Annotated in this window: 50 protein-coding genes and 2 pseudogenes (2 of these 52 cut by a window edge); 23 read left to right on the plus strand and 29 right to left on the minus strand. The window is 67.3% G+C overall.

Going from position 1 to position 56,393, the window contains the following annotated elements; all coding sequences use genetic code 11:
* Window positions 1-214, plus strand: partial view of a VOC family protein gene (locus Q3A80_RS15115; RefSeq protein ID WP_446329771.1) — the end only. The gene continues 320 nt to the left of window position 1, outside the view; only the last 214 of its 534 coding nucleotides appear in the window; its start codon lies beyond the left edge, outside the window; its stop codon occupies window positions 212-214.
* A 44-nt stretch (window positions 215-258) separates the two neighbouring features.
* Complete coding sequence (locus Q3A80_RS15120) at window positions 259-1,014, plus strand: glucose 1-dehydrogenase (RefSeq protein WP_446329772.1); 756 nt, start codon at window positions 259-261, stop codon at window positions 1,012-1,014.
* A gap of 178 nt (window positions 1,015-1,192) precedes the next feature.
* Here the strand turns inward: Q3A80_RS15120 and Q3A80_RS15125 are convergent, their stop codons facing one another.
* From Q3A80_RS15125 to Q3A80_RS15140, 4 genes are all read right to left on the minus strand, one after another.
* On the minus strand, window positions 1,193-2,710 hold the full coding sequence (locus Q3A80_RS15125) for a purine-cytosine permease family protein (RefSeq protein ID WP_446329773.1): 1,518 nt from the start codon (window positions 2,708-2,710) through the stop codon (window positions 1,193-1,195).
* Window positions 2,711-2,947: 237 nt separating this feature from the next.
* A complete protein-coding gene (locus Q3A80_RS15130) occupies window positions 2,948-4,429 on the minus strand; it encodes an efflux transporter outer membrane subunit (RefSeq protein WP_446329774.1) in 1,482 nt (493 codons plus the stop codon).
* Complete coding sequence (locus Q3A80_RS15135) at window positions 4,426-7,599, minus strand: efflux RND transporter permease subunit (protein WP_446329775.1); 3,174 nt, start codon at window positions 7,597-7,599, stop codon at window positions 4,426-4,428. The genes Q3A80_RS15130 and Q3A80_RS15135 overlap by 4 nt, the downstream gene beginning before the upstream one ends.
* Before the next feature lie 13 nt (window positions 7,600-7,612).
* On the minus strand, window positions 7,613-8,845 hold the full coding sequence (locus tag Q3A80_RS15140; protein ID WP_446329776.1) for an efflux RND transporter periplasmic adaptor subunit: 1,233 nt from the start codon (window positions 8,843-8,845) through the stop codon (window positions 7,613-7,615).
* Window positions 8,846-8,924: 79 nt separating this feature from the next.
* Here Q3A80_RS15140 and soxR point away from each other — a divergent pair, with 79 nt between their 5' ends.
* Window positions 8,925-9,401 carry a redox-sensitive transcriptional activator SoxR gene (soxR, locus tag Q3A80_RS15145; RefSeq protein ID WP_446329777.1) on the plus strand — a complete coding sequence of 159 codons (477 nt, stop codon included), beginning with the start codon at window positions 8,925-8,927 and terminating at the stop codon, window positions 9,399-9,401.
* Window positions 9,402-9,432: 31 nt separating this feature from the next.
* Here the strand turns inward: soxR and Q3A80_RS15150 are convergent, their stop codons facing one another.
* The gene (locus Q3A80_RS15150) at window positions 9,433-10,194 is read right to left on the minus strand and encodes an SDR family NAD(P)-dependent oxidoreductase (RefSeq protein ID WP_446329778.1); all 762 of its coding nucleotides are present in this window, start codon (window positions 10,192-10,194) and stop codon (window positions 9,433-9,435) included.
* A gap of 113 nt (window positions 10,195-10,307) precedes the next feature.
* On the opposite strand from Q3A80_RS15150, the gene Q3A80_RS15155 reads away from it, so the two are divergent.
* On the plus strand, window positions 10,308-11,222 hold the full coding sequence (locus tag Q3A80_RS15155; RefSeq protein ID WP_446329916.1) for a LysR family transcriptional regulator: 915 nt from the start codon (window positions 10,308-10,310) through the stop codon (window positions 11,220-11,222).
* Window positions 11,223-11,241: 19 nt separating this feature from the next.
* Here Q3A80_RS15155 and Q3A80_RS15160 read toward each other — a convergent pair whose 3' ends face one another.
* On the minus strand, window positions 11,242-11,895 hold the full coding sequence (locus Q3A80_RS15160) for a TetR/AcrR family transcriptional regulator (RefSeq protein ID WP_446329779.1): 654 nt from the start codon (window positions 11,893-11,895) through the stop codon (window positions 11,242-11,244).
* Window positions 11,896-12,043: 148 nt separating this feature from the next.
* Between Q3A80_RS15160 and Q3A80_RS15165 the strand changes: the two genes are divergently transcribed.
* Complete coding sequence (locus tag Q3A80_RS15165; protein WP_446329780.1) at window positions 12,044-13,336, plus strand: NAD(P)/FAD-dependent oxidoreductase; 1,293 nt, start codon at window positions 12,044-12,046, stop codon at window positions 13,334-13,336.
* Between the two features lie 44 nt (window positions 13,337-13,380).
* Window positions 13,381-13,770, plus strand: a complete 390-nt coding sequence (locus Q3A80_RS15170) for a DUF3331 domain-containing protein (RefSeq protein WP_446329781.1) — start codon at window positions 13,381-13,383, stop codon at window positions 13,768-13,770.
* Here the strand turns inward: Q3A80_RS15170 and Q3A80_RS15175 are convergent.
* Together Q3A80_RS15175 and ggt are read right to left on the minus strand one after the other, a co-directional pair.
* A complete protein-coding gene (locus tag Q3A80_RS15175; RefSeq protein WP_446329782.1) occupies window positions 13,767-15,095 on the minus strand; it encodes a dicarboxylate/amino acid:cation symporter in 1,329 nt (442 codons plus the stop codon). The two genes, Q3A80_RS15170 and Q3A80_RS15175, sit on opposite strands and share 4 nt — an antisense overlap.
* 219 nt (window positions 15,096-15,314) lie before the next feature.
* A complete protein-coding gene (ggt, locus tag Q3A80_RS15180) occupies window positions 15,315-17,066 on the minus strand; it encodes a gamma-glutamyltransferase (protein ID WP_446329783.1) in 1,752 nt (583 codons plus the stop codon).
* Between the two features lie 364 nt (window positions 17,067-17,430).
* Here ggt and Q3A80_RS15185 point away from each other — a divergent pair, with 364 nt between their 5' ends.
* Window positions 17,431-18,309 carry a MurR/RpiR family transcriptional regulator gene (locus tag Q3A80_RS15185; protein WP_446329784.1) on the plus strand — a complete coding sequence of 293 codons (879 nt, stop codon included), beginning with the start codon at window positions 17,431-17,433 and terminating at the stop codon, window positions 18,307-18,309.
* A 107-nt stretch (window positions 18,310-18,416) separates the two neighbouring features.
* On the opposite strand, the gene Q3A80_RS15190 is transcribed toward Q3A80_RS15185, so the two are convergent.
* The 3 genes and pseudogenes from Q3A80_RS15190 to Q3A80_RS15200 all read right to left on the minus strand — a co-directional run bounded on the left by Q3A80_RS15190 (window position 18,417) and on the right by Q3A80_RS15200 (window position 20,606).
* Entirely contained in the window at window positions 18,417-19,649 is a 1,233-nt protein-coding gene (locus tag Q3A80_RS15190; protein WP_446329917.1) for an IS256 family transposase, read from the minus strand.
* Window positions 19,615-20,255: pseudogene (locus Q3A80_RS15195) on the minus strand (hypothetical protein); the annotation flags it as partial. The gene Q3A80_RS15190 and the pseudogene Q3A80_RS15195, both read right to left, overlap by 35 nt.
* A gap of 99 nt (window positions 20,256-20,354) precedes the next feature.
* A complete protein-coding gene (locus Q3A80_RS15200; RefSeq protein WP_446329785.1) occupies window positions 20,355-20,606 on the minus strand; it encodes a hypothetical protein in 252 nt (83 codons plus the stop codon).
* 174 nt (window positions 20,607-20,780) lie between these two features.
* Between Q3A80_RS15200 and Q3A80_RS15205 the strand changes: the two genes are divergently transcribed.
* Window positions 20,781-21,005 carry a hypothetical protein gene (locus tag Q3A80_RS15205; RefSeq protein WP_446329786.1) on the plus strand — a complete coding sequence of 75 codons (225 nt, stop codon included), beginning with the start codon at window positions 20,781-20,783 and terminating at the stop codon, window positions 21,003-21,005.
* A gap of 105 nt (window positions 21,006-21,110) precedes the next feature.
* Window positions 21,111-21,386, plus strand: a pseudogene (locus Q3A80_RS15210) (hemagglutinin repeat-containing protein); the annotation flags it as partial.
* Between the two features lie 46 nt (window positions 21,387-21,432).
* Here the strand turns inward: Q3A80_RS15210 and Q3A80_RS15215 are convergent.
* The 3 genes from Q3A80_RS15215 to Q3A80_RS15225 all read right to left on the minus strand — a co-directional run bounded on the left by Q3A80_RS15215 (window position 21,433) and on the right by Q3A80_RS15225 (window position 26,259).
* Complete coding sequence (locus Q3A80_RS15215) at window positions 21,433-22,332, minus strand: ShlB/FhaC/HecB family hemolysin secretion/activation protein (RefSeq protein WP_446329787.1); 900 nt, start codon at window positions 22,330-22,332, stop codon at window positions 21,433-21,435.
* An 805-nt stretch (window positions 22,333-23,137) separates the two neighbouring features.
* The gene (locus tag Q3A80_RS15220; RefSeq protein ID WP_446329788.1) at window positions 23,138-24,493 is read right to left on the minus strand and encodes an ABC transporter ATP-binding protein; all 1,356 of its coding nucleotides are present in this window, start codon (window positions 24,491-24,493) and stop codon (window positions 23,138-23,140) included.
* Between the two features lie 11 nt (window positions 24,494-24,504).
* A complete protein-coding gene (locus tag Q3A80_RS15225) occupies window positions 24,505-26,259 on the minus strand; it encodes an ABC transporter permease (protein ID WP_446329789.1) in 1,755 nt (584 codons plus the stop codon).
* A 459-nt stretch (window positions 26,260-26,718) separates the two neighbouring features.
* Between Q3A80_RS15225 and Q3A80_RS15230 the strand changes: the two genes are divergently transcribed.
* The 3 genes from Q3A80_RS15230 to Q3A80_RS15240 all read left to right on the plus strand — a co-directional run bounded on the left by Q3A80_RS15230 (window position 26,719) and on the right by Q3A80_RS15240 (window position 29,277).
* Window positions 26,719-27,663 carry a metallophosphoesterase family protein gene (locus Q3A80_RS15230; protein ID WP_446329790.1) on the plus strand — a complete coding sequence of 315 codons (945 nt, stop codon included), beginning with the start codon at window positions 26,719-26,721 and terminating at the stop codon, window positions 27,661-27,663.
* A gap of 23 nt (window positions 27,664-27,686) precedes the next feature.
* A complete protein-coding gene (locus Q3A80_RS15235; protein ID WP_446329791.1) occupies window positions 27,687-28,028 on the plus strand; it encodes a cupredoxin domain-containing protein in 342 nt (113 codons plus the stop codon).
* Window positions 28,029-28,137: 109 nt separating this feature from the next.
* Window positions 28,138-29,277, plus strand: a complete 1,140-nt coding sequence (locus tag Q3A80_RS15240; protein ID WP_446329792.1) for a patatin-like phospholipase family protein — start codon at window positions 28,138-28,140, stop codon at window positions 29,275-29,277.
* Window positions 29,278-29,332: 55 nt separating this feature from the next.
* Here Q3A80_RS15240 and Q3A80_RS15245 read toward each other — a convergent pair whose 3' ends face one another.
* Window positions 29,333-30,037, minus strand: coding sequence for an SDR family oxidoreductase (locus tag Q3A80_RS15245; RefSeq protein WP_446329793.1), 705 nt, complete (start codon window positions 30,035-30,037; stop codon window positions 29,333-29,335).
* A 121-nt stretch (window positions 30,038-30,158) separates the two neighbouring features.
* Here Q3A80_RS15245 and gcvA point away from each other — a divergent pair, with 121 nt between their 5' ends.
* From gcvA to Q3A80_RS15260, 3 genes are all read left to right on the plus strand, one after another.
* Entirely contained in the window at window positions 30,159-31,058 is a 900-nt protein-coding gene (gene gcvA, locus Q3A80_RS15250; protein WP_446329794.1) for a transcriptional regulator GcvA, read from the plus strand.
* Window positions 31,059-31,250: 192 nt separating this feature from the next.
* The gene (locus tag Q3A80_RS15255; RefSeq protein WP_059449595.1) at window positions 31,251-31,559 is read left to right on the plus strand and encodes an ArsR/SmtB family transcription factor; all 309 of its coding nucleotides are present in this window, start codon (window positions 31,251-31,253) and stop codon (window positions 31,557-31,559) included.
* A gap of 71 nt (window positions 31,560-31,630) precedes the next feature.
* Window positions 31,631-32,692, plus strand: coding sequence for an alkene reductase (locus Q3A80_RS15260; RefSeq protein ID WP_446329795.1), 1,062 nt, complete (start codon window positions 31,631-31,633; stop codon window positions 32,690-32,692).
* Between the two features lie 15 nt (window positions 32,693-32,707).
* Here Q3A80_RS15260 and Q3A80_RS15265 read toward each other — a convergent pair whose 3' ends face one another.
* Window positions 32,708-33,235 carry a GNAT family N-acetyltransferase gene (locus Q3A80_RS15265; protein WP_446329796.1) on the minus strand — a complete coding sequence of 176 codons (528 nt, stop codon included), beginning with the start codon at window positions 33,233-33,235 and terminating at the stop codon, window positions 32,708-32,710.
* An 85-nt stretch (window positions 33,236-33,320) separates the two neighbouring features.
* On the opposite strand from Q3A80_RS15265, the gene Q3A80_RS15270 reads away from it, so the two are divergent.
* Complete coding sequence (locus Q3A80_RS15270) at window positions 33,321-33,932, plus strand: LysE family translocator (protein WP_446329797.1); 612 nt, start codon at window positions 33,321-33,323, stop codon at window positions 33,930-33,932.
* 563 nt (window positions 33,933-34,495) lie between these two features.
* Here the strand turns inward: Q3A80_RS15270 and Q3A80_RS15275 are convergent.
* A complete protein-coding gene (locus Q3A80_RS15275; protein WP_446329798.1) occupies window positions 34,496-35,422 on the minus strand; it encodes a phosphatidylinositol-specific phospholipase C in 927 nt (308 codons plus the stop codon).
* Window positions 35,423-35,428: 6 nt separating this feature from the next.
* Between Q3A80_RS15275 and Q3A80_RS15280 the strand changes: the two genes are divergently transcribed.
* Window positions 35,429-36,451, plus strand: coding sequence for a LacI family DNA-binding transcriptional regulator (locus Q3A80_RS15280; RefSeq protein ID WP_446329799.1), 1,023 nt, complete (start codon window positions 35,429-35,431; stop codon window positions 36,449-36,451).
* 9 nt (window positions 36,452-36,460) lie between these two features.
* Here Q3A80_RS15280 and Q3A80_RS15285 read toward each other — a convergent pair whose 3' ends face one another.
* From Q3A80_RS15285 to ypfJ, 11 genes are all read right to left on the minus strand, one after another.
* On the minus strand, window positions 36,461-37,321 hold the full coding sequence (locus Q3A80_RS15285) for a carbohydrate ABC transporter permease (RefSeq protein WP_446329800.1): 861 nt from the start codon (window positions 37,319-37,321) through the stop codon (window positions 36,461-36,463).
* Window positions 37,318-38,187: a carbohydrate ABC transporter permease gene (locus Q3A80_RS15290; protein ID WP_446329801.1), complete on the minus strand. Its 870-nt coding sequence runs from the start codon at window positions 38,185-38,187 to the stop codon at window positions 37,318-37,320. The genes Q3A80_RS15285 and Q3A80_RS15290 overlap by 4 nt, the downstream gene beginning before the upstream one ends.
* Window positions 38,188-38,221: 34 nt before the next feature.
* Complete coding sequence (locus Q3A80_RS15295; protein ID WP_446329802.1) at window positions 38,222-39,460, minus strand: ABC transporter substrate-binding protein; 1,239 nt, start codon at window positions 39,458-39,460, stop codon at window positions 38,222-38,224.
* 307 nt (window positions 39,461-39,767) lie between these two features.
* Window positions 39,768-40,976 carry a porin gene (locus tag Q3A80_RS15300; protein ID WP_446329803.1) on the minus strand — a complete coding sequence of 403 codons (1,209 nt, stop codon included), beginning with the start codon at window positions 40,974-40,976 and terminating at the stop codon, window positions 39,768-39,770.
* 166 nt (window positions 40,977-41,142) lie between these two features.
* Window positions 41,143-42,081, minus strand: a complete 939-nt coding sequence (locus Q3A80_RS15305) for a helix-turn-helix domain-containing protein (RefSeq protein WP_446329804.1) — start codon at window positions 42,079-42,081, stop codon at window positions 41,143-41,145.
* Between the two features lie 61 nt (window positions 42,082-42,142).
* Window positions 42,143-42,745, minus strand: a complete 603-nt coding sequence (locus Q3A80_RS15310) for a DUF3156 family protein (protein WP_446329805.1) — start codon at window positions 42,743-42,745, stop codon at window positions 42,143-42,145.
* Entirely contained in the window at window positions 42,742-44,244 is a 1,503-nt protein-coding gene (locus Q3A80_RS15315; RefSeq protein ID WP_446329806.1) for an APC family permease, read from the minus strand. The genes Q3A80_RS15310 and Q3A80_RS15315 overlap by 4 nt, the downstream gene beginning before the upstream one ends.
* A gap of 253 nt (window positions 44,245-44,497) precedes the next feature.
* On the minus strand, window positions 44,498-45,838 hold the full coding sequence (locus Q3A80_RS15320; RefSeq protein ID WP_446329807.1) for an aminotransferase class III-fold pyridoxal phosphate-dependent enzyme: 1,341 nt from the start codon (window positions 45,836-45,838) through the stop codon (window positions 44,498-44,500).
* A 72-nt stretch (window positions 45,839-45,910) separates the two neighbouring features.
* A complete protein-coding gene (locus Q3A80_RS15325) occupies window positions 45,911-47,413 on the minus strand; it encodes an aldehyde dehydrogenase family protein (protein ID WP_446329808.1) in 1,503 nt (500 codons plus the stop codon).
* 210 nt (window positions 47,414-47,623) lie between these two features.
* A complete protein-coding gene (locus tag Q3A80_RS15330; RefSeq protein WP_446329809.1) occupies window positions 47,624-48,355 on the minus strand; it encodes a response regulator transcription factor in 732 nt (243 codons plus the stop codon).
* Between the two features lie 205 nt (window positions 48,356-48,560).
* On the minus strand, window positions 48,561-49,439 hold the full coding sequence (ypfJ, locus tag Q3A80_RS15335) for a KPN_02809 family neutral zinc metallopeptidase (RefSeq protein WP_446329810.1): 879 nt from the start codon (window positions 49,437-49,439) through the stop codon (window positions 48,561-48,563).
* Window positions 49,440-49,827: 388 nt separating this feature from the next.
* Here ypfJ and Q3A80_RS15340 point away from each other — a divergent pair, with 388 nt between their 5' ends.
* The 5 genes from Q3A80_RS15340 (at window position 49,828) to Q3A80_RS15360 (ending at window position 54,836) form a co-directional block, all read left to right on the plus strand.
* Window positions 49,828-50,619 carry an SDR family NAD(P)-dependent oxidoreductase gene (locus tag Q3A80_RS15340; RefSeq protein WP_446329811.1) on the plus strand — a complete coding sequence of 264 codons (792 nt, stop codon included), beginning with the start codon at window positions 49,828-49,830 and terminating at the stop codon, window positions 50,617-50,619.
* A gap of 199 nt (window positions 50,620-50,818) precedes the next feature.
* Window positions 50,819-51,865 carry a LysR family transcriptional regulator gene (locus Q3A80_RS15345; protein WP_446329812.1) on the plus strand — a complete coding sequence of 349 codons (1,047 nt, stop codon included), beginning with the start codon at window positions 50,819-50,821 and terminating at the stop codon, window positions 51,863-51,865.
* 99 nt (window positions 51,866-51,964) lie between these two features.
* Window positions 51,965-52,654 carry a hypothetical protein gene (locus Q3A80_RS15350; RefSeq protein ID WP_446329813.1) on the plus strand — a complete coding sequence of 230 codons (690 nt, stop codon included), beginning with the start codon at window positions 51,965-51,967 and terminating at the stop codon, window positions 52,652-52,654.
* 110 nt (window positions 52,655-52,764) lie between these two features.
* Window positions 52,765-54,084, plus strand: coding sequence for an MFS transporter (locus Q3A80_RS15355; protein WP_446329814.1), 1,320 nt, complete (start codon window positions 52,765-52,767; stop codon window positions 54,082-54,084).
* A gap of 50 nt (window positions 54,085-54,134) precedes the next feature.
* Window positions 54,135-54,836, plus strand: coding sequence for a DUF2848 domain-containing protein (locus Q3A80_RS15360; RefSeq protein WP_446329815.1), 702 nt, complete (start codon window positions 54,135-54,137; stop codon window positions 54,834-54,836).
* Window positions 54,837-54,981: 145 nt separating this feature from the next.
* Here the strand turns inward: Q3A80_RS15360 and Q3A80_RS15365 are convergent, their stop codons facing one another.
* A complete protein-coding gene (locus tag Q3A80_RS15365) occupies window positions 54,982-55,962 on the minus strand; it encodes an NAD-dependent epimerase/dehydratase family protein (protein ID WP_446329816.1) in 981 nt (326 codons plus the stop codon).
* A gap of 99 nt (window positions 55,963-56,061) precedes the next feature.
* Between Q3A80_RS15365 and Q3A80_RS15370 the strand changes: the two genes are divergently transcribed.
* Window positions 56,062-56,393 carry the start of a LysR family transcriptional regulator gene (locus Q3A80_RS15370; RefSeq protein WP_446329817.1) on the plus strand. 568 nt of this gene lie beyond the right edge of the window, so only the first 332 of its 900 coding nucleotides appear in the window; it begins with the start codon at window positions 56,062-56,064; its stop codon lies off the right edge, out of view.

Below are 56,393 nucleotides of genomic sequence, written 5' to 3' on the forward strand. Positions count from 1 at the left end.
GCGGCTCACGGCGCGCGGCATGCAGGTCGTGTTCGACGCACACAATCCGGCCACGCGCGTCGCCTATCTCGACGACGCCGACGATCCCGGCGTGCTGGTCGAAGTGATCGAAGGCGCCGGCATGCGCGCGATGATCGCGCACGGCATCGCCGAAGCGCGCACGTGGAACGGCACCGATCCGGTTCGCATCATCGACGCGTCGGCCGCCGCGTGAGCACGCCCGTACGCGTCCCCCTTTCACTCACAGGAGCACACACGATGAAACGACTCGAAGGCAAGGTGGCGCTGATCACGGGCGGCGCCCGCGGCCAGGGCGAGGCAGAGGCGCGCCGGTTCGTCGCCGAAGGCGCGCGCGTGGTGATCGCCGACGTGCTGGACGATGCGGGCCGCCGTGTCGCGGCCGAACTCGGCGATGCCGCGTGCTACCAGCATCTCGACGTGACCAGCGAGGACGACTGGCACACGGCCGTCCAGGCGACGCTCGCGCATTTCGGCCGGCTGGACATCCTCGTGAACAACGCGGCGATCCTGAAGCTCATGCCGATCGAATCGTGCTCGCTCGACGACTATCGCAGCGTGATCGACGTGAACCAGGTCGGCTGCTGGCTCGGCATGAAGTCGACGCTCGCCGCGCTGAAGGATGCAGGCGGCGGGTCGATCGTCAACGTGTCGTCGACGGCCGGGATGGAGGGCGTGGCCGGCGGCAGCGCATATGTGTCGAGCAAATTCGCGGTGCGCGGGATGACGAAAGCCGCCGCGCTCGAGTTCGGCCGCTACGGTATCCGCGTGAACTCGGTCCATCCGGGCGGCATCGATACCGTGATGGCGCGCCCGCCGGAATACGCGGATTTCGATCCGTCGTCGATCTATCGCGGATTGCCGATCGCGCGGATCGGCAAACCCGACGAAGTCGCGAGCCTCGTGCTGTTCCTCGCATCCGACGAATCCGCGTACTGCACCGGTTCGGAATTCATCGTCGACGGCGGGATGCTCGCGGGCAGCACGTTTCACTGATCGGTATCGCGGCGGGCACACGCGCGCTTGCCGCGCCGGCGCATTCAGTTGTTCACCGGGCCGCACCGTGAGATCGCGGCAAGCCGCGCATGCTCGCAAGCCGTCGCACCTCCGGAAACGACGATGCCGCCGGCGGCTTCCGCTCGGCGGCATCATGAATGCCAATGCAATGCGGCGTTCAGTATCCCTTTGGCTGGATCGCCGGCGCGCCGACCGTGCGCGCCGCCTGCTTGCCGCCGCGCACGAGCAAGCGTCCGCGCGGACCGTACACGCCTTCCGCTTCCGGATACGCGGTCAGCAGCACGACATACAGCACGCCGCCGACCACCAGCGACACCGGCACGCTGAGATCGAGCCCGCCGGCGAGATTGCCGAGCGGCCCGACGAACTGCCCGGGCAGGTTCACGAACGAGAGCCCCAGGAATGCCGCCGGCAGCCATGCCCCCATCGCGCGCAGGTTCCAGCCGTGCGTGAACCAGTAGTGGCCGCCGCGCAGCCCGCGGTTGAACACCTGCAGGTCGTCCGCGAGATAGAAGCCGCGGCGCGTCACGTAGCCGATCACCATGATCGCCATCCACGGGCAGCTGAACGTGTCGATCAGCGTCGAGAACGTCGCGACGCTTTCGACGAGGTTGAACCAGAAACGGCCGACGAAGATGAACGCGATCGCGATCGTGCCGATCAGCAGCGTCGCGCGCACGCGGTTCAGGAAGCGCGGGAACATGCTCGACACGTCGAGGCCTGTGCCGTACAGCGCGGTCGTGCCGGTCGACATCCCGCCGATGATCGCGATCAGGCACATCGGCAGCAGGAACCAGCGCGGCGACACCGCCAGCAGCCCGCCGACGTAATCGTTCGATGCAATGAACGCGGGCGCCTTCGACGCGATGATCGTCGCGGTCGCGAGGCCGAAGAAGAACGGCACGAACGTCGCGACCTGCGCGGCGAACACGGCGCCCATCACGCGGCGCTTCGGCATCTGCTGCGGAATGTAGCGGGCCCAGTCGCCGAGCGTCGACGCGAACGACACGGGGTTGCTCAACGCGACCAGCACCGCACCGACGAACGCGGCCCAGAAGCCCGCACTGCCCTGGTTCAGCGTGCCCGCGTAGTTCATGTCGAACATCCCGGCGAACGCGAACAAGCCGGCGACGAACAGCAGACTCGCGGCCCACACGGCAATCTTGTTGACCCACAGCATGAAGCGGAAGCCGTAGATGCAGACGATCAGCACGAGCACCGCGAACACCATGTACGCGGCGCCCAGCGTGAAACCGTTGACCGGCACACCGGCCATGTCGTGCGCGCCGCCGACGAGCGCATCGCCGGAACTCCACACCGCGAGCGAGAAGAACGCGATCGACGTGAGCAGCGCGAGGAACGAGCCGACGATCCGGCCGTGAATGCCGAAGTGCGCGCCGGACGATACGGGATCGCTCGTGCCGTTGCGCGGGCCGAACAGGCTCATCGGCGCGAGAATGCAGGTGCCGGCGAGCACGCCGAGCACGATCGCCGCGACGCCCGCCTTGAACGACAGCCCGACCAGCACGGGAAAGCTGCCGAGCACCGACGTGGAAAACGTATTGCAGCCGCCGAACAGCAGCCGGAACAGATCGATCGGACGCGCATAGCGCGATGCGTCGGGAATGCGCTCGAAACCGAACGATTCGACTTGCGTAATTCTGCCTTCACCCATTTGTCTCCAGCTCCTCTGGTGCGCCGGTACGGCCCGCGACTGCGGCCATACGACACATCGTCATTGATTCGCGGCCACTCTAAACCGGATCGGGCGGCGCAAATATCACGCATTCGAGACGTTTACGACGAAGGAGAACAATGTTTGCGGGCGGGGAATCGGCCGCTTGGCGCGGCGGCCGCACGGCGCGCGGACGGCGGCGGACGCAACACCGCGCCCGCCGTGCGGCCTCGCACGCTACCGCCCCGATTGCGCGACCGGACCGGACGCTTGCCGCGCCGCGCGCGCCGGCCAGCCGCCCGCGAGCGCCTTGTACAGCGTGACCGTCGACGCCGCGCTGCGCGTCCGCCCGTCGGCCGCGGCATCCTGCGCCTGCAGCAGCGTCCGCTGCGCGTCGAGCACTTCGTAGTAGTCGATCGCACCGGCCGAGAAGCGCGTCTGCGCGAGCTGCGCCGCGCGTGCGCTGTCGTCCGCCGCGCGCACCAGATGCGCGGTCTCGTCGCGCGTACGCGCGACGCGCAGCAGCGCGTTCTCGGTCTCCTCCAGCGCGCCGAGCACGGTCTGCCGGTATTGCGCGAGCTGGCCGGCCGCTTCCGCGTCGCTCGCGGCGATCCGCGCCCGCACGCGGCCGACGTCGAGGAACGACCAGTCGATGCCGAGCGCGATCAGGTTCGTGTCGCTGCCCGCGCGGAAGAACCCGTAGCTGTTCGTCGCGCTGCCGAGCAGCCCCGACAGCGTGAAGCGCGGAAACAGGTCGGCCGTCGCAACGCCGACCCGCGCGGTCGCCGCATGCAGCCGCGCTTCGGCCGCCGCGATATCCGGGCGCCGGCGCAGCAGGTCGCCCGGCGTGCCCGGATCGACGTTCGCTGCAAGCGCCGGCAGCGGCACGGGCGCGCCGTTCGGCATGTCGAAGCGACCGATCAGTACGTCCGGCGTCTGCCCCGTCAGCACCGCGAGCCGGTGCTCGTCGACGCCGATCGCCGCTTCGTACACGGCGATCCGCGACGTCGTCGATTCGTACTGCGCACGGGCACGCGCCGCGTCGAGCTCCGAGCCGCGTCCCGCGCCGACGCGCGCATTGATCAGCGCGAGCGTCTGCTGCTGGTTGTCGGCGTTCTCGCGTGCGATTCGCAGCCGCTCCTGCGACCCGCGCAGATCGACGTAGGTACTCGCGACCTCGCCCGCGATCGCGACACGCACGGCGCGCACGTCGGCCGCGCTGGCCGCGGTTTCCGCACGCTGCGACTCGATCGAGCGGCGCACGCGGCCGAACAGGTCCAGTTCCCACGCGGCGTTGATTCCGACGCTCGAAACCAGCGTGTCGCGCTGGCTGCGCGGCGCGCCGAACGCCTGGTCCTTGCTCGCCAGCTGGTGGCCGATCCGGCCGCTCGCGGTGAGCGTCGGGTAGCGGTCGAACGTCGCTTGCGACAGCAGCGCGTTCGACGCGTCGTAGCGCGACACTGCCACCTGCAGGTCCTGGTTCGCCGCGAGCGCCGCATCGATCAACTGCGTGAGCACCGGATCGCCGAAGCCGCGCCAGAACGCGGCATCGGCAGCGGCGGTCGCATCGCGCGGCGCAGCGTCCTGCGTGGCCGGATGCGCATTGCGCGCGAAGCGCGCGGCGGCGGCCATGTCGGGCCGTTTGTAATCGGGGCCGACCGCGCACGCGGCGAGCGTCACCGACAGCGCGAGCGCGGAAAGACGGAAAGCGGCGCTCATCGGTTTTCTCCTTCGAGGGTGCCGTGCTGTTCGCCCCAGATGGCCGGCGTGCCGCCCGCGAGCTTGCGGATCGCCACATAGAACACCGGCGTGAGGAACAGCCCGAACAACGTGACGCCCAGCATCCCCGCGAACACGGTGACGCCGGTGGCCGCGCGCACTTCGCTGCCCGCGCCGCCGCCGATCAGGAGCGGCACCGAGCCCGCGATGAACGCGACCGACGTCATCACGATCGGGCGCAGCCGCAGCCTGCATGCTTCGAGCGCCGCCTCGATCACGCCCTTGCCCTGGATTTCGAGCTCGCGCGCGAACTCGACGATCAGGATCGCGTTCTTGCACGCAAGCCCCATCAGCACGACGAGACCGACCTGCACGAACACGTTGTTGTCGCCGCCGGATAGCCACACGCCGAACAGCGCCGCGCACATGCACACCGGCACGATCAGGATCACCGCGAGCGGCAGCGTCCAGCTCTCGTACAGCGACGCGAGCACCAGGAACACAAGCATCACCGCGAGCGGGAACACGACGATCGCCGCGTTGCTCTGCGTGACCTGCTGGTAGCTGAGGTCGGTCCATTCGAGCGTGATGCCGGGCGGCAGCACGTCCTTCGCGATCTGCTGCAGCTTCGCGATCGCCTGCGACGACGACATCGCCTTCGGATCCGCGTCGCCGATCAGGTCCGCGGCCGGATAGCCGTTGTAGCGGACGACCGGATCCGGCCCGTACGCGGGCGCGACCGTCACCATCGAGCCGATCGGCACCATCTCGCCCTTCGCGTTGCGCGTGCGCAGGTTCGCGATGTCGTCGGCCGTCTGCCGATGTCCGGCGTCGGCCTGCGCCATCACGCGGTACACGCGGCCGAATGCGTTGAAGTCGTTCACGTACATCGAGCCGAGATAGACCTGCAGCGTATTGAACAGGTCGGTCAAAGCGACGCCCTGCGCCTTCGCCTTCAGCCGGTCGACCTTCACCTCCAGCTGCGGGATGTTCGACTGGTACGAGCTGACCGGATAGCTCATCCCGGGCGTCTTCGCGACCGCCGCCTGGAATGCGACCAGCGCATGCTGGAGCGCGCCGTAGCCGAGCCCGCCGCGATCCTCGAGATACAGCGAGTAGCCGGAGCCGTTGCCGAGGCCCTGGATCGGCGGCGGCATCAGCGCATAGGTGATGCCGCCGCCGATTGCCGCGAAGCGCGCGTTCAGGTCCGCGTTGATCTGCGCAGCGCTGCGGTGACGCTGATCGAACGGCTTCAGGATCACGTACGAATTCGTGATGTTCGGCGTGTTCACGCCCTGCAGTGCGTTGAGCCCCGCGAATGCCGGCACCATCTCGACGCCGTCGGTGCCGAGCGCGATCTTGGTCATCTGCTCGGTCACCGCGCTGGTGCGCGCGAGCGACGCGCCCTCAGGCAGCTTCGCGCCGGCGAACAGGTACAGTTTGTCCTGCACGGGAATGAAGCCGCCCGGCACCGCGTTGAACAGCAGCGCGGTTGCCGCGAGCAGCGCCGCATAGACGGCAAACACCGCACCGCGCCGCTTCAGCGTGCGTGCGACGACGCCGTGATAGCGATCGGCGCTGCGCTCGAAGAAGCGGTTGAACGGATGGAACAGCCAGCCGAATGCGCGGTCGAGCACGCGCGTGAGCGCGTCCTTCGGCGCACCGTGCGGACGCAGCAGCTTCGCGGCGAGCGCGGGCGACAGCGTCAGCGAGTTGATCGCGGAGATCACCGTCGAGATCGCGATCGTCACCGCGAACTGCCTGTAGAACTGGCCGGTGACGCCCGACATGAACGCCATCGGCACGAACACCGCGCACAGCACGAGCGCGATCGCGACGATCGGCCCCGACACCTCGCGCATCGCCTGGTGCGCGGCGTCGCGCGGGTTCAGGCCCTGCGCGATGTTGCGCTCGACGTTCTCGACGACCACGATCGCATCGTCGACGACGATGCCGATCGCGAGCACGAGCCCGAACAGCGTCAGCGTGTTGATCGAGTAGCCGAGCAGGTAGAGCCACGCGAACGTGCCGACCACCGACACGGGCACCGCGACGAGCGGAATGATCGACGCGCGCCAGGTCTGCAGGAACAGGATCACGACGAGCACGACCAGCACGACGGCCTCGATCAGCGTGTGCTGCACCGCGCGGATCGATTCGCGCACGAACACGGTCGGGTCCCACACCGGGCGATACGCGACGCCGGGCGGGAAGCGCTTCGACAGTTCGTCGAGCTTCGCGTAGACGGCCTTCGCGACGTCGAGCGCGTTCGCACCCGGCGACAGGAAGATGCCGACCACGGCCGAATGCTTGTCGTTGAAGTACGAGCGCAGCGTGTAGTCGCCCGCGCCGAGCTCGATACGCGCGACGTCGGACAGCTTCACGACCTGGCCGTCGTCGCCGTTGCGCAGCACGATGTCGCCGAATTCCTGCACCGTGCGCAGCCGGCCGCGCACGTTGATCGACACGAGGAAATCGTTCTTCTTCGGTGTCGGCTCCGCGCCCAGCTGGCCGGCCGACACCTGCACGTTCTGCTCGCGCACCGCGGCGATCACGTCGCTCGCGGTCAGCCCGCGCGACGCGAGCCGGTTCGGGTCGAGCCAGAGCCGCATCGCATAGTCGCCGGAGCCGTACACGCCGACGTCGCCGATCCCGGTCAGACGCGACAGCTCGTCCTTCACGTTCAGCGTCAGGTAGTTGCGCAGGTACAGCGAATCGCGGCTGTTGTCCGGCGAATAGAGGCTCACGTACATCAGCGGCGTCGGCGACTGCTTCTGCGTGGTCACGCCGTACTGGCGCACCTCGTCGGGCAGACGCGACAGCGCCTGGCTCACGCGGTTCTGCACGCGCACGGCGGCCGTGTCGGGATCGACGCCCTGCAGGAACGTGACGACGACCTGCAGGCTGCCGTCCGAACCGGCGACCGACTTCATGTACATGATGCCTTCGACGCCGTTGATCGCTTCTTCCAGCGGTTCGGCGACCGATTCGGCAATTTCCTTCGGGTTCGCGCCCGGATACGTCGCGCGCACGACGACGCTCGGCGGCACGACTTCCGGATATTCGCCGGCGGGCAGCATCGGAATCGAGATCAGGCCGATTGCGAAGATGACGATCGACAGCACGACCGCGAAGATCGGCCGGTCGATGAAGAATCGGGAGAAATCCATGGCTGGCCTCCCGTTACTGCGCGGCCGGCGCGCCGGCATCGGCAACCGCCTGCGTGCCGCTGGCCGGCGCGGTGCCCGTGCCTGTGCCGGTACCGCGGTCGGCAGCCGCGCGCGCGGGCAGCGCGTTCGGCTTCACCTGCGCACCCGGATAGTAGATCCGCTGCACGCCGTCGACGACGACCCGGTCGCCCGGCTGAAGGCCCTTCTCGACGATCCGCTCGCCGTCCAGCACGCGGCCGATCGTCACGTCGCGGCGCAGCGCCTTGTCGCCGGCGCCGATCACGTACACGTACTTGCGGTCCTGGTCGGTAAGCACGGCCTTGTCGTCGACGAGCAGCGCGTCCTGGTCGCGGCCGCTGACGAGCTGCACGCGTGCATAGAGCCCCGGCGTGAACGTATGGTCCGCATTCGACAGCCGCACGCGCGCACGGATCGTGCCGGTTTGCGGATCGAGCCGGTTGTCGAGGAAATCGACGGTACCCGCGTGCGGAAAGCCCGTCTCGTTCGCGAGCCCCACGCGCACCGGATCGGCACCGATCGCGCGATGCTTCGGATCGGCGCGCCGTGCGTTGTAGCGCAGGTAGCTCTGCTCGTCGCAGTCGAAGTACACGTAGACCGGATCCTGCGACACGACGGTCGTCAGCAGCGTATCGTCCGCACGCGCGAGGTTGCCGGCGGTCGCGATCGCACGGCCGACGCGGCCAGCGATCGGCGCGCGCACTTCGGTGAAGCCGAGATTGAGCTTCGCGTCGGCGACGGCCGCGTCGGCCGCCTGCAGGTCGGCGCGCGCCTGCGCGGCGGTCGCGCGCGCGTTGTCGAGTTCCTCCTGTGAAGTTGCGTGCGCATCGATCAGCGTCTGTACGCGCTTGAGCTGCACGTTCGCGAGGCTCGCGGCCGCGCGCGCCCGCTGCTGCTGCGCGTTCGCGCGGTCGAGCGCGATCCGGTACGGGCGCGGATCGATCTCGAACAGCACCGTGCCCTGCGCGACGAGGTCCCCCTCCTTGTACGCGACGCGCTGCAGATAGCCGCTCACGCGCGGCCGCAACTCGACCGCATCGACCGCTTCGACGCGTCCGTTGAATTCGTCCGCGAGGCGGATGGTGCGCGGCGCGACGGTCGTTACGCCGACTTCGGGAACAGGAGGGGCCGACGTTTCGCCTTTGCCGTCGTGACAGCCCGACAACGCCAGCAGCAGTGCGCAGGCCGCGCCGACAGGCGACGCCCTGCGTAGGGATAAGGAGAGCATGATGCCTCGCGACGGGTTAAACTGCCGCGTAGCATAAAAGTTGAAGTTAACTTCAAGTCAAGCTTTCCCGGAGGGCGTCATGGGTATCGACGAAATCCCGCAATGGCCGCTGATGTCGATCCGCGAAGTGGCCGCGCGCAGCGGCGTGCCCGCGTCGACGCTGCGCTTCTACGAGATGCGCGGCCTCATCAAGTCGCACCGCAACGGCTCGAGCCATCGCCACTATTCGCGTGCGGTGCTGCGGCTGATCGCATTCATCGTGTTCGCGCAGAAGATCGGCTATTCGCTCGACGAGATCGCCGAGCAGCTCGTGAGCCTGCCGGAGGACACCGCGCCGACCAACAAGGACTGGCAGCGGCTGTCGCGCGGCTGGAAACAGCGCGTCGCGAACCGGATCGAGGAGCTGCAGCGGCTCTACATCAACCTCGACGAATGCATCGGCTGCGGCTGTCTGTCGCTGAAGCGCTGCAAACTCACCAATCCCGAGGACCGCGCGGGCCGCAACGGGCCCGGCGCGCGGCGCTGGCTCGGCGATACGCCGCCGGATCTCGACTGATGCGCACTCGCCACCGCATCGCCCCGTTCGGTCAACCGACCCGCCAGCCGCCGTTCACCGCGATCGTCGCGCCGGTGACGAACCCGGCGCGCGGCCCCGCGAGCCATGCCACGGCGTCGGCAACGTCGTCCGGATGGCCGGCGCGACCGAGCGGCGTCTGCGCGCGGATCGTCGCCGCGATGGCCGGTGCGACACCTGCATCGCCGAAGAAGCGCGTGTCGGCGATATAGCCGGGCGCCACCGTATTGACCGTGACGCCGCGCGGCCCGAGTTCGCGTGCGAGCGCGACGGTGAATCCTTCGACGGCCGCTTTCGCGGCCGCGTACGCGAGGCCGCCGGGCAGCAGACTACCGGCGCGCGCGGCGATCGACCCGATGTTGACGACCCGTGCGGCGCGCTCGGCCAGGTGCGGCAACACGGCCAGCGTCGTGACGAACGTGCTTTTCAGATTCGCATCGAACACGGCATCCCATTCCGTTTCGGCGTCGCCGGCGTCGCTATCCGCGGCGACGCGCCGTGTCAGCCCGGCGTTGTTGACCAGCACGTCGATGCGCGGCCATCGTGCGACGATCGCGGCGACGGCCGCCGTCGCGTCGCCGCGCACGCTCAGGTCCGCCGCCTGTCCGATCGCTGCATCGCCAAGGCGCGCGACGGCCGCATCCAGCCTTTCGCGGTCGCGTCCGACGATCGCGACGCGGTAGCCGTCCTCCACCAGCCGGCTCGCGATCGCGAAGCCGATTCCGCTCGATCCGCCCGTGACGATTGCCGTGCGTTGCCGTTCGCTGCGTGTCATGAAGTGCCCTCCTGTCCCGGTGTTGACGATTGATGACATTGGCAGTCTGGACAATGCGCGGCGATAGGTAAAATACGAACTGGATGACCCTCCGATACATCGAAGGTATCGCAATGATCGATCTGCGCCAGTTCCGGCAATTCATTGCCGTCGCCGAAACGCTGAGCTTCCGGCGCGCGGCCGAGCGCCTGCACATGGCGCAGCCGCCGCTCAGCGCGGCCATCCGCAAGCTCGAGGAAGAACTGGGCGTCGCGCTGTTCGACCGCCACAACCGCGGCTCGACGCTGACGCCGGCCGGCGACGCGTTCCTGCTCGAAGCGCGGCGCGCCATCGAGCAGGCCGAGCGCGCGGTGGCCGTCGCGCGGCGCGCGGGCGCCGGGCTGGGCGGCACGCTGCGGCTGCGGTTCGTCGACAGCACGGTCAATGCGCTGCTGCCGCTGATCCTCCGCGCGTTCCAGGAACGGCATCCGGACGTCGGTTTCCAGCTGGAAGAAGGAACGACCGCCGAGCAGATAGTCGCGCTGCGGCAGGACCGCACGGACGTCGGCCTCGTCGTGCTGCCGGTGGCCGATGCCGGCGACGTGCACGTCGAACCGCTGCTGCGCGACCGGATGGTCGCAGCGTTGCCCGACGGTCACCGGCTCGCACGGCGCCGCCGCATCGCGCTGGCCGAGCTGACCGACGATCCGTGGGTATTGTTCGCCGCGCATCACGGGCCGGGCATGTACGCGCGGATCGTCACGGCGTGTGCGCAGGCCGGATTCGCCCCGCGCGTCGTCCAGCAGCCGCGCCAGATGCAGACGACGGCCGGGCTCGTCGCGGGCGGCATCGGCGTCGCGCTGATGCCGCGGCTATTCGTGCCGATGCAGCCGCAAGGGATCACGTTCCGCGAACTGACGGGCGCGGGCAGCCCGCTCGCGTACGACCTGGCGATCGCCTATCGAACACCGTCGCCGCTCGTCGATGCGTTGCGCGAGGCTGCGCGACACGCAGTCGGCGCACTCGGGCTCGTGGCGGCGTCGCGATAGCCCGCACCGCGCGCGACCCTCAGACGTTCAGGATGCTGAGCGCGACGTCGAGCACGGCCTGCCGGAACGCATCCGGCCGCTTCGGCAGCGACGTGAATTCCACCATCAGATGGCTGTACGACACCGTCGTGCCGACCGCGCTCGCGATCATGAAGAACAGCACGTTCGGATCGACCGCGCGGATTTCGCCGGCGTCGACGGCGTCCGCGAGCAGCGGCAGCATCGCGTCGTGATACGGGCGAACGATCCGCTGCTGCAGGCAATCGAGCCGCGCGCCCTCCTCGGTCGCGGCGGTCGAGAAGAACATGCCGATGTCCGGCTCCTCGAATTCGTGATCGACGCACAGCTCGATCGCGCGCCGCACGCGCTCGCGATGCAGCAATGACGACGTGCGCAGCGCGCGCAACGCGTCGAACAGCGGCTCGGCGAGGTCGACGATCTGCCCGACGACGGCCAGCCACAACGTTTCCTTCGTGCCGAAATGATGGGCGATCAGCGCCGCGTCGATACCCAGTTCGCGCGCGACTTCGCGCACGCTCGTCGCATCGTAGCCGCGCTTCGCGAACGTGCGGCGCGCGGCCCGCAATATCACGTCCGGGCCGACGGACGCTTCCGCCAGCGGCCGCCCGCGCGTACGCCGCTTCGATGGCGCGCGCTCAGTGACTTCAGCCACGTTTTCCTGCTCCCGTTGATTGATTCGAATGCCCGTTGTCCAGGCCCGGTTTCGCATCGCCGAAACCGGACGGCCTGCCCCGCTCCGTTGACATGCGAAGCCGGGAGGCGCTAGGATCATACATTATTCATCACGTGATGATTTATTCATGACAACCCCTACCCGCATCGTGATCGTCGGCGGCGGCATCGCCGGACTGCAGCTCGCGACCCGCCTCGGCGAGCGCGTCGGCCGCACCGGGCGCGCGCAGGTGACCGTCGTCGACCGCAGCCCGACCCACGTATGGAAGCCGATGCTGCACACGATCGCGGCCGGCACGCGCGACGTGCAGCAACAGCAGGTGATCTTCCTTGCGCATGCGCGCGCTCACGGCTACACGTATCAGCCCGGCGAACTGACGGGGCTCGATCGCGCGCGCCGCCGCGTGCAGCTCGGCGAGATCCGCTCGCAGGACGGCGAGCTCGTGCTCGACGCGCGCGAACTCGAATACGACGTGCTGATCCTCGCGCTCGGCAGCCAGGCGAACGACTTCGGCGTGCCGGGCGTGCGCGAGCATTGCTACTTCATCGACAGCCAGCAGCAGGCCGAAACCTTCAACGAAGCGCTGCGGATGCGCGTGTTCCGCAGCGTCGCGCGCGACGAGCCGTTTCGCGTCGCGATCGTCGGCGCGGGCGCGACCGGCGTGGAGCTGGCAGCGGAACTGAGCCGGCTGCTGGAAGTCGCGCAGGCGTATGGCGATGAAACGGTGCGCGAGCGGCTGCAGCTGACGTTGCTCGAAAGCGGCCCGCGCATCCTCGCCGCGTTTCCGCCGAGGATTTCCGCATCGGCGCAGCGAAGGCTCGAACAGATCGGCTTTCGCGTGCTGACGTCGACGCGCGTGACGGCCGCCGATGCGAACGGTTTCCACCATGGCGACGGCTCGTTTGCGGAAGCGGACCTGATGGTGTGGGCCGCCGGCGTGAAGGCGCCCGATTTCATGCAGGCGCTGGGCGGGCTCGACACGAATCGTGCGAACCAGATCCGGGTCCGCCCGACGTTGCAGGCCACGGCGCACGAGCACGTGTTCGCGATCGGCGATTGCGCGAGCCTGCAGCCGGACGGCCACGAACGGCCGCTGCCGCCCACCGCGCAGGTCGCGACGCAGCAGGCCGAACATCTCGCGAAGCATCTGCCCGCATGGCTCGACGGCACGCCGCTGCCGCCGTTCGCGTTCCACGACTTCGGTGCGCTCGTGTCGATCAGCGACTACGACGCGTTCGGCACGCTCGGGCAATTCGGGTTCTTTCGCGGCGGCTTCATCCAGGGCCGCTTCGCGCAGCTCAGCCACCTGATGCTGTACCGGCGCCACCAGCAGGCGCTGCACGGATTTTCCAGGGCGACGCTGCTGTGGATCGCCGAACGGATCAACGGCTGCGTGCGGCCGCGCATCCGCCTGTCGTGATGCCGCGCGTCGCGGCATCGCGTAACGTTTCGAGGAAAGCAGAGATGAGCAACAGCGCAGTGGCCTGGCTCAGGACCGTCGCCGCAATCGGCAGCTTCGACATGCCGTCCGTTTCGTGCACGGCGCCGCGACGGCGCAGCATCACGCGCGATCGCCTGCCGTCGTGGGACGCCACGAGCCAGCCGACGATCAGCGTGCTCGAGCGGCCGACGGCCGACACCGTGATGATTTCGTGGTGCGATGCGTGCACCGGCCACTACGGCTACCAGAAGTGGCGGCTGTTCACGACGCGCAAGCGCGGCGTCTGCGCGCTGTCGGGGCGGCCGATCGCGCCCGGCGACAGCGTCTACGCGCCGCAACTGCTCGGCTCGGCGCCGGGCAATGCCGCCGCGATGGTGCTGGCGGCGTGCATCGACGACGCGGACGCGGCTTAAGCGGACGTCGCCCCGCCGGCGCCATACGCCGGATCGCTGTTCTGCCGTTCCAGTTCGGCGTCGAGATGTGCGGCATGCGCGCGCGCCTCGGACTCCGACATCAGCTCGCCTTCCCACTTCGCGACGACCGCGCTGGCGATCGAATTGCCGACCGCGTTGGTGGCCGAGCGGCCCATGTCGAGGAACGTGTCGACGCCGAGAATCAGCAGCAGCCCCGCTTCCGGAATGTCGAACTGGTGCAGCGTCGCCGCGATCACGACGAGCGATGCGCGCGGCACGCCGGCCATCCCCTTCGACGTGAGCATCAGCACCAGCAGCATCGTGATCTGCGTGCCGAGCGACAGGTGGATGTTGTACGCCTGCGCGATGAACAGCGACGCGAACGTGCAGTACATCATCGAGCCGTCGAGGTTGAACGAGTAGCCCATCGGCATCACGAAGCTCGAGATCTTGCGCCGCACGCCGAACCGGTCGAGTGCGTCGAGGATCTTCGGATACGCGGCTTCCGAGCTCGCGGTCGCGAACGACAGCATGAACGCTTCCTTGATCAGCACCAGCAGCCTGAACACGCGACGGCCGAGGAACAGCAGACCCGCGATCACGAGCGTGCTCCACAGCAGGAACAGGCTCACGTAGAAGTCGCCCATGAACACCGCGAACTTCAGCAGGATCGACAGCCCGTTGATCGCGACGGTCGATGCCATCGCCGCGAGCACCGCGAGCGGCGCGAGCTTCATCACGTAGCCGGTGATCTTCAGCATCACGTGCGCGAGCTGATCGATCGCGGCGACGAGGATCTTGCCGCGTTCGCCGAGCGCCGACAGCGCGACGCCGAAGAACATCGAGAACACGACGATCTGCAGGATCTCGTTGTTCGCCATCGCCTCGGCGATCGACTTCGGCACCATGTGGCTGACGAAATCCTTCAGCGTGAACTTCGACGTCGCGAGATGCGCGGACGCGCCGATGTCCGGCAGCGGCAGCCCGAGGTTCTCGCCGGGGTGCAGCAGGTTCGCCATCAGCAGCCCGAGCAGCAGCGAGATCAGCGACGCGGTGACGAACCAGCCGAACGCCTTCACGAATACGCGCCCGACCGACGATGCGTCGCCCATGTGCGCGATGCCGACGACCAGCGTGGAGAACACGAGCGGCCCGATCACCATCTTGATCAGCCGCAGGAACACGTCGGACACGAGGGAGATGTAGCCGGCGATCTCGGTCGCCGACTGCTTGTCCGGAAACTGCGTGTAGATCATGTAGCCGATGAAGATGCCGGCCGCCATCGCCAGCAGGATCCAGACTGCCGCAGACATTCGTTTGTTCATAACGGAGCTCGACGCACGGTGGAGAAATTGAACGAGTCGTGCGCGCACCGATGCCGTGCCACGGCGCGCGCGTCGCGAGGCCGTTGCGCCCGGCATGCCGGGCGCCCGCCTCGCTCGCGACTGAGGAAGTCCGCGAACGGACGCGCTGTCGCCGTCGCGGCGTTCGCGCGATGACGAACGCCGGTCGCGGCCCTTCAGCGCGGTGCGGCTGCGATCCGGTCAGTACCCGATCGCCGAACCGGCCGGACGGCGCGGATCGTTGACGCCGTAGATGTAGCCGACCCGCACGTTGCCGGACACCGACGAATCGTTGCCCGAGCTCTGATGGCTCACCGCCTCGGTGCCGGGCAGGCCGACCAGGATCAGTTCCGCGGCGCCCCACGGCGTCTGCTCGACCATCTTGTAGCCCATGTTGCGCAGGATCGCGAGCGTGTCCGGCGACAGGCCGCGGGTTTCGTAATAGACCTCGTCCGGCAGCCATTGATGATGGACGCGCGGCGCGCCGACCGCGTCCTGCGGCGTCATCCCGTAGTCGATCACGTTCAGCACCGTCTGCAGCGTGATCGTGATGATCCGCGAGCCGCCCGGCGAGCCGACCACCATGAAGACCTTGCCGTCCTTCTTCACGATCGTCGGCGCCATCGACGACAGCGGACGCTTGCCCGGCGCGATCGAGTTGCGCGTGCCCTGCACGAGACCGAACAGGTTCTGCGCGCCGACCTTCACGGTGAAGTCGTCCATCTCGTCGTTCAGGAAGAAGCCCGTGCCCGGTGCGATCACCACGGCGCCGAAGCGGCCGTTGACCGTGTAGGTCGTCGACACCGCGTTGCCGTCGCGGTCGACGATCGAATAGTGCGTCGTCTCCGGCTTTTCGTGCACGCCGACGCCCGGCTGCACGTCGACCGATGCCGTCGCCGTGTCGCCGCTGATCTGCTTGCGGATCTCGGCCGCATATTGCTTGCTCGTCAGCTTCGCGACCGGGTTGACGATGAAGTTCGGGTCGCCGAGCAGCGTGTTGCGGTCTTCGTACGCGTGGCGCATCGCCTCGGTCATGTAATGGACCACCGACGCGGACTGGTAGCCCATCTTGCGCAGGTCATAGCCTTCGAGCACGTTCAGCGTCTCGCACATCGTCACGCCGCCCGAGCTCGGCGGCGGCGCCGACACGAACTCGTAGCCGCGATACGTGCAGGTCAGCGGCGCGACGTCCTGCGCGCGATACGACGCGAAATCGGCCGCCGTGATCAGCCCGCCGCCGCGCTTCGACGCCGCTTCGACGATCTTCGGGATTTCGCCGTGATAGAACGCGTCGGGGCCCTGCTCCGCGATGCGCTCGAGCGTGCGCGCCAGGTCCTTTTGCACCAGGCGGTCGCCCGGCTGCAGCGGCGTGCCGTCCGGGCGCAGGAAGATGCGCGCGGCTTCCGGATCCTTCTTGAAGCGCTCGATCGTCGTGTCGAGGATGTCCGTGTCGCCGCGCGTCAGCACGAAGCCGTCGCGCGCGAGCCGGATCGCCGGCTCCATCACCTGCCGGCGCGTCAGCTTGCCGTACTTGCGCTGCGCGAGGTCGAGGCCGGCGACCGTGCCCGGCACGCCGACCGCGCGATAACCGTACAGGCTGTCACCGGGAATCACGTCGCCTTTCGCATCGAGATACATGTTCGCCGATGCCGCGGCCGGTGCCGTCTCGCGGAAGTTGATGAAGCGGTCGCGGCCGTCGGCCAGGTGCACGGTCATGAAGCCGCCGCCGCCGATGTTGCCGCAGCACGGATTGGTCACCGCTTGCGCGTAGCCGACCGCCACGGCGGCGTCCACCGCGTTGCCGCCCGCCTTCAGGATGTCGACGCCGATCTGCGACGCGAAATGCTGCGACGACACGACCATGCCGTTCTTCGCTTCCACTGCGGGTTCCGAAGCCGCGAACGCGCACGCGCTGATGGCCGACAACAGGGTGACTACTACGAGCCGTCTCATGACGGAATCCTCCAGACGAATGACCGGCCATGCCGGGATGCGCGACCCGCCCGGAGGCTGGCCCGCGCTGTGGATCCGGTATGTAATGAACCATACATTCCGGCGAGGCCGCGATCATATCATCGGCATTTTTCCGTCAAAACCTAGGGTTATCACTGAATTTGCGTGCAAAATCCGACGTCCGAACGCAGCATTGAATGTTTGTTTTATTACATATATGAAGGATGGACGTGCGGCGCGATGCGTCCCTCTAATCCGGGACCGCGTGCGTTTCGTGGCGCTTCGATGGGCTAACATGCATGGAGTCGCCGGCAGACGCACGTCTGCCGTTTGTCGTTCAACCGAGAGAAAGCCGGAGTGCCCGATGGGGACAAGTATCAGGGCGTTGCTGCTATCGCAGATGGATAGCTTCACGCCGTCGGAACAGAAGGTCGCACATGCGCTGCTGGATCGCTATCCGAGCCTCGGGCTCGGGCCGATCGCGAGCTTCGCGAAGCAAGCCGAAGTCAGCGACCCGACCGTGTTTCGCTTCGTCGTGCGGATCGGCTTTCCGAACTACTCGTCGTTCCAGCAGGCGCTGCACGACGAGATCGACACCGCGATGAATTCGCCGCTCGCGCGGATGGATGCGTTCCACTCCGAATCCGGGATGCGCGACAGCCATGCGGCGATCTTCCAGCGGGTCTCGCAAGCGCTCGCCACGACGATCGACGGGCTCGACGCGGCGGCGTTCGACGACGCGGTCGCGTTGCTGGCCGAGCCGGATATCCGCGTGTTCTGCGGCGGCGGCCGCTATACCGCGCCGCTCGCGTCGCTGTTTTCGTTCACGCTCGCATATGCGCGCCCGCACGTGCAGTACGTCGAGCCGAACGTGAATGTCGCGTCGGTGTCGCTGGCGGACATGGGCCCCGGCGACGTGCTCGTCATTTTCGATTTTCGCCGCTACCAGAAGGACAGCATCCGGTTCGCGCAGGCCGCGCACCGGCTCGGCGTGCGCGTGCTGCTGATCACCGACGAATGGCGCTCGCCGATCAGCGCGTTCGCCGAGATCGTGCTGCGGATCCAGGGGCGGCCGTTCGCGATGCTGCAGACGAACGTGCCGGCGCTCGCGCTCGCCGAGGCGCTCGTGATCGGTGTGACGAACCGGCTGCCTGAGCTCGCGCGGCAGAGGATGGAGAAGATCGAGCGGCTGAGTACCGGGGGGATCGAGCTGGATGCGAGTCAGTGGGATTTGCCGGAGTGATGGCTTGGTTGGGGCTCGGATGTTGATCGGATTTCCCGGGATTTGACACTGCTACATCTTGCGCGGCCGGGGGTGTCAGAATTTCCCTGCTCAAGGCGGGTTGAGAATCATACGGAAGGCCGAACGAAGCGGTCTGCGTAAAGGATAACGAATTGATTCATGGCCGTCTTCCCATCGTGAGCGGCCCGTTCCCAATCCGCGGTGATGTTGCACAGGGCCAGCCAGATGAGTTTCGTTGCGGCCTCGTCGGTCGGGAAGTGGCCTCGGGTCTTGATGATCTTGCGCAATTGCGAGTTGATGTTTTCAATCGCGTTCGTCGTGTAGATCACTTTGCGCACGCCCGGCGGAAACGCAAAGAGCGGAATCACGCGATCCCAGGCGTTACGCCATGCGGCACTGACGGTCGGTAATTTCTGGCCCCACGGTCCGTCTGCAAATGCATCGAGTTCGGCCCGCGCCGCTTCCGCACTGATGGCTGTGTAGATCGGTTTGATCGCGGCAGCCAATCCTCGGCGGTCTTTCCAACTGGCGTAATCAAGGCTGTTTCGGATCAGGTGAACGATGCAGGTTTGCAGCGTGGTCGTCGGAAACATGGCAGCCAGGGCTCCGAGCATGCCTTTGACGCCATCGGTCACCGCGATCAGGATGTCGTGGACGCCACGCGTCTTGAGGTCGTTGAACACCTTCATCCAGAACTTGGCGCCCTCAGTGTTCTCGATCCACAAGCCAAGGATGTCACGGGTGCCGTCGGGCAGGACGCCCAGCGCCAGATAGACCGCCTTGTCGCGCACGACGGCATCTTCGCGAATCTTGACCCGCAGCGCATCGAAGAACACGACCGGGTACATCGGTTCAAGCGGCCGGGCCTGCCAGGCCGTGACCTCAGCCATCACCTCGTCGGTCACGGAGCTGATGAAGTCCGGCGAAACCTCGGTGCCGTATTGCTCCAGCAGGAAGCCCTGGATCTCGCGCACGGTCATGCCGCGGGCATACAGGGCGAAAATCTTGTCGTCGAAGCCCTTGAAGCGACGTTCGTGCTTGGGAATCAGGATGGGTTCAAAGCTGCCGTCGCGATCATGCGGCACCTCGATACGCGTCGGGCCGTCTTCGGTCAGAACCGTCTTGGCACCTTTGCCATTGCGCTGAGTCGTGGCGTTGGCTGGCTTGGCTGCACCGGCCGGGTAGCCCAGATGGTGGTTCATCTCGCCACCAAGCGCACGCTCAATCAGCGCCTTCTTGAGCGCCAACGTCGCGGCATTGATGGCTTCGGCCGTCATCGCACCATTGCCGAACTGCTCAAGCCTTAGCGTGCTGCAAATATTGCGCCTGAAGCTTCGGATCGGTCTCGTTTGCCGCCGCCAAGGCCTCTCGCTGCTTCTTGTCCGCATAGGTACCAATCTGCTTCGCAATCGCTTCCGACGCTGCTTGGGCGGCGTTGATGAGATCCGACTGATTGCTCAACACCTGTTGCAGATCCGGCGTCTTGCTGACTGTGCCGTTCAGGCCCGACGTGTCGCGATTGAGCGTCGCCACGTCCTGCTTCTGGTTCGCCTCGTCCGTGGTCGTGATGTTGCCCGCACTGATGGCGCTTTCGTGGTCGCACTGCTGCTATCGCTTTCGCTCACGTACAGCGGCAAAGCGCCGCCCGTATTCTTGCCACCCGTGCTCGCCGAACCATGCGTCGCATAGTTGTTCCCGCCATTGCCGACACCGCCGCCCGCACTGACCCCAAAGCTGCTCGCGTTGTAGTTCGAACTGTTTTGAATATCCGAGAACGACAGCGTGCCCGTCGTCAGCTGATTCTTCTCCGGCGCCGCCGTGCTCGCGATATACGCACCCTTCAGGTCCGTATTGCCCTTCACGGCGATGTCGAAGCCGCCGTCGCCAGCCCGGATAGACCTCCGGAACCTGCACCGTTTGCTGGCTGCCGAGGCAAGTCCACGCTGCTAGCCGACCGGCTGAGCGCCCTACTTGGGAACGACCCATCCGCATTCCACGATACCGGCGGCATGAAGACGCTCAACCGCCGAGATCTGTTTTTCATACTATCGTCCTGATCTCCTTTTTTCCGCGAACCACGTCACCGTGCCCGCGAACAAACCAAACAGCACTACAAACACTGCCATTCGGCCCGCACGGTTCCATGTCGGTAATTGATATGGAAGATCGTAGAACAGCCACTGCAACGCGGGGCCAGCAGCAAGTTCGATAATCGTGATGCAAAGCCCCATTCCTACAAACCAGATCAGAAAGTAATGTGCCCAACGAAACAATTCAAAGCTTGTCTTTAGCTTCATTTCTTTGCAACCTCATTATTAAGCTTGTTCTGCACGGCGGTTCCCATTTTCTCTTGAGCCGCGCCACCAGCCGCCCCACCAAACCATGATGGAAGCACGCTCGACGGCAACTGATGGTCGAGGGGTACGTTACTCTGTCGATGGTAAATTTATTGGTTTCTTGGAGCCGCAGAAATGAGTGCTTTGACTGGGCAGGTGGCAAGTGTCGTGGATCGAGATAATTTGGTTTATGAAATATGGTTTGAAGCCAAGCAGCTCGCAGAAATATCGAAGGAGCCAGGGTGTGACTACTTTATTGAACTATATGGACCAGAGAATTCTCGGGCGTGGCGCGTGAATCTACAAGAATTCAAATCGTTGATAGATCAAGGCATTAATGAATTGATGAACAATCCGTGATGTCCGATTTTCACGACGCGCGCTAGCATAAAACCGGAGCACGTCGGCAGGCGCGCTGGGCGCGGCGGGCGGCGCAGGCGTGTCTGCAAAGCTCGGCCCATAACAGTCAACAGCACGGACACCGATAGCACGCGCAGCACGAACGAGTCGAAGAGTGCGAGCGTGGGCGTGTCGTATGGTACGGGTGGATTCGGTGTCTCGGCGTCGATGTCGCGTGCGCACGGCGATGCGAATTCGGATGCGGCCACGCAGAACAATACGCACATCAAGGCGAGCAATACCGCGACGATCATCAGCGGTGGCGATACCAATATCGTTGGTGCGAACGTCAACGCGAACACGGTAATCGCGGATACCAATCTGACCTTGCGCATTGGAAACTGCATTCGCTGCCAGTTCGAGCCCGTGACCACCGGAGACCTTTCCGCTATTCGATTGGCGCTTCGAAGCCGGCCACCGTCTGCTTGTAGCGCGAGCGGCTGGCGCCAACCGTCAGCAACGCATATCCGACCGGTACGCTGTAGTTCGCGGAAACGGACTGGTTGCCCTTGTCGGACGTGCCGATATTCGCGTTCGTCGTGGCGGCAATCTGCAACTGATCATAGAGGTGCAGCGGCGAATCGAACGTGAACGAGCCGAACAATTGATATTTGCCAGTGGTGTCCATACCCGCGTTGTCCGCGCCGATGACGGCGTGCCAGCGCTTGCCGGTCCCGGGATGCAGAATAAGTTCCGAGTCGCCGGGATTCACGCCGGGTGCGACGTCGAAGGTCGCGTCGGACTGCGATTGCAAGCGACGCAGGTTCTCCAGCCCCTGATCGATGTCACGCTGATTCAGCAGCGCCCCACGCGAAGTCGGAAGTGCGGCGCGCATCCAGCCGATAGTCGGTTTATCGGCTCGAACGTCGCTGATACGCCCGGGGACCACGCGTAACGTCAGCGCTCCCGATTGCAACGATTGCGTCGGCACGAGCACGCGCGACGTCACGTAACCGCGCTCGATCAATGCATTGTTGGCGACGTCTTGAATCTGCTTGAGCGCGGTCTTGCCGACGCACTGCCCCACGACCGGCTGCAACAGGGTTGCAAGCCAGCCAAATGCGTTGTCTTCCAACGCAATATCATTGATCGAAAAGCACGGCGTGTCGCGCGGCAGGCTCGTGATATCGGCCGCCGATGGCTTTTCGCCTGTCGGCGTCAGTACATTCGGACGAGGATTCAGCTCCTTGGCGGCTTCAAGTTGCTGCTGCTGCAAACGCTGGATTTGCGGGCCGGGCGTGATTTCGGGCGGCGGAATGCCTTGTGCCAGCGCGGAAACGCTCGCCAACGCCGAAATCAACGCTGCCGAAGTTCGCGATTCTTCACTTGTTAGCGGCGTATTGATTGGTCTCTCGCCGCATATTTTACAAAATATTTCGGCCCACAGTATCAGGAATCGCAAACACGTGTGCTGCACTTGAGCGGCGCACCGTCGTTACAGGGCCACTCATTCGCTATTCACGCGACTTTTTCCCTTTTCATCCGCGTCTTCGCCCCGTGTCATTTGACAGTTTGAGACATTTTCAAAAAATTAGACTCGAATGCATTTCCATTTCATTCTTTCTGAAAAAATTACATTTTCATTAAACCACATCGCCGCGCGACATGAATGTTACCCATTGATTCTTGATACAAATATCTCAAATTCGATGTGCAATTACTTTGGTCAAACGCTGCTGCTTATAAAGCACATATCGCCGTCTCGGAGAGACGGCGCTGCGCATGAAAGAATCGAGATAAATCAACCCAGGATTGACATTTCGACAAATCCTGTACGCATCAGCAAGCCGCAATTGCGTTGACACGATGTGGTATTCATCGTGTTGTGCGTCCACAACAGAGATTTCGGAAGTAGAACGAGAGAACTGGATGTAGCAGTCGGACCATCGGACAGGACACGCGTGCCTTGACTTCGTGTGTACACGCGCCGTCGACGCTCGAGCGTCTCAATTGGGTCGTTCGGTAGCAACTGCGCGGATGCATGCGCCTGAGCGGATTCGCTCAGGCGCGTCGTACGAAGCAACCGTTCCTGACACCGATGTCCGGCGCCGGTTCAGATCAAAGCCGGGGCTGCCCTCACCCATCGACGGTTCTCAACTCTCGACATCCTCGAGACTGAACACTTCCGTCTTGTCGTTATACGAAAACACTTCGCCGTAACGCCCCCAGTCGATCACCGCGTCGAGCGTTTCCTCCGCCGCCTCGTCCGACAGGAAATCCTCCAGCTCCTGCTCGAAGCGCACGCGCGGCGCGCGATGGCCCGGGCGCTCGTTCAGCACCCTTCTGATCCGCGCGGCGAGCGGCACGTGCTTCAGCAGGTGGTCCGCGAACATCAGCTTGCGTTCTTGCGTACCGAATTCGGCGAACACGCGCGCAGGCGGCGTCAGGAACACGTCGCCTTCGCGCACGTCGGCAAAGCCGAGGTACTGCAGCACTTCGGCGATCGGAAACAACTCGTCCACTTCCAGATGCAGCGTACGCGCGATTTCCGGCATGTCCGCGCGGCCGTGGTACGGCGCCATCGCGAGCGTCTCGATCAGGCCGGCCATCAGGTTGGTCGACACGCGCGGCATCCAGCTGCCGAGCTCCAGGCCCTTCCTGGTCGTCTCGCCGATCTGGCGCGCGGTCATCTTCGCGTAGATGTCGTCCACGAGCTTGCGGAAATCCGGATCCAGTCGATTGCGCGGATGCTTGAACGGCACCTTGATCTCGGCGATCACGCGGCCCGGGTTCGACGACAGCACGAGAATCCGGTCGCACATGAACACCGCTTCCTCGATGTTGTGCGTGACGATCAGCACCGACTTGATCGGCATCCGGCCTTGCGTCCACAGATCGAGCAGGTCGGTACGCAGCGTCTCGGCCGTCAGCACGTCGAGCGCGGAGAACGGCTCGTCCATCAGCAGGATCGTCGGATCGACGACGAGCGCGCGCGCAAAGCCCACGCGCTGCCGCATCCCGCCCGACAGCTCGCGCGGATACGCGTTCTCGAAGCCGTCGAGACCGATCAGGTCGATCGCGGCAAGTGCGCGCTCGCGCCGCTCGCGCGCGCCGACGCCGAGCGCTTCGAGCCCGGCTTCCACGTTCTGCAGCACGGTCAGCCACGGGAACAGCGCGAAAGTCTGGAACACCATCGCGACACCTTCGGCCGGGCCGCGCAGCGGCTTGCCGAGGTACGTCACTTCGCCGCCGGTCGGCTCGATCAGCCCGGCGATGATGCGCAGCAGCGTCGATTTGCCCGACCCCGAACGGCCGAGCAGCCCGACGATCTCGCCTTCGCGCAGCGACAGGTTCGCATCGTCGAGCACGAGCAGCTCGCCCTGCGTCTTGTTGAAGCCGCGGTTCACGTGCTCGACACGCAGGATCTCTTCGCCGAGACGCGGCGGCTGAAGGGGTTGAAGCGGCTCGGAGGTCTGGACGGGAACGTTGATTACGGTCGAATTTTGCATCGCGCTAACTCTCAATCGAGACGGAGCCGGGATTCCGCATAGGCGTACATCGGACGCCACAGCAGGCGGTTGAACAACGTAACGAACAGCGACATCACCGCGATGCCCAGGATGATCTTCGGGAAGTCGCCGGCCGCGGTGGTCTGCGCGATGTACGACCCGAGGCCGTGCGCGACGACCTTCGTGTCGCCCCACTGCACGAACTCGGACACGATGCTCGCGTTCCACGCGCCGCCCGACGCGGTGATCGCGCCGGTCACGTAATACGGGAAGATGCCGGGCAGGATCGCCTGCCGCCACCACTGCCAGCCGCGAATGCGGAAATTCTTCGTCGCTTCCTTGTAGTCGTTCGGATAGGACATCGCGCCGGCGATCACGTTGAACAGGATGTACCACTGCGTGCCCAGCACGATCAGCGGCGACAGCCAGATGTCCGCGTTCAGATGGAAGCGGACGATCACGATCACGAACACCGGAAACAGCAGGTTGGCCGGAAACGCGGCGAGAAACTGCGCGAGCGGCTGGATCTTCTCGGCCAGCGCCGGACGCAGCCCGATCAGCACGCCGAGCGGCACCCAGACCGCCGACGCAATCGCGATCAGCACCAGCACGCGCACCAGCGTGATCAGCCCGAGTACAAGCACGTGACCGACCTCGCCCATCGTCACGCCGGTCGACACGAAGCTGACGACGCGCCACGCGACGTACGCGGTCAGCGCGATCACGAACGCGCCCCACACGATATCGCCGATGCGCGACGCGCGACCGCTCGCTGCGCCGCGCGCGCCGATGCCGCCGAACGACGGCACGCGCAGCGGAATGCGCGCGGCCTGCGACAGCAGCCAGCCAGCCGGCACCAGCAACTGATGAATCAGGTGCGTGCGGCGCATCATGTCGAGCAGCCAGGACTGCGGCGCATCGCCCGATGCGGTGTTCTCCATCCGGAACTTGTCGGCCCACGCGACGAGCGGGCGGAACAGGCACTGGTCGTACGCAAGAATCACGACCGACATCGCGACGATCACCCAGCCCACCGCGCCGAGGTTCTTGTCGGCGATCGCCTGCGCGAGATACGCGCCGATCCCCGGCAGCGTGATCGTCTGGTTGCCGACGGTGATCGCCTCCGACGCGACGACGAAGAACCAGCCGCCCGACATCGACATCATCATGTTCCAGATCAGCCCCGGCATCGAGAACGGCACCTCGAGCTTCCAGAAGCGCTGCCACGTCGTCAGGTGAAAGCCGCGCGACACTTCGCTCAGGTCGCGCGGCACCGTGCGCAGCGACTGGTAGAAACTGAACGTCATGTTCCATGCCTGGCTCGTGAAGATCGCGAAAATCGCGGCCAGTTCCGCGCCGAGCACGCGCCCCGGAAACAACGCAAGGAAGAACGTGACGGTGAACGAGATATAGCCGAGCACCGGCACCGACTGCAGGATGTCGAGGATCGGAATCAGCACCATGCCCGCGCGGCGGCTTTTCGCCGCGAGCGTGCCGTACACGAGCGTGAACGCGAGCGACGCGACCATCGCGGCGAGCATCCGCAGCGTGGTGCGCAACGCGTATTCGGGCAGGTTCGATGGATCGAGCGAGATCTTCTGCGTCTGCAGCACACCGATCGGCGCCATCGTTTCATGAAAGCCGACGATCGCCATCGCGAGCATGCCGATGATCAGCGGAAACGCGACCGCGTCCCAGCGGTTGGGAAGCACGCGCCACGCGGACGCGTTGGCGGTACGGTTCGGGTCGAAGAAACTGAGGTCCATCGGTAGCGTCTTGGTCGAATTGAAAATCGATGGGATCGGCCGCGTGCCGCGCGGCCGATGCGCGCGTCAGCGGACGTGGCCCGAAACAGGTGCCCGCGAGCCCAATGGGCGAGCGCCGGCTGTCGGAAAAGACAGCGCGAGGCCGATGGTGTGCGCGCGCCGACGGGCCGCACTTCGGGTTTCCGTTGCCGCGAGATTCGGCACGAGGGGCTCCGGACAGATGATTCGGTGTCGCAGGCTATCCGGCCGGCATGACGCAAATGTGTCGTGTCACTTACAGGACATTGACAGGTCATCCACCGGCGATCGACCGTCGCCGCCGCCGGACCGCAAGAGCCGTGTACAGCGTCGTAACGCGCGGGAATAAAACCGCCGCCGCACCGGTATCGCATGCGAAGGCGCCGGCTTATTCCAGGACGAACCGGCCGTCCGGTTCCGTCACACGAATGCGAGGCTCACATGTCTTCATCGAATCCCGCGCGGCCGTCGCGCCGCAAAGCCCTGCAATGCATGGCGTTCGGCGGCCTCGGCACGCTGTTTACGCTGTCGGGCGGCATCCTGACGCCGTTCGATCTCGCGCTCGCGCAAAGCGGCGCCGCACTCCCCGCGAATGCGGGGCGGCCGCTGTTCGTGCAAATCAGCGACACGCACATCGGCTTCAACAAGGACGCGAATCCCGACGTCGCGGCCACGCTGCGGCAGACCATCGATCTCGTCAACGCGATGCCGGCGATGCCCGCGCTCGCGATCCATACCGGCGACATCACGCACCTGTCCAAGGCCGACGAGTTCGACCACGCGTCGCAATTGCTGTCGGGCCTGCGCGTGCCGGAGCTGCACACGGTGCCCGGCGAACACGACGTGACCGACGGTTCGGGCGCCGAATACTTCAGCCGGTTCGGCAAGGCATCGGACAACCGCGGCTACTACAGCTTCGATCATGCGGGCGTGCACTTCGTCGCGCTCGTCAACGTGATGCATTTCAAGCCGAACGGGCTCGGCAGCTTCGGCGACGAACAACTCGCGTGGCTCGCGCAGGATCTGAAGGGCCAGTCGTCGAGCACGCCGATCGTCGTGTTCTCGCACATGCCGATGTGGACGATCTACGAGCCGTGGGGCTGGGGCACCGGCGACGCGCCGCAGACGATGGCGCTGCTGCGCCGCTTCGGCTCGGTCACGGTGCTGAACGGGCACATCCATCAGATCGTGTCGAAGGTCGAGGGCAACGTGACGTTCCACACCGCGCGCTCCACCGCATTCCCGCAGCCGACCGCCGGCAACGGGCCGGGACCGGTGCCGCTCACGGTGCCGCGCGACCGCCTGCCCGCGATGTTGGGCGTGACGACCGTCGACTTCGCCGGCCATCCGGTGGCCGCGTCGCTGCACGACACGACGATCGCCTGATCCCGATTCGCAAGGAGACCGACATGACCTTCCTCAAGCCCTCGATGCGCACGGCCGCGCTGATCCTGTGCGCGGCGGCCGCCGGCACGCCGCCCGTCGCGTTCGCGCAGACGCCGGCCGGCCCGCTGGTGACGATCCGCAATTTCATGTTTTCGCCGATGTCGACGACGATCAAGGCGGGCACGACCGTGACCTGGAAGAACCTCGACGCGGAACCGCATACGGTCGTCAACGACGCGGGCGTCTTCCATTCGAAAGCGCTCGACCAGGACGAAAGCTACTCGTTCCGCTTCGACAAGCCGGGCGTGTACAAGGTGTTCTGCGGAATCCATCCGTACATGAAGGAAACCATCACGGTGGAATGACGCGGCGCGCCGCACGGCGCACGACGATCCGGCACCGCGGTGCGCCGATCGCCTACACTGGTTGCAACCGGCCGGAACCCGCCGGCCGTCACCGACCGTGAGGAAAGCGATGACGGCAAGTCAACCCGCACATCCGAAACTGCCCGGGCAAGTCGTGCTCGTGCTTCAGGGCGGCGGCGCACTGGGTGCGTACCAGCTCGGCGTATTCGAGGCGATGGAGTCGTCGGGCATCCAGCCCGACTGGGTCATCGGTACGTCGATCGGCGCGATCAACGCCGCGCTGATCGCCGGCAACGCACCCGGCCGCCGCGCGCAGCGGATGGCGGAATTCTGGCGCCACGTGACCGAACACGCTGCGATGAACCTGCCGGGCTTCCCGACGAGCTGGGACAAGATCGGCGCCGAACTCGCGGTCATCGGCGCCGGCATCCCGGGTTTCTTCCGGCCGAATCCGGCCGCATGGCTCGGGCCGCTCGCGCGCGTCGGCGTCGAGCACGCGTCGTATTACGTGGTCGAGCCGCTGCGCGACACGCTCGCGCCGCTGATCGACCTCGACCTGCTGAACGCGGGCCGCCCGCGGCTGACGGTCGGCGCCGTCAATGCGTGCACCGGCACGATGCGCTATTTCGATTCGCGCGACCGGCCGCTCGGCATCGATCACGTGATGAGCTCGGGCGCGCTGCCGCCCGCATTCCCGGCCGTGCGGATCGACGGCGCGCCGTACTGGGACGGCGGGATTTTTTCGAACACGCCGGTCGAGGTCGTGCTCGACGACGCGCCGCGCCGCAGCTCGATCATCTTCTCGGTACAGATGTGGAATCCGGTCGGGCCCGAGCCGCAGAGCATCTGGCAGGTGTCGGAGCGGCAGAAGGACATCCAGTACGCGAGCCGCACGGACAGCAACATCGCGCGGCAGCAACAGATTCACCGGCTGCGCCATGTCATCAAGGAACTGGTGATGCGGCTGCCGGAGTCGGAGCGCACGTCGGCCGACGTGCAGGCGCTCGCCGCGTGGGGCTGCCAGACGACGATGCATGTGATCAAGCTCGCGGCGCCACGGCTCGACGGCGACGACCAGTGGAAGGACATCGATTTCACGCCCGACGGGATCGCGGCGCGCCGCCAGGCCGGCTTCGACGCGACGATGCAGGCGATCGCCGCGCGGCCGTGGGAACTGCCGCTGGATCCGACGGAGGGACTGAGCGTCTGGAGCCCCGAGGAGAACCGGATCGGCGAGCGGCACAACTGATCCGACGACCGCAGCCGGCCCGGCTCCGCGCTCAGTGTCGCGATTCCATGCTCGCTTACAGCGCGCGCACGATGCCGCCGTCGACGCGAATGTTCTGTCCGGTGATGTAGCCGGCGCCTTCGGACAGCAGGAACGTCACGGTCTGCGCGATTTCCTGCGTCTTGCCGAAGCGGCCGACCGGAATGCGGGCGACGATCTCGGGCGTCTCCGGCCAGCTGTCGATGAAACCGGGCAGCACCGAATTGATGCGGATGTTGTCCTTCGCATAGCGCTCCGCGTACAGGCGCGTGAACGCGCTGAGCGCGGCACGCAGCGCCGACGACACCGGCATCGGCTGCTCGGGCGCGTCGGCCGCGAAACTCGAAATGTTGACCACCGCGCCGCCGCCCTGCTTCAGGAACACCGGCGTCACGCGGCGCAGCACGCGAACGACGTTGAGCACGATCAGGTCGAGCCCTTCGTGCCACTTGTCGTCCTCGATGGAAAGCAGGTCGCCCTTCGGCGGATGCCCGGTGTTGTTGACGACCGCATCGATGCGACCGTACTTCGCGAGCGTCTCGTTCACGAAGCGCGCGATGTCGGCATCCTCGGTGACCGACCCCGCGACGCCGAACCCGCCCAGCTCGTTCGCGAGCTCGACCGCACTGCCCGACGGCGACATCAGCGCGACGCGATAACCGTTGTGTGCGAGATCCCGCGCGATCGCCGCGCCCATACCCTTGCCCGCCGCCGTCACCAAAGCCACTTTCTCTACAGTCATGCCGTTCTCCCGGATAGGTCGGCTCAGCGCCATGATCGTCGAGCCAAAGCGCCACTGTAGGACTCTATAATCGGCTTGTCGAACGATGATTTCTCCACTCACCCTGTAGAATTTCTACTGCATGAAGGCTCTGTCGCAAACCCGCCGGTTCCCGCCGCTCAATGCGCTTCGCGCGTTCGAAGCCGCCGCGCGGCACCTGAATTTCCGGCTGGCCGCCGACGAACTCCGTGTAACGCAGGGGGCCGTCGCGCAGCAGGTCAGGCATCTCGAGGACGTCGTCGAAGTCCAGTTGTTCCGGCGGCTGCCGAGGGGGCTCGCGCTGACGCGCGAAGGGCTCGAGTATTTCTCGTCGGTCCAGCGCGCACTGCAGATCATCTCGGATGCGACGGATGCGCTCGGCCAGCGCCCTACCGTGCTGGCGGTCAGCACGACGCCGTCGTTCGCGTCGAAGTGGCTGATCCCGCGCCTGTCGGACTTCAGCCGGCTGCATCCGGACATCGAGGTGCGCGTGATCGCCGACGAACGGCTTGCCACGTTTCGCGCCGACGGCGTCGACATCGCGATCCGGTTGAGCAAACCGCCGTTTCCGCCTGGCCTCGTTGCTCAATTGCTGTTTCCGCTCGACATCTTCGCCGTCGCCAGCCCGACACTGCTCGACGGCGGCTCGCCGATCCGCAAGCCCGCGGACTTGTCGAGGCACGTGCTGCTGCACGACGCGCACGACCTGTGGCCCGAATTCATCGAGAAGCTCGGCGGAAAAGGTCGCGCGGATCCGACGAAGGGACCTCGGTTCAGCCAGTCGCTGCTCGCGATCGATGCCGCGGTGGCCGGTCAGGGCATCGCGCTGACCAGCGAGCCGCTCGTCGAACGCGACATCGCGGAAGGCCGGTTGCGACGCGTATTCGACTTTTCGTTTCCGATGTCGCTCGGGTTTTACGTCGTCTTTCCGCAGGCCAATGCGCATTCGGAAGCGCTCGACGCGATGCGCCGGTGGCTGTTCGCGCAGTACGGACACGCGTGATTTGACGAAAACTCGGCCGCTTCGCGCGCGCGTGATCGCGCCCCAACCCGGCAGCGGTGCGCTCCCGATCCCGGCGACAATCAACCCCACTCGCGACAGTGCCATCCCATATATCGTCTTTTTACGATATATGATTCGCCCATCGACGATACCCGTTTGCACCGTTTTTCCGACCGAACACCACGTCTTTCCATGCCGACCGAACTCGACATCGACGCGATCCTGAAAGCGCTCTCGAACCCCGTGCGCCGGGAAATCCTCGTCTGGCTGAAAACGCCGGGCGCGCATTTCCCGGAGCAGACGCTGCCGTACGACCACGGCGTCTGCGCCGGGCAGATCGATGCGCGCTGCGGGCTGTCGCAGTCGACCGTCTCCGCGCACCTCGCGACGCTGCAGCGCGCGGGGCTCGTCACGTCGACGCGGATCGGCCAGTGGGCGTTCTTCCGGCGCAACGAGGCCGTCATCGACGCATTTCTCGACGCACTGCGCCGGGAACTCTGACCCAGGCCATGCGGGCCGCCCGCCGCACACGACGCGACGGCCATCCCGCCTTTCGTGAAGAGGTTATCTCCATGCCTACCCTGTTCGACCCCGTTACCCTCGGCGACCTGACGCTGCCGAACCGCGTCGTGATGGCGCCGCTCACCCGTGCCCGCGCAGGTGAAGCGCGCGTGCCGAACGACCTGATGGCCCGTTATTACGCCGAACGCGCATCGGCCGGCCTGATCATCAGCGAAGCGACGTCGGTGACCCCGCAAGGCGTCGGCTACGCGGACACGCCCGGCATCTGGTCCGACGAGCAGGTCGAAGGCTGGAAGCGCGTGACGCAGGCCGTGCACGCGGCCGGCGGCCGCATCGTGCTGCAGCTGTGGCACGTCGGCCGGATTTCCGATCCGATATTCCTGAACGGCGACCTGCCGGTCGCGCCGAGCGCGATCGCCGCAGGCGGCCACGTGAGCCTCGTGCGGCCGCAGCGCCCCTACGTGACGCCGCGCGCGCTCGAACTCGACGAGATCCCGGGCATCGTCGCCGCGTACCGCCACGGCGCGGAAAACGCGAAGAAGGCCGGTTTCGACGGCGTCGAGATCCACGGCGCGAACGGCTATCTGCTCGACCAGTTCCTGCAGGACAGCACCAACCATCGCACCGACGCATACGGCGGCCCGATCGAGAACCGCGCGCGCCTGCTGCTCGAAGTGGTCGACGCGGCGATCGACGTATGGGGCGCGGGCCGGGTCGGCGTGCACCTCGCGCCGCGCGGCGACGCGCACACGATGGGCGATTCCGACCCCGCCGCGACGTTCGGCCATGTCGCGCGCGAACTCGGCCGCCGCAAGATCGCGTTCATCTTCACGCGCGAAGCGTATTCGGGCGACCAGTTGAGCCCGCGTCTGAAGGAAGCGTTCGGCGGCCCGCTGATCGCGAACGAGCAGTTCACGCTCGAATCCGCGCAGCAGACGCTCGCGAACGGCAACGCCGATGCAATCGCGTGGGGCAAGCTGTTCATCGCGAACCCGGACCTGCCGCGCCGCCTCGAACTCGGCGCGCCGCTGAACAAGCCGGTGCCGGAGACGTTCTACGCGGAGGGCGAAACGGGTTACACCGACTACCCGGCGCTCAGCGACGCGGCCTGACAGCCGATGCCACGTTCATGCGCGCACGTCCGCGCGCATGAACACGCGCCGCGTTTCGTCGAGACCGCGTGCGATGTGGTGCGCGCGGATCGCGCGCAGCGTGTCGTCGAGCGACGCGTCGTCGACGATGCGAAAGCCGAGGCGCGCGTAGTACGGCGCGTTCCACGGCGCATCGCGGAACGTCGACAGCACGACCTGTGCGATGCCGTCTCGCGCGGCGCGCGTCATGATCCGCTCGATCAGGCGCGCGCCGATCCGCTGCCCCGCATGCGACGGCGCGACATCCAGTTCTTCCAGGTAAAGCCGGTGTGCGTCGAGCAGCCGGTAGAACGCGAAGCCCACGCACGTATCCGCTTCGGCGGTCGCGACATACGCGCGGCCGGCGTCGATGCGCGCGAGCACGTCGGCCGCCTCGGTCGGCTCGCCGTCGGCGATGTCGTTCATGCCGATGCCGCGAAAGCGTTGGGCGGCGGCGACTTCCACGGCGGCCATCGCGGCCGCGTCTTCCCGCGTGGCGGGGCGAATCCGGATCGGTACTGTCATCGCGACGAGTAGTAGGCAGGCAGGAACGGCCGTCACTATAATCGAAACTTCACACCTTTCGAATGCCCTGCCCACGAGGTTCGCCATGACGCTGTCCGCGCTCGCCGTGTTCGCCATCGCCCTGCTCGTCACCGCCGGCACGCCCGGACCGAGCGTCGCCGCGCTCGTCGCGCGCGTGCTGACGAACGGCGTGCGAGACGTGCTGCCGTTCCTCGCGGCGATGTGGATCGGCGAAGCGCTGTGGCTCACGCTGGCCGTCGCCGGGCTGTCCGCGTTCGCGCGCACGTTCGAGACGGGCCTGCTCGTGCTGAAGCTGCTCGGCGTCGCGTATTTGCTGTTCCTCGCATGGAAGATGTGGACCGCGCCGACCGACACGAAAGCCGGCGAGCTGCCGCGCGGCCAGTCGCCGTGGCGGATGTTCGTCGCCGGCACGCTGGTGACGCTCGGCAATCCGAAGATCATGCTGTTCTATCTCGCGCTGCTGCCGACCATTGTCGATCTGACGCATGTCGGTGTCGTCGCGTGGGCCGAGCTCGTCGGTACGATGCTGGCGATCCTGATCCTTGCCGACTGCTTCTGGTCGCTGCTCGCTTCGCGTGCGCGCGCGTTCCTCACGTCCGCACGTGCGAAGCGGATCGCGAACCGCACGAGCGCGACCGCGATGGCCGGTGCGGCGGTGGCGATCGCGACGCGCTGAGTCGACCTCCGGCGCCGGCAGGCGCGGTTCTTTTTGCACGCGATTTCCGCATAAAAAAATGGCGCCTCGTCGCGCCATTTCTTCAAATTGCCCGTTTTTTCGGCGCACGTCGGCACGTCAACCGGATACTCATGCGCCTCGTTCGCTCACGATGTTCCGATCGCGTTACTCCATTTCCACGGTCGCCGCGTCGACGCTGTCATATTCCGCATACCGGCCAACAAACTTCGCATACGCCACACCGACCTGGCAGGCCACCGCGACGATCATGGGCACGTGACGGGGAAATCAGGACGCACGCGACGATCGGGCTGGCCTGCTACGCGCTGTCCGCTCTCCGCTTGGCCAGTCGCCCATCCGCTCAAACGTGCGCGGGTTGCAACCGTTACACCGCAGGGCGCGATGCGAACATCTGCCGCGGAAGCGCAATCGCTCGATAACGCCGCTCTTCCGCACCACGCCTGCGTATCGTTCGGATTCCCGTACGCTTGCGGCCCGCTGATTCGCCATGAAGTGTGACGAACAAGGCGGACTCGCCCGCGAAACGATCGGCACGAACCGCTCTAACACCCGACCGGCCTGCGCCTGCCATCCGGTACCGGCACCGGCACATGCCGATTGCAATCCACCAGCGTCCGCACCAACGCCCAATCATCGTCGTCGCAGAAATCGAGCAGCATCGCGCCGCAAGGCCCACGCGCTTCACGCAACCGCTGCGCGAGCCGTGTGTGAATCCCCTGCACGCGGCCATCGCCGCGCGCAACCACCGACGGATTCGCACCCATCCCCGTCCCGCTGCAGAAATTGATCGCCCAGCGCCCGCTGTCCGGCGACGGCATGCCGGTCAGCAGCGCATCGATCACCCGCCACTTGTAATGAATCGAACCCGCGACCGGCACCCGGTATTCATCCTGGATCACGAACGCCGCATCGGGATGGTCGATCGTGAACGTCGCGTTGTCCGGCCATGCGGTCAGGTCGATGCCGAGCGGCCGGCTGCTGCGGAAGCGACGCAGCAGGACCACTGCGCCGCGTACCTCGCCGAGCGCCGGCAGCGCACTGCCCGCATGCCAGCGCAGCCGCGGATGCCGCGCGCGATGCGCATCGAACGTCGCATCGAAACCGCGCGTGCAGGCCTGCGCCGGCCATTCGTCCTTCACCGACATCACGACGCATTCGCGCGGATGCGCATCGAGAAAACGCGTGCAGTCCGCGAGCACGTCGTCGAACGACATGCCGAGCGCGATCCCGCCGTGATGGATGTCGAACGTATCGCTCCGATGCCGGCAGCGGATGTCGAGCAGCCGCACGCCGTGCGCGAGCTGTGCGGCGAGCGTCGCGTGCTGCGTGCGCACGAGCGGATCGTCGACGGTATACGCACAGGTGTCATGGCTGCCCGGTAAGGTCAGCGTATGCAGCAGTCGCGCGTCGTCGAGCGCCGACATCCAGTCGGCCAGCGGCGCGGGTTCTTCGTGTCGCGATGGATTCATGTATCGATGAATGACAAGGAAAGAAAAACGTGGGTGACGGCGTCGGATGTCGCGGCGCGGGCCGGCGTGTCGCGCTCCGCGGTATCGCGCGCATTCTCGCCGACGGCGAGCATCGCGCCGGAAACGCGCGAACGCGTGATGGTCGCCGCGCGCGCACTCGGCTATCAGGTCAACCTGATCGCGCGCGACATGATCACGCAGCGCAGCAGCATGATCGGCGTCGTGACGGCCGGCTTCGAGAATCCGTTCCGCGCACGCCTGCTGTCGGACCTGATGGCCGCGCTCGGCCTGCGCGCGTTCACGCCGCTCGTGACCAATGCCGACGATCCGCAGCAGGTGCGGCAGTCGCTCGAGCGGCTGCTCAGCTACCGGATCGCGGGCCTCGTGATGACGTCGGCCTCGCCGCCGCTGTCGGTCGCGCAGCAGTATCTCGACCACCGGATTCCGGTCGTGATGATCAACCGCGAAGCGAACCTGCCGGGCGCGGATATCGTGGTCAGCGACAACGCGGCGGGCGCCACCCACGCCGCGCAACGGCTGATGCGGGCCGGCGCGCGCCGGCTCGCGTTCGTCGGGCCGCGTACCGCGAGCTACAGCGCGCGCTCGCGCGCAGTGGCGTTCGAGCAAGCCGTACAACGCGGCGACGCGTTCGACGCGACGCTCGTCGGTTCGACCGATACGTGCTCCGACACGTACGCATGCGGGATCGATGCCGCGCGGCAATTGTTCGCATCCGGCGAGCGCCCGGACGGCGTGTTCTGCTCGTCCGACCTGCTCGCGCTCGGCGTGATCGATGCCGCACGCGATGCATTCGGCCTGCGCGTGCCCGACGACCTGCGCGTGATCGGCTTCGACGATATCCCGGCCGCCGAATACGATGCGTATCGGCTCACGACGCTGCGCCAGGACACACACGCGCTCGCGCACGCGGCCGTCGACCTGCTCGCCGACCGGATCCATACGGTCGACGGCGCATCGCGCACGCGAATCGTACCCGTCACGCACGTGGTGCGGCACAGCTGCGCGTAACGCGCCGCGTCACTTCAGGCCGCCGGCGAAGCCGCGCAGCAGATAACGCTGCACGTAGCCGGCCACGGCAAGCGTCGGCAGCGACGCGAGCAGCCCCGCGCTCATCAGGTCGCCCCAGTCGATGCCGTTCTCGGTCACGTAGCCGGCAATCGCGAGCGGCAGCGTGAAGCGGCTCGGCGTCGACACGAACAACAGCGCGATCAGGAATTCGTTCCATGCGGCGATGAACACGAAGATCGCGGTCGCGATCAAGCCCGGCGCGCACAGCGGCAACACGATCTGCACGAGCCGCCGTGCGAGCCCGGCGCCATCGATGCAAGCGGCTTCCTCGTATTCCACCGGCACATCGCGCACGAACGCGAGCAGCATCCAGATCGCCATCGGCAGCGCGTAGAGCTGGTATGCGAGCACCAGCCCGAGCGTCGAGTCGAGCAGATGCAGCCGCTTCGCGAGCGCGAACAGCGGCACCGCGATCGTGATCGGCGGCATCAGCTTCAATGCGAGCACGAGCATCAGGAACAGCAGGTCGAGCCGCGCCGGAAAGCGCAGCCGCACGAGCGCATACGCGGCCGGAAACGCGAGCGCCAGCGCGAGCACCGTCGTGCCGAACCCGACCAGCAGCGAATTGGCGAGCGGCGCGCCGAGGCCGTTCGACCATACCGATGCGAAATGCTCGAGCGTCGGCGCGGCCGGCCAGATCCGCAGCGGATGATCGAGGCGCTCGAGCGTCGGCATGAAGGCCGCGCCGGCCATCCACAGGCACGGCAGCAGCAACAGCGCGAGCGCGACGACGCGCAGTGCCCAAGGCGTCGCGCGGCCGAATACGTCGGCCGTTCGCGCGGGAGCGATACGTGCCGATCGCGCCGTCATGCGCGCCGCTTGCGAACCGTCTGCCATACGTACCCCGAAACGAGCAGCGCGGACGCCGCGAGCATCAGCACCGACGCGGCGCTCGCCGGCCCGACGTTGAAGAAGCGGAAGCCCGTGTCGTAGATGTAGGTCGACAGCGTCTGCGTCGCGTTGCCGGGGCCGCCGCCCGTCAGCGCATAGACCTTGTCGAACAGCTTGAACGTGTCGATCGAGCGCAGCAGCAGCGCGAGGCCGATCTGCGGCGCCGCGAGCGGCAGCGTGATGTCGCGCAGGCACTGCCATTCGCTCGCGCCGTCGGTGCGCGCGGCTTCGTACAGCTCCTGCGGGATCGATTGCAGTCCGGCGAGCACGATCAGGAACGCCATCGGCGTCCACTGCCACACGTCGACGAGCGCGAGCGACCACAGCGCGAGATGCGGATCGGACAGCCAGCGCACGCCGTCGAATCCGACCGCGGCAAGCAGCGCGTTCAGGAAGCCGTCGAAGTTGAGCCAGTTGCGCCAGATCGCCGAGCACACGAGCGTCGACAGCATCATCGGCAGGATCGCGAGCGGCAGCGCGATGCGCCGCCCCGGAAACGCGCGCACGAACAGCAGCGCGAGACCGAAGCCGAGCGCGACCTCGACGAGCGACGCCGCGATCGTGAAGCGCAGCGTGTTGCCGAAGCCGGCAGCGAACTCGTCGTCGCCGAGCACCGCGCGATAGTTGGCAAGCCCGATGAACGCGCGCCGGCCGGCCGCATAGTCGACCTTGCAGAACGAGTCGACCAGCACCTGCGCGACCGGATACAGCGCGAGCGCGGCCAGCACCAGCAGCGCGGGCCCGAGCAGCGCGACGAACGGCAGGCTTCGGCCGAGCGCTTTCATGCGCGGGATCCGGACGGTACGCGACGGCCGACCGTCACTTGGCGGCTGCGGCCATTGCCTGCACGATCTTCTGCTGCGCCTGGCGCAGTGCGGCGTCGGGGGCCGCCTGGCCGGTCAGCGCGAGTTGCAGCTGGTCGCCGAGAATGCTCTCGACCTGCTGCCAGTCCTTCACGCGCGGCCGCGCACGACCGGCCTCGAGCGCCTTCAGCTGATCGGGATACCAGCGGTACTGGCGCACCAGCGCCGGATCGGCGAACACGCTGCGGCGCGTCGGCGGAATGCCGATCCCGGCGAGACGCGTTTGCGTATCGCGCGAGCTCAGGTACGCGAGAAAGTCCTGCGCGAGCTTCGCATGCGGCGCATCCTTCGGAATGCCCATCTGCCAGATGCCGAGCATCGGCGCCGGGCCGGCCGTCTGTCCGGGCGGCGGCTGCAGCGCGATCTGCCCGACCACGCGCGACTGCTTCGGATCGTCGAGCGCCGGAATCCATGCGGGCCACACTTCGATCGACTGCGCGGCAGTGCCGCGCTGCAGCGCGTCGCGCACTTCGGCCGCACCGTACACGTCGACGTCCTTCGGTGCGGACGCCTTCAGCGCGAGGAAGGTTTTCAGCGCGGCTTGCGACCCGCGCGAATCGATCGTCACGTTGCCGGCACGGTCGAATACGTCGCCGCCATACGCCCACAGGATCGGCAGGAAGCCGGTCACGACCGGGTTGCCCTTGGTGCCGCGGAACACGACGCCCGATACGCTCTTGTCCGCGCCGCCGACGGTCTGCGCGATCTTCAGCACGTCGTCCCAGTTGCGCGGCGGTTGCAGCTTGTACTTCGCGAGCAGATCCTTCCGGTACGCGAACATCTCGACGTTGCCGACGATCGGCAGCGCGTACAGCGCGCCCGCCGCGTTGCGGCCGAGCGCGACCGCGGACGGCACGAGGTCGGCATCGGCCAGCGACGCCGGCAGCGGCTTCAGCCAGCCGTTGCCGATGAATTCGGGCGCCCACGTGTCGTCCATCATCACGAGGTCGTACGTGCCGGTGCCTTCGCGCATCGACAGCTTCAGCTTCTGGTACAGGTTCGCGTTCGGCAGCTTCAGCAATTCGATGTCGGTGCCCGGATGCAGCTTGGTGAAGCCGGCGACGGCGTCGGCCAGCCCCTTGCCGTAAATGTCGTCGCGGCCCGCGATGACGAGATCCGCCGCGAAGGCGTGCGTGGCGGCAACGGACAGCGCAACGGCGGCGGACAGCGCGCGCAGGCGGCTCAGCAAGGTCATGTGGTCTCTCTCGATCGGCGTATGGAGCTGAACAGGTATGGGTTGCACACGTGTGCAACGCCGGCGACACGTCGGGTCGCTGAGGCGTCGCCATTGTTCACGCAGACCGTGAAGGTATTGTGGCAAGCCGCAACGCGGGCAGCCTGACGCGCGTATCGCGTCGATCCGGGTCCATTCAGTCAAGCATACGGACGATTTTTTTCAAGCATCGCTTTCCATCAATCGACCGGGGGCAGGCCCTGCGCCCCGAACCTGAACGCAGCACGGCCGCACGCGACCGACGTGCCGCCGCAAGCCGTGCTCACCGTCAAAAGTTCACACGAATTCCCGCCATCACCGCGAGCTGCCGGCTCGAATTGCTGTTCGCGAGCACCGGGATCTGCGCATAGTTCACCGCGTTGCCGTTCGGATCGGTGCCGAGCCCCGTGCCGCTCGCGATCTGGCCGATCGCGACCGCATAAAGCGCGGTGCGCTTCGACAGGCTGTAGTTCGTGCCGACGTTCACCTGATGGAACCGCGTCGTGCCGCGCCCGTCCGTATGCGCGGCGTTGAAGATATACGCGACTCCGCCTTGCAGCGCCGGCGTGAACATGTACGTGACATTCAGCTCGCCGATGTCGAACGTGAACGCCTGCGTGCGCGGCTGCGCGGCGGTCGAGAAATAGCGGCTGTCGCCCAGACGCGTATGCGTGTAGGTCAGCGCGACCGTCGCCGCGCCGAACGTGACCGACCCGCCCGCGCCGAACGCGCGCATCGAGCCGGCGTCCTGCAGCAGACAGTACATCGCGCCGGGGTTGCTGCACGCGAAATCGCCGATATAGCCGTTCGCGCCGCCGAGCGCCGCGTCGAGCGGCTGATGGAGGTCGAGATAGCCGACCGAGAACGCGACCGGCGCACGCGTGTAGGTCGCGGCGACCGCATAGCCGCGCTTCGCGGAAAAGTCGCCGGCCTGCCCGCCGAAGCTGAACGTGCCGCCGAACGTCAGGCCGTTGAAATCGGCGCTGGTGAACTTCACCGCGTTGTTGAAGTTGAAGGCGGCGTTCAGGTTGTCGACGTCGCCGAGATGCGAGCCGAACGGCGTCGCCCAGTTGTTGCTCGACACGTACGCGCCGAGCATGTCCGTATACGAGTCGTACTGCCGGCCGAGACCGAGCGTGCCGATCCCGTCCTGACGCAGCCCGACCCACGCCTGGCGGCTGAACGCGGTGCCGCCCTGCAGCGCCTGCCCGTTCGCGGACAGGAACTGCTGCTCGAGCGTAAACACCGCATCGAGCCCGCCGCCGAGCGGCTCGGTGCCTTGAAAGCCGAAGCGGGACGGCACGAGGTTGCCGCCGCCCATCTGCCATGCATGGCCGCCGCCCGTGCTGCCGTCGGCGCGCGTGAACTGCTGGTTCGTCGAATAGATGATGCCGGTGTCCACCGTGCCGTACAGCGTCACGCTGCCGGCAGTCTGCGCGTGTGCGTGCATGCAGCCCAGCGCGGCCGCGGCTGCGGCCAGTCGTCGTCCGATCTTCATGTCCCGCCCTCTGGTGTCATCGATTCGCACTGCAAATCGATGGGTTGTCGATATGGGTGGCAGGACTTTATCCAGCGAAAATTCGGGACCCCTATCCCAAATCAGCAAACGGTGAAGCGGCGGGCGCGGCGACGGCAGCGCGCAGCGCCGTCGCGGCGCGACAACGTCATTCGGGACGCAGGGTTTGCGACGGCAGTTCGCCGAACAGGTCGCGATACTCGCGCGCGAAATAGCCGAGATGCGTGAAGCCCCAGCTCGCGGCGGCCTCGCCGACGCCGAGCTGCTGCGCCGACGTCGTGCGCAGCAGGCGCCGCACCGCGTTCAACCGGATCGTGCGCAGATAGCCGACCGGCGTGACGTCGGCGACGCGCTGGAAGCTCGTCTGCAGCGTACGGCGGCTGCACCGCAGCGCGCGGCACAGTTCGAGCACGGTGACGGGCTCCTCGGGGCGGTCGCGCAAGTGTTTCTCGCACCGGCTGACGATATCGCTGTAGGTGGCGTGCGTGATGTCGCGGCGCTCGACGCCGATGCCGTGGTCGAGCGCATCGAGGAACATGCCGAGCATCGCGTCGCGGAACATCTTGCGGGTTGCCGCGTATTCGAGGCAGCCGGGATTGCGCTGCGCGTCGTCGATCAGCGACGACAGCCGCGCGCCGAGCGCGACGCCCTGCGCATCCGACAGCCGCGTGACGTGCCGCAGCTTGCGTGCGGCGGCCGCGCCGAATTCGGCCTCGCACAGCTCGTCGACCATGTCCGACGCCGCGCTGATCCCGACGAGCCCCATTCCTTCCGGTGTATGGAATTCGAAATCCTCGCCGGCGCGCAGCGCGAGCAGCGCATAGCCGTCGACCGGCTGTCCCTGGAACGTGCCGGCGAGCGGCACCGACAACGGCACCGCGAGCGACGTGCGCCCGTGCGGCGCGAGGCCGGTTTGCGCGACGCGCCGGTTGGTCGTCTCGCGGAAGAAATGGAAATCGTCGTACAGCACCTGCGTGACGGTGCCCCTGAACCGGCCCGGCGTCATCTGGCGATAGACCTGATGCCAACCCGCGATCGCGAGCCCGTGGTCATGCACGTCTTCGTGTGAGCGTGACTGGAACAGCATCGGCATCTCCGGTAAAACCCTGAATCCACGTTGCGCACCGCGCGGCGCGCAACGTCACAGCTTACCCCCGCAAAATTCCGCGCAGTGCAGTTTCGAATGCCGCACACGCCGCCGACAGCGCGGCGGCCTGCTCGCCGGTCAGCCGCACATAGCGGCGAAACGACGGCATCCGGTTCACGACCTCGCTGCCGCCGAACGGCACCACGGCGAGCATCCAGCGGCCGTCGCGCGCGGTGATCGTGCAGTCGGTCGCGTGCAGCGGGCGCAGTGCGTCGGCAAGCGCCGGCTGCGCGACGATCGCCGACACGGTGCGCACAAATCCGGGGTCGCATTCCGGCGAAGGCTCGGCCGCGACACCGGTACGCCGCAGCCAGCCGGTCTGCAGGATGCGCGCGCGACCTTGCCCGGCCGGCCCGTGCGCCGCCACCGCGACCTGCACGCTGACCGTATGCATCAGGAATTGCCGTTCGACGCGTTCGGCGATGCTCACGCGCACGCCGTTCGGCAGCCGCGCTGCAAATGCGATTGCGATTGCACCGGCGCCGCCGTCCGGATCGCGCACGGCGCCGAGATCGCCGAGCACCCGCGCGGCGATCGCGCCGGGCCGGTGACCGGGCGGCGGCGCATCGGGCGCCGCGCGCCACCGCGCGAATGCGGCCTTCACGATGCGACGTGCTCGTTGCGCAGCACTTCCTCGACCGGCACCGGCTTGAACGGATGCCGGCGCTGCACGACGACCGTCCAGAACAGCGCATACAGCGCGGTGAGCCCGAGCATCGCGCCGAACGGCACGTAGATGTCGCGCGCGTTCATGCCGGGCGGCGTGATGTACCAGATCGCGAGCACGATGCCGACGCTCGACACGATCTGCGGCAGCGGGAACCACGGCGAACGATACGGACGCGGCAGGTCCGGCCGCCGGATGCGCAGCATCACGACCGACGCGGTCACGAGCAGGTACGCGGTGCCCCACGCGCAGGTCGCGGCGAGCACGAGGTGCAGGATGCTGTCGAGGTTGCCGTTGATCAGCCATGCATGGAAGATCGGCACGATCGCCGCCGCGGCGATCCCGACCACCGGCGTCTTGAAGCGCGGGTGCAGATACGCGAAGCAGCGCGGCAGCGCGCCGTCGATCGCCATCCCGTACAGGATGCGCGGCAGCCCGGCCATCAGCGTGTTGATCGTCGCCGCGCCCGCGCACAGGAACGCGATGCCGAACCAGATCCGGCCGAACGGCCCGAGCACCTGCAGCGCGAACGCGGGAATCGCGCCGGGCGTGTCGAGCAGGTGCGTGAGCCCGTCCGCGCTGACCGGCACGTTCGCGACCTGGCGGCGGATCGCCGCGCCGTACAGGAACATGCAGATCGCGACACCGACGAGGCCGATCGCCATCGCGCGCGGAATCGTGCGGCCCGGCGCCTTCATCTCCGGCGCGAGCGGCGTGACGAACTCGCAGCCGACGAACATGAACATCGCCATCCCGACCAGCGACAGCACGGCCGGCACCGACGTGCCGACTTCCGAGCCGCCGAACCAGCCGTCGAGATGGACAGCGGGCGCGGCCGCGAGGCCGAGGATCCCGAAGATCATCAGCGACAGCCACATGCCGGCCGTCAGCACGATCTCGAGCTTGCTGAACACCTTGATGCCGATGATGTTAGTGATCGCGAACGTGACCACCAGGCCGACGCCGACGAGCCACGAGCTGTTGTGCTTCTCGAACGCCGCGTTCAGCGACTCGAAGTTCACGAGCGCCATGATCCCGCTCAGGATCGTCTCGGCCGTGCCGGCGAACACGTGCACGAGGAAATACGCGGAAATCGTGCCGGTGATCGCCCAGAAGCGGCCGAGCCCGCACGACAGGTAATCGTAAACCGAGCCGGCCGTCGGCAGCATCGCGGCGGCTTCGGAGAACGTCGTCGCCTGAGCCTGCATCATCACGAACGCGATGATCATCGCGACCGCGAACGCCCAGCCGCCCATCCCGAAGCCCGACGTCGCGGTGAGAATCACCGGGCTCGCCATGATCAGGCCCACCGCGCTCGCCAGCGCCGTCGGAAAACCGACCGCGCCCGCCTTCAGCACCGTGCCGCCGCCCGCTTCAGCCGGCCCGCCGGCGGGCGTCTCGCCCGCGGCGCCGGTCACTCCAGACCATCCCGACATCCCTGTCTCCTTCCTGTATCGGCCGGCGCCGCCACGGCGGCGCCCGCTCCGGCTCCATGCTTCACGGTCGGCCGGGGCAGGCGCTCCAGCGCTTCGCCACCCGGCCCCTGTCGATGCAATCCTGCTCCGATGTCGAAAAAATACGCAGGCAAAATAATGCGGTCATAGCGCAAATCGGCAAACCGGCGGCGGGCAGCGGGTTATCCCGCCCCCCACCGCCGGTTCGTCGTCACACGCTCGCCGCGTCACGCGATCACGCGAACGGCACGGCCTCGAAGCCCGCGGCGAGCGCCTCGACGATCCGGTCGAGCTGCTCGCGCCGGATCACGAGCGGCGGCGACAGGATGATCTTCGTGCCGACCGGGCGCACCAGCACGCCGTGTTCGCGCGCGACTTCGGCGACCGCGTTCGCATAGCCGGACAGCGGATCGATCGGCTCGCGCGTCTGCTTGTTCGCGACGAGGTCGAGCGCGAGCATCAGCCCCTTGCCGCGCACCTCGCCGACCGCCGCAAAGCGTTCCGGGAACGACTGCAGTGCTTCGAGCAGATACGCGCCCTGCTTCGCCGCGTTCGCCGGCAGGTCTTCCTTCACGACGATGTCGAGGCTCGCGAGCGCGGCCGCGCATGCCACCGGGTGGCCGGCGTACGTGTAGCCGTGCATGATCGCGCCGCCGAAATCCGCGTTCGCGGCGAATGCATCCTCGATCCGCGCGTTCACGGCCGTCGCGCCGAGCGGCACGTAGCCGGACGAGATCCCCTTCGCTAGACACATGATGTCCGGGCGCACGCCCCAGCCGCGGCTGCCGAACAGGCTGCCGCTGCGGCCGAAGCCCGTCACGACTTCGTCGGCGATCAGCAGCACGCCGTAGCGGTCGCACACCTCGCGCACGAGCGGCCAGTAGTTGGCCGGCGGCACGATCACGCCGCCCGCGCCCTGCACCGGCTCGGCGATGAACGCGGCGACCGTGTCGGGGCTCTGGAACTGGATCTCGCGCTCGAGCATTTCCGCGCAGATACGGCCGAGTTCCTCCGGATCCTGCGTGAACGGATTGCGGTACAGCCACGGCGTCTCGACGTGGAAGCAGCCGGGCAGGTTCGGCTCGTAGTTGCGGCGAAACACCGTGTTGCCGTTCACCGACGCGCCGCCGAAGTGCGTGCCGTGATAGCCCTGCTTCAGCGAGATGAACTTCGTGCGATCGGCCTGGCCGCGCACCTTCCAGTACTGGCGCGCGATCTTCAGCGCGGTCTCGATCGAATCGGAGCCGCCCGAGCTGTACAGCACGCGGCGCATCCCTTCCGGCTCCATCATGTCGATCAGCTTCTTCGACAGCTCTTCCGCGCGCGGATGCGAAATGCCGTCGAACAGCTGGAAGTATTCGAGCTCGTCGAGCTGGCGCACGATCGCGTCCTTCACTTCCTGCCGGTTGTGCCCGACGTTCACGTTCCACAGGCCCGCGACGCCGTCGACGAGCTGCTTGCCGGTTTCGTCGAACACGTAGCAGCCGTCGCCGCGCACGATGCGGATCGGCTTGCGCTGTTTCATTTCGTTCGGATGCAGCATCGGGTGCCAGAACTTCGCTTCGTTGTAGCTCATTGCAATCTCCACTTTCGGATCGGTTTTCGCGGTTTTTTGCGGTGTTTTGCGGTTGTCGGAAGGGCGCGCGCGTCAGTGCGCGATGCAGACGGATTTGGTTTCGGTGAAGCCCTCGATCGCGTACTGGCCGAATTCGCGGCCGATGCCCGATTGCTTGTAGCCGCCGAACGGCATCGACGGGTCGAGCGGAATGTGGCAGTTCACCCACACGGTGCCGGCCTCGATCTGCGGCACGAGGTTCATCACGCGCTTCAGGTCGTTGCTCCAGATGCTGGCGGCGAGGCCGTACGGCGACGCGTTGGCGAGACGCACCGCGTCGGCCGCATCGTCGAACGGCACGACGACGATCACCGGGCCGAACACTTCGTCGCGCACGATCGCGCTGTCCGGATGCGGATCGGCGATCACGGCCGGCTTCACGTAGTAGCCGGGCAAGTCGTCGGCCGGCGTGCCGCCCGCGAGGAACGTGAGGCCCGCGCGGCGCGCGCCTTCGATGTGCTCGACCACCTTGTCGCGATGGTGCGCGGATACCAGCGGGTTGATCTGCGCGGTCGTGTCGAGGCCGGCGCCGAGCTTCATCGATTGCGCGACGCCCGCGAGGCCGTCCGCGAGCTGCGCGAACCGGCTGCGATGCACGTAGATGCGCGACGCGGCCGCGCACACCTGGCCCTGGTTGAAGAACGCGCCGGCGGCGACGCCGTCGAGCGCCTGCGCGACGTCGACGTCGTCGAGCATCACGATCGGGTTCTTGCCGCCGAGTTCGAGCGAGAAGCGCGTCATGTTCTGCACGGCCGCCGCGCCGACCAGCTTGCCGGTCGCGGTCGAGCCGGTGAACGAGATCTTCGCGATCGACGGATGGCTCGACAGTGCGGCGCCGCAGGTGCGGCCGCCGGTCACGACGTTGAACACGCCGGACGGCACGCCGGCTTCGCGTGCGAGTTCGGCGAGGCGCAACGCGGTCAGCGGCGTTTCCGGCGACGGCTTCAGCACGATCGTGCAGCCGGCCGCGAGCGCCGGGATCAGCTTCCACACCGCGATCATCAGCGGGAAATTCCACGGCACGATCGCCGCGACCACGCCGACCGGCTCCTTGCGCGTATAGGCCGTGTAGCGCGCGCCGGGCGGGAACGGGATCGACACGTCGAGCGTCTGACCGGTGATCTTGGTGGCCCAGCCGGCCATGTAGCGCACGTATTCGACGCTCGCGCCGACCTCGATCGCGCGCGACACGTGGATCGACTTGCCCTGGTTCAGCGTTTCGAGCTGCGCGAGCGTTTCGGCGTCGGCTTCGATCAGGTCGGCTAGCTTCAGCAGGATGCGCTCGCGGTCGGCCGGGCGCAGCCCGCTCCAGACGCGCGCGTCGAATGCGTACTTCGCGCTCGCGACCGCGCGGTCGACGTCGTGCGCGTCCGCATCGGCAACCGTCGCAAGGCGCTCGCCGGTCGCCGGGTCGTACACGTCGAGTCGCGCAGCCGAGTGCGCAGGCTGCATTTCGCCGTCGATGAAGAGGCCGAATTCGCGTGCGACGAAGGTGCGCACGGTGTCGCTGACGGCGACGAAGTTCGTGGTGCTCATGGGCGTCTCGATAGTTGTCGTGGCTGGGCCGCGTGCGCTTCGGCATGCGGTTTTCGGACCACTGTATCGACGGGGCGACGCGCCCGGTGAGCGCAAATTGGCAGCGCGTGACGGATCGAAATGCGGGTGACACCGACGCGGGGAACCACGGCGTGCGAACGCCGCGTTATCGTCGGACGAATGACGCGGCGCGACTGCGGGCCGGAAAAATTACAGGAACAACGCGCCGACCAGTTCGGTGCGGTTCGATACGCCGAGCTTGCGGTACATGCGCATCAGATGCGTCTTGATCGTCGGCTGGCCGAGCGCGAGATCGCGGGCGATCTCCTTGTTCGAACGGCCGTCGCGCACGAGGCGCGCGATCTGTTCCTCGCGATAGGTCAGCCGCTCCTCGCAGCCGATCCGGTGAATCCCGCGCCGCGCGCGCAGCAGCGGCGCCAGCGCGGCTTCGGCGAGCGGCTGCAGCCGTGCCAGCGCGTCGATCTCGCCCGGCGCGAAACGTCCGGCCGTGCGGTTGCCGTCCGCTTCCCCGTTACCGAAGCGCAGCAGCGAAAACGCGCCGACCGTGCGGCCCGCAGCGTCGCGCAGCCAGATTTCGACGACGTCGGTAACGTCGTGCCGGCGCAGGAAGCGGGTCCAGTACGCAGACGCGTCGCGCCGTTCGTCAGGCAATTGGGAAGCGAGCGTCACGACCGCGCGTTCGCTCGTCGCGCAACGCGACGGATGCAGCGGATCCAGCATCCGGTAGCGCGCGATGTAGGTGCGATGCATCGACTCCGGCATGCCGAACAGTTCGAAGTCGGCGGGTTCGCTGCTCAGGTCGAGCCGGTAGAACACGATCGCGGACGGGCTCGCGAACGCGTCGAACGCATCGACGCACGCGCGCAGCGCGCGCTGCCAGTCGGCGGATTCATGGTCGGCGGAAACGGCTGAAGTCGGCATGGTGGAGCGGCCGGCGGCCGAACGCGTCGAAGTTCGGGCCAGCCTACCGGCGCCAGAATGGGCCGGTGAGCACAAATCGGCAATTCGTCCGTGGATGGCGGGCGGCGGGCGGCGGGGCTGCCGGCGATATCGCTATCACGGCGCAGCAGCGTGTGCGCCCCGCCCTGTCGGTCAGGATCCGTATCGGTGCGTGCTCAATGCGTGCTCAGTGCGCATTCGCGGCGAACGTGTCGCACGCGCTCACCTCGCCCGACTCCATCCCGCGCCGCAGCCAGTACACGCGCTGCTCGCTGGAGCCGTGCGTGAAGCTCTCCGGCACGACGTAGCCCTGCCCTTGCTGCTGCAGCCGGTCGTCGCCGATCGCGGCCGCCGCCTTCAGCCCCTGCTCGAAATCGCCGGGTTCCATCAGATGCTGGTTCGCACGCTGCGCATTGTTCGCCCACACGCCGGCGAAGCAGTCGGCCTGCAGCTCCATCCGCACCGACAGCGCGTTCGAGCGCGCCTCGCTCGAACGCCGGCGCGCGGCGTCGACCTTGTCGGAAATGCCGAGCAGGTTCTGCACGTGATGGCCGACCTCATGCGCGATCACGTACGCCTGCGCGAAATCGCCGCCCGCGCCGAAGCGCTTGCGCAGTTCGTCGTAGAAGCCGAGGTCGATATACACCTTGCGGTCGGCCGGACAGTAGAACGGGCCCATCGCGGTCTGGCCGGTGCCGCACGCGGTCGACGTCGAATTCGCGAACATCACGAGCTTCGGCGGCTCGTACTGCGCGTGCAGTTGCGTGTTGAAGACGCCCGACCACGTGCGCTCGATATTGCCGAGCACCTTGCGCGTGAACACCGCGCCGGGGTCGTTCGCCGGCGCACCCTGGCGTTGCGTCGGCGCGGGTTGCGCCTGCTGCTGGCGGCCCTGCAGCGCCGATGCGCCTTCGAGCACGACGCGCGGGTCGATCCCGAAGAAATACGACGCAGCGAGCGCGACCACGATCGTGCCGATGCCGATGGTCGCGCGGCCGCCGCCGAACCCGCCGCCGCCGCGTCGATCCTCGACGTTTACGCTTTCTCTTTCGTCGTCCAGCCTCATTGCGGGCCCCTCCCTGTTCTTGTCGATGATCCGGCCGCGCCATGCGCAACCGGGCGATCCGTCGCCGCGAGCGTCCGTCATCGGCACACGCGATTCATCCGCATCGGACGCGCGCTGGCGCCGATCTCGCCGCCGGCCGCTCCGCTTGCACGACGGAGTCGGCCTGCCGGCGCGCCGCGCGTCGATGCGCGGGCTCGCCCGCGCTCTATTTTGCCGGGCTTTTGCGACTTATCGCAAAAATACGGAGGATAGAGCGGTTCGGCGTCGAACATCGTTAGCCTTTGCAAAATGGGGCGGCGGCCGGACGGTCCGCGTTCATCCTTTCGGCGGATACCGGCGTGTGTCCGCGGCGCCTAAAGTGACCGGAGACCCCCTTCCGGAGAACGACATGTCGCACCCTCACCCCCGTACGATCGCGATCACCGGCGCAGGCACCGGCATCGGTGCCGCGTGCGCGCGGCGCTTCGCCGCCAGCGGCGACCGCGTCGTGCTGCTCGGGCGGCGTCGGGCCCCGCTCGATGCGCTCGCCGCCGAACTTGGCGGCCTCGCGCTCGCCGGCGACGCGGCGAGCACGGCCGACTGGGCCCGCTTCCTGCCGGAAATCGCCGGACGATTCGGCCGCGTCGATTCGCTGATCGCATGCGCGGGCGGCCACGGCCTCGGCCGCGCGGACGAAACCGGCGACACGCAATGGCGCGACGCGATGCATGCGAATCTCGACACCGCGTTCGTCAGCGCACGCGCGTGCCTGCCCGATCTGATCGCGCAGCGCGGCAGCATCGTGCTCGTCGCATCGATCGCGGCGCTCGCGGCCGGCCCCGGCGTGTGCGGCTATACGGTCGGCAAACATGCGCTGCTCGGGCTTGTACGATCGCTCGCGCGCGACTACGGGCCGCACGGCGTGCGCGCGAACGCGGTGTGCCCGGGCTGGGTCCGCACGCCGATGGCCGATGCGGAAATGGCACCGCTGATGTCCGCGTACGGCGACACGCTCGACGGCGCGTATGCGCGCGTCAGCGCCGACGTGCCGCTGCGGCGCGCGGCCGATCCGGACGAGATCGCGGCCGTCTGCGCATTCCTCGCTTCGCCCGACGCGTCGTTCGTGACCGGCGCGACGCTCGTCGCCGACGGCGGCGCGATGGTCGTCGATGTGCCGACGCTCGCGTTCGACAAACTGTGACGCCCGGCGGCGACGTGTCCGCACGATGCCGGGTTGCGCGTGATCGCGGGATGTCGGGCGCATGTCGTGAGGCTGGGCGTCCGCCAGCACCCAGCCCCGCTCGCCGTCCGCTCGCCGTCCGCTCGTTTCCCGCGCCGGAAATCCGCTAACATCGACCGATCCCGCCGCCGCGCGGCGCAGCCTCACCCTTCGGACTTCGATGAACATCCGGTTTCTGGAAACCTTCGTCTGGCTCGCGAAGCTGGAAAACTTCCGGCTCACGGCCGAGAAACTGCACACGACGCAGGCCGCCGTGTCGAGCCGCATCGCGTCGCTGGAAGAGGCGTTCGACGTGCGGCTGTTCGACCGCAACACGCGCTCGGCCACGCTCACGCCCGCAGGTCGCCGCATGCTCGCGTACGCGGAGCGGATCGTGCGGCTCGACAGCGAGATGCGGCGCGACATCGATGCGGCGAGCGACGCGGGGCTGATCCGGATCGGCGTGATCGAGTCGATCGTGCACAGCTGGTTTCCGGCGCTGATGGCGCAATTGCGCGAGCGCTATCCGCGCCTCGACGTCGAGATCACGAGCGACACCACGTTGCACCTGATCCGCCTGATGAGCACCGACGGCGTCGACCTGATCCTGCAGACCGACCCCGTGCCGGGCCCGGACTTCACGAACCTGCCGCTGTGCGAATTCCCGGTGCGCTGGGTCGCGAGCCCGCGCCTCGGGCTCGGCGGCGAACGGCTCGACGTCGCGCGGCTCGCCGCGTACCCGATCATCAGCTTCTCGCGCCATTCGGGGCCGCATGCGACGATCGAGCGGCTGTTCGCGGCGGTCGAGCGGCCGGCCAGCATCAACTGCATCACGTCGGTCGCCGCGATGATCCGGCTCGTGGCCGACGGGTTCGGCGTGGCCGCGCTGCCGCCCGCGATCATCGGCCGCGAGTTGCACGAAGGCGCGCTCGAACTGCTCGACGTCGAACCCGAATTCCCGGCGCTGCCGCTCGTCGCGTCGTATCGCACGCAGGGGCTGCCGGTCGCCGCGCGCATCGCGGAACTGGCGAGCGAAGTCGCGCGCGCGATGTCCGCGGCGGCGAGTCAGGCGAAGCCCGAGGCGGCGGCAACGATCGGAGCCGTGTCCGTCGGCGACGCGCCGGCTCGCCCGGCGGCCAAAGCCAGGCCCCGCACCGCGGCGGCAAAACGCTCGTCGGCGTCCGCGCCGCCCGCCACCGCTGCGAAACGCCGTCCGCGCCGCTCATAAGAAAACCTGTTTACCGCGAATTTGTTTTCTTGTTGGACGGGCTCGGCCCGTCTTCGGGACACTGCAGTTCCTGACCCACCGCGTCACAAGGAACCCGCAATGACCCGCCTTTCCCTTCCGCACGGCCAGCTCTGCGTCTGGACGGATATCGATCCCGCGCACGAAGCCGAATTCAACGCGTGGTACGACCGCGAGCACATGCAGGAGCGTGTCGCGATTCCGGGCTTCACGCATGCGCGGCGGTTTCGCGCAACCGACGGCGGGCCTCGCAAATATCTGGCGCTGTACGTGACGGACACGCTCGACGTATTCCGCAGCGACGCGTACCGGCGCGCGTTCACGCAGCAGACCGCGTGGTCGCTCGCGAACTTCGAGCGGATGACGGGCACGCAGCGGCGCGTCGGCGAACTGACGATCGAGGCCGGCGACGGCGAAGGCATCCATCTCGCGCTGTTCGTGCTGCCGCCGCAACGCATCGACGCGGCGCAGTTGCGCGAGCGCTTCGACGAGGCGCTGCGCGAACCCGGCGTTCATGCGGCGCGGCTGTTCCGCACCGCGCCGGAACTGTCCGCGCCGATCGGCGCCGATGCGGCCGCGCGCGCTGACGCCGACGCAATCGTGCTGATCGAAGGCAGCGACGCCGCGGCCACGCGCCGGCTCGCCGCCGCGATCGCCGGCCACGACGACGTGCGCACGTTCGACCTGCTGTGGCGCGCCGCCGCACCGCTGCCCGCCGCACATCGCCACGCCGCAGCGAAGCCCGCTACCGCAGCCGAACTACCGGCCTGAGCCGGAACCCGAACCGCCCAGGAGCCGACAGCGGCCGCCCCGCACGTCGCGCCTGCGCCATGCGCGGCCCGCGCATCGGGGGCGGCGCGTCATCCGTCATCCTTCACGACATGCCCGACACCATGAGCACTCTCGCCCAGCCCGCCGCCCACGCGCCCCGCCGCGTCCGCAACAGCCGACTCGCGACCGCGAGCATGATCGGCACGTCGCTCGAGTGGTACGACTTCACGATCTACAACACGCTCGCCGCGCTCGTCTTCAACCATCTGTTCTTCCCGTCGGTCGATCCGCTGGCCGGCACGATCCTCGCGTTTTCGACCTATGCGGTCGGCTACGTGTCGCGTCCGCTCGGCGGCTTCGTATTCGGCAATCTCGGCGACCGCATCGGCCGCCGCGCGGTACTGATGCTCACGCTCGTGCTGATGGGCGTGACGACCGCGCTGATGGGCGCGCTGCCGACCTATGCGCAGGCCGGCATCCTGAGCCCGATCCTGCTCGTCGCGCTGCGCTTCGTGCAGGGCGTCGCGCTCGGCGGCGAATGGGCCGGCGCGGTCCTGCTGTCGGTCGAGCACGGCGACCAGAAGCGGCGCGGGTTGTCCGCATCGTGGACGCAGATCGGCCCGTCGTTCGGCACGCTGCTCGGCACCGGCTGCATCGCGCTCGTGACGCTGTCCACCTCGTCCGGCGACTTCCTGTCGTGGGGCTGGCGCGTGCCGTTCGCGGCCAGCGCGCTGCTCGTCGCGTTCGGCTTCTGGGTGCGGCGCGGCGTCGACGAAACGCCGCAGTTCGAGCAGCTCGCCGAATCCCATGCGACCGCCGACGTACCCGTCGCCGAAGTGCTGAAGCGCCACTGGCGCCGCCTGCTGATCGCCGGCGGCTCGCGCATCGGCTCCGACGTGCTGTACGCGCTGATCGTCGTGTTCACGCTGACCTATGTGACGACCGTGCTGCACCTGTCGCGCCCCGTCGCGCTCACCGCCGTGATGATCGGCACGGCGTGCAATGCGCTCGCGGTGCCGTTCTTCGGTGCGCTGTCGGACCGCTTCGGGCGCCGCCCGGTCTACCTGGCCGGCGCGATCGCGGGGATCGTGTGGGCGTTCGTGTTCTTCACGCTGCTCGATTCGGCGCGGCCGGCGGCGATCGTCGCGGCGGTTGCGATCGGGCTGGTGATCCATGCGGTGATGTACGGCCCGCAAGGCGCGTTCGTCACCGAACAGTTCCCGACGCGCGTGCGTTACGCAGGCTCGTCGCTGGCGTACACGCTCGCCGGCATCGTCGGCGGCGGCTTCGCGCCGCTCGTGATCGCGACGCTGTTCCGCCAGACCGGAACCACGACGGCCGTGTCGCTGTATGTGGCCGCCGCGCTCGTCGTGACGTCGATCGCGCTGCTGGCGGCGCGCGAGACCGCGCATCGGCCGCTCGCCGATTGAGCATGCGGCCGACCGATTCCGATTCATTCGCCCTTCAAACGGATATCCGCATGCAAGCCCTGTCGTTCAACGTGATGTCCCTGCAACACGCGTCGGCCCATGTCGACGTCGCGATCGAACGCGTCGTGATCGCCGGCTGGGCCGGGCGCGACCCGGCGGCGATCCGCGCGCACATCGACGAACTCGCGGCACTCGGCGTCGCGCCGCCGTCGACCACGCCGTGCTTCTATCGCGTGTCGCCTGCGCTGCTCACCCAGGCGCCGTCGATCGGCGTGCTCGGTGCGCGCTCGGGCGGCGAGATCGAATGCGTGCTGATCGACAGCCCGGCCGGCACGCTGGTCACGCTCGGATCCGATCATACGGATCGCGAAGTCGAGGCCTACGGCGTCGCGGTATCGAAACAGGTGTGCGCGAAGCCTCTCGGCCGCGATGCGTGGCGCCATGCGGACGTCGCCGATCACTGGGATGCACTGGAGATGCGGTCGTGGCTGGTCAAGCGCGGCGGCGAGCGTGTCGCGTACCAGCACGGCGCGGTCAGCGGGCTGCTGGCGCCCGATGCGCTGTGGCAGCGTTTCGACGACCGGCGCACGATGCCTGCACGCTGCGCGATGTTCGGTGGCACCGTCACCGTGCACGGCGCGATCGCGGCGATGGACGACGGCGACGCGTTCGAGATGGAACTGCACGATCCGGTGCTCGGCCGGAGCCTGCGGCACGGGTATGCGGTCGAGGTGTTGCCCGTCGTGGCATGACGAACGGGGGCGGTGCGCGGGCAATCGACACGATGAACCGCATCCGCGCGAGCGCCGCATCGTCGCCGTTCGCCGCTCGCCGTTCGCCGTTCGCCGTTCGCCGTTCGCCGTTCGCCGTTCGCCGTTCGCCGCTCGCCGCTCGCCGTCACGGCAAGCAACCCAGCCCCGCCAGCGTTCGCTCCACCGCCGTATCGAGCGGCGTCAGCGGCTCGCGGCCCAGCACCGCCGTCAATCGCGCATTGTCCATCCGGAGCGGCTCGCGCCACAGATAGCGCATTTCGAGCATCTCGCGCATCGTCGTGACGAATGGCGCCGCTGCCCACACGAGCCACCACGGGAAACGCCGCACCTCCGGCTGCAGCCCGTGCCGCTGCGCGACGCGGCGCACGGCTTGGGCCATCTGCATGCCGTCCGCGTCCCAGTGACCGGCCAGATGAAAACACGCGAACGGCTCCAGCGTGGCGCGCCGCTCGACCAGTTCGACCATCGTGCGCGCGACGTCCGGCAGGTACGCCCATTGGTGGCCGATGCCCGGCCGGTTCGGCACACTGATGGCCGCGACGGGTCGCCCCGCCTTCACGAGCCCCTGCCCGAACCAGTTGTTGCCCGCGTGCGCGCCGAAGAAATCGCCGGCCCGCACGACGATCGTCCGCACGCCCTGCGCGGTCGCCGCTTGCAATCGCCGCTCCATCTCGACACGGATCGCGCCCTTGCGCGTCACCGGATGCTGCGGCGCCTCTTCGCGCAACAGCGGAAACGCGTCGGGTCCGAAGTTGTAGACCGTCCCCGGCAGCACGACCGTCGCCTGCGCCGCCGTCGCCGCCGCGATCGTGCTGTCGAGCATCGGTAGCACCTGCGTCGCCCAGTTCCGGTAACCGGGCGGGTTCACCGCATGCACGATCACGCTGCAGCCGCGCGCCGCGCGAACCACGGCTTCGCGGTCGAGCGCGTCGCCGCGCATCCACGCGATGCCGTCGCGCTCGACCGAATCGGCGTCGAGCCCGCGCTTGAGCGCGCGCAACTGCCAGCCGGCATCGCGCAACTGGCGCGCGACTTCGCCGCCGATGCCTCCGCTCGCGCCGAGCACGAGTGCCTGTCGTTGCGTCCCGCCTGCGTTCGCCGCCATTGCCGTTCTCCGTGAATGAACCGTTGTCAGCACGTATTCTCGCGTCGGACGACATGACAATAAATTGCCGAACATCGCCAGTCGGCTATACATTTATGCATGACCACCGATCTGAACTGGGAACGCTACCGCACCTTTCTGGCCGTGCTGACGGAAGGCTCGCTGTCGGGCGCCGCGCGCGCGCTCGGCATCACGCAGCCGACGGCCGGCCGTCACGTCGCGGCGCTCGAAGCCGCGTTCGGCCAGACGCTGTTCACGCGCTCGCCGTCGGGTCTGCTGCCGACCGAGGCGGCCCTCGCGCTGCGCGGCCACGCTGAGGCGCTACGCAGCGCGGCGGCCGCATTCGAGCGGGCGGCGGCGAGCCATGGCGCGGGCGTGCGCGGCACCGTACGGATTTCGGCGAGCGACGTGATCGCGGTCGAGGTGCTGCC

The sequence above is a fragment of the Burkholderia sp. SR8 genome, assembly GCF_052851275.1.

What these genes read in the sequence shown, in the direction of transcription:
- Q3A80_RS15120 (WP_446329772.1), top strand. Translation starts at nt 259, where the DNA reads ATGAAACGACTCGAAGGCAAGGTGGCGCTGATCACGGGCGGCGCCCGC.
- Q3A80_RS15125 (WP_446329773.1), bottom strand. Translation starts at nt 2,710, where the DNA reads ATGGGTGAAGGCAGAATTACGCAAGTCGAATCGTTCGGTTTCGAGCGC.
- Q3A80_RS15130 (WP_446329774.1), bottom strand. Translation starts at nt 4,429, where the DNA reads ATGAGCGCCGCTTTCCGTCTTTCCGCGCTCGCGCTGTCGGTGACGCTC.
- Q3A80_RS15135 (WP_446329775.1), bottom strand. Translation starts at nt 7,599, where the DNA reads ATGGATTTCTCCCGATTCTTCATCGACCGGCCGATCTTCGCGGTCGTG.
- Q3A80_RS15140 (WP_446329776.1), bottom strand. Translation starts at nt 8,845, where the DNA reads ATGCTCTCCTTATCCCTACGCAGGGCGTCGCCTGTCGGCGCGGCCTGC.
- soxR (WP_446329777.1), top strand. Translation starts at nt 8,925, where the DNA reads ATGGGTATCGACGAAATCCCGCAATGGCCGCTGATGTCGATCCGCGAA.
- Q3A80_RS15150 (WP_446329778.1), bottom strand. Translation starts at nt 10,194, where the DNA reads ATGACACGCAGCGAACGGCAACGCACGGCAATCGTCACGGGCGGATCG.
- Q3A80_RS15155 (WP_446329916.1), top strand. Translation starts at nt 10,308, where the DNA reads ATGATCGATCTGCGCCAGTTCCGGCAATTCATTGCCGTCGCCGAAACG.
- Q3A80_RS15165 (WP_446329780.1), top strand. Translation starts at nt 12,044, where the DNA reads ATGACAACCCCTACCCGCATCGTGATCGTCGGCGGCGGCATCGCCGGA.
- Q3A80_RS15170 (WP_446329781.1), top strand. Translation starts at nt 13,381, where the DNA reads ATGAGCAACAGCGCAGTGGCCTGGCTCAGGACCGTCGCCGCAATCGGC.
- Q3A80_RS15175 (WP_446329782.1), bottom strand. Translation starts at nt 15,095, where the DNA reads ATGAACAAACGAATGTCTGCGGCAGTCTGGATCCTGCTGGCGATGGCG.
- ggt (WP_446329783.1), bottom strand. Translation starts at nt 17,066, where the DNA reads ATGAGACGGCTCGTAGTAGTCACCCTGTTGTCGGCCATCAGCGCGTGC.
- Q3A80_RS15185 (WP_446329784.1), top strand. Translation starts at nt 17,431, where the DNA reads ATGGGGACAAGTATCAGGGCGTTGCTGCTATCGCAGATGGATAGCTTC.
- Q3A80_RS15200 (WP_446329785.1), bottom strand. Translation starts at nt 20,606, where the DNA reads ATGAAGCTAAAGACAAGCTTTGAATTGTTTCGTTGGGCACATTACTTT.
- Q3A80_RS15205 (WP_446329786.1), top strand. Translation starts at nt 20,781, where the DNA reads ATGAGTGCTTTGACTGGGCAGGTGGCAAGTGTCGTGGATCGAGATAAT.
- Q3A80_RS15220 (WP_446329788.1), bottom strand. Translation starts at nt 24,493, where the DNA reads ATGCAAAATTCGACCGTAATCAACGTTCCCGTCCAGACCTCCGAGCCG.
- Q3A80_RS15225 (WP_446329789.1), bottom strand. Translation starts at nt 26,259, where the DNA reads ATGGACCTCAGTTTCTTCGACCCGAACCGTACCGCCAACGCGTCCGCG.
- Q3A80_RS15230 (WP_446329790.1), top strand. Translation starts at nt 26,719, where the DNA reads ATGTCTTCATCGAATCCCGCGCGGCCGTCGCGCCGCAAAGCCCTGCAA.
- Q3A80_RS15235 (WP_446329791.1), top strand. Translation starts at nt 27,687, where the DNA reads ATGACCTTCCTCAAGCCCTCGATGCGCACGGCCGCGCTGATCCTGTGC.
- Q3A80_RS15240 (WP_446329792.1), top strand. Translation starts at nt 28,138, where the DNA reads ATGACGGCAAGTCAACCCGCACATCCGAAACTGCCCGGGCAAGTCGTG.
- Q3A80_RS15245 (WP_446329793.1), bottom strand. Translation starts at nt 30,037, where the DNA reads ATGACTGTAGAGAAAGTGGCTTTGGTGACGGCGGCGGGCAAGGGTATG.
- gcvA (WP_446329794.1), top strand. Translation starts at nt 30,159, where the DNA reads ATGAAGGCTCTGTCGCAAACCCGCCGGTTCCCGCCGCTCAATGCGCTT.
- Q3A80_RS15255 (WP_059449595.1), top strand. Translation starts at nt 31,251, where the DNA reads ATGCCGACCGAACTCGACATCGACGCGATCCTGAAAGCGCTCTCGAAC.
- Q3A80_RS15260 (WP_446329795.1), top strand. Translation starts at nt 31,631, where the DNA reads ATGCCTACCCTGTTCGACCCCGTTACCCTCGGCGACCTGACGCTGCCG.
- Q3A80_RS15265 (WP_446329796.1), bottom strand. Translation starts at nt 33,235, where the DNA reads ATGACAGTACCGATCCGGATTCGCCCCGCCACGCGGGAAGACGCGGCC.
- Q3A80_RS15270 (WP_446329797.1), top strand. Translation starts at nt 33,321, where the DNA reads ATGACGCTGTCCGCGCTCGCCGTGTTCGCCATCGCCCTGCTCGTCACC.
- Q3A80_RS15275 (WP_446329798.1), bottom strand. Translation starts at nt 35,422, where the DNA reads ATGAATCCATCGCGACACGAAGAACCCGCGCCGCTGGCCGACTGGATG.
- Q3A80_RS15280 (WP_446329799.1), top strand. Translation starts at nt 35,429, where the DNA reads ATGAATGACAAGGAAAGAAAAACGTGGGTGACGGCGTCGGATGTCGCG.
- Q3A80_RS15285 (WP_446329800.1), bottom strand. Translation starts at nt 37,321, where the DNA reads ATGACGGCGCGATCGGCACGTATCGCTCCCGCGCGAACGGCCGACGTA.
- Q3A80_RS15290 (WP_446329801.1), bottom strand. Translation starts at nt 38,187, where the DNA reads ATGAAAGCGCTCGGCCGAAGCCTGCCGTTCGTCGCGCTGCTCGGGCCC.
- Q3A80_RS15295 (WP_446329802.1), bottom strand. Translation starts at nt 39,460, where the DNA reads ATGACCTTGCTGAGCCGCCTGCGCGCGCTGTCCGCCGCCGTTGCGCTG.
- Q3A80_RS15300 (WP_446329803.1), bottom strand. Translation starts at nt 40,976, where the DNA reads ATGAAGATCGGACGACGACTGGCCGCAGCCGCGGCCGCGCTGGGCTGC.
- Q3A80_RS15305 (WP_446329804.1), bottom strand. Translation starts at nt 42,081, where the DNA reads ATGCTGTTCCAGTCACGCTCACACGAAGACGTGCATGACCACGGGCTC.
- Q3A80_RS15315 (WP_446329806.1), bottom strand. Translation starts at nt 44,244, where the DNA reads ATGTCGGGATGGTCTGGAGTGACCGGCGCCGCGGGCGAGACGCCCGCC.
- Q3A80_RS15320 (WP_446329807.1), bottom strand. Translation starts at nt 45,838, where the DNA reads ATGAGCTACAACGAAGCGAAGTTCTGGCACCCGATGCTGCATCCGAAC.
- Q3A80_RS15325 (WP_446329808.1), bottom strand. Translation starts at nt 47,413, where the DNA reads ATGAGCACCACGAACTTCGTCGCCGTCAGCGACACCGTGCGCACCTTC.
- Q3A80_RS15330 (WP_446329809.1), bottom strand. Translation starts at nt 48,355, where the DNA reads ATGCCGACTTCAGCCGTTTCCGCCGACCATGAATCCGCCGACTGGCAG.
- ypfJ (WP_446329810.1), bottom strand. Translation starts at nt 49,439, where the DNA reads ATGAGGCTGGACGACGAAAGAGAAAGCGTAAACGTCGAGGATCGACGC.
- Q3A80_RS15340 (WP_446329811.1), top strand. Translation starts at nt 49,828, where the DNA reads ATGTCGCACCCTCACCCCCGTACGATCGCGATCACCGGCGCAGGCACC.
- Q3A80_RS15345 (WP_446329812.1), top strand. Translation starts at nt 50,819, where the DNA reads ATGAACATCCGGTTTCTGGAAACCTTCGTCTGGCTCGCGAAGCTGGAA.
- Q3A80_RS15350 (WP_446329813.1), top strand. Translation starts at nt 51,965, where the DNA reads ATGACCCGCCTTTCCCTTCCGCACGGCCAGCTCTGCGTCTGGACGGAT.
- Q3A80_RS15355 (WP_446329814.1), top strand. Translation starts at nt 52,765, where the DNA reads ATGCCCGACACCATGAGCACTCTCGCCCAGCCCGCCGCCCACGCGCCC.
- Q3A80_RS15360 (WP_446329815.1), top strand. Translation starts at nt 54,135, where the DNA reads ATGCAAGCCCTGTCGTTCAACGTGATGTCCCTGCAACACGCGTCGGCC.
- Q3A80_RS15365 (WP_446329816.1), bottom strand. Translation starts at nt 55,962, where the DNA reads ATGGCGGCGAACGCAGGCGGGACGCAACGACAGGCACTCGTGCTCGGC.